The sequence below is a fragment of the Pseudomonas sp. 18173 genome, assembly GCF_050432945.1.
Lineage (GTDB): Bacteria > Pseudomonadota > Gammaproteobacteria > Pseudomonadales > Pseudomonadaceae > Aquipseudomonas.
The window spans coordinates 28,080-85,750 of record NZ_JBKFTN010000013.1 but is presented as its reverse complement, the minus strand read 5'-3'; the positions used below and the strand labels follow the sequence as shown (position 1 = coordinate 85,750).

42 protein-coding genes (1 of these 42 only partly in view) are annotated in these 57,671 nt (G+C 60.9%); 22 read left to right on the top strand and 20 right to left on the bottom strand.

What is annotated here, in order from left to right:
- The 4 genes from pabB to ACLD1X_RS16080 form a co-directional block, all read right to left on the bottom strand.
- Positions 1-77 carry the 5' end (the start) of an aminodeoxychorismate synthase component I gene (pabB, locus tag ACLD1X_RS16095; protein WP_429369255.1) on the bottom strand. 1,267 nt of this gene lie to the left of the window's left edge, so 77 of the gene's 1,344 nt are visible here — the first part of the coding sequence; its start codon is at positions 75-77; its stop codon lies off the left edge, out of view.
- Positions 78-309: 232 nt separating this feature from the next.
- Complete coding sequence (locus tag ACLD1X_RS16090; RefSeq protein WP_429369253.1) at positions 310-1,296, bottom strand: alpha-L-glutamate ligase-like protein; 987 nt, start codon at positions 1,294-1,296, stop codon at positions 310-312.
- Positions 1,296-2,831, bottom strand: coding sequence for an inactive transglutaminase family protein (locus ACLD1X_RS16085; protein ID WP_429369251.1), 1,536 nt, complete (start codon positions 2,829-2,831; stop codon positions 1,296-1,298). The genes ACLD1X_RS16090 and ACLD1X_RS16085 overlap by 1 nt, the downstream gene beginning before the upstream one ends.
- 5 nt (positions 2,832-2,836) lie before the next feature.
- The gene (locus ACLD1X_RS16080) at positions 2,837-3,373 is read right to left on the bottom strand and encodes an ATP-dependent zinc protease family protein (protein WP_413422009.1); all 537 of its coding nucleotides are present in this window, start codon (positions 3,371-3,373) and stop codon (positions 2,837-2,839) included.
- A 297-nt stretch (positions 3,374-3,670) separates the two neighbouring features.
- On the opposite strand from ACLD1X_RS16080, the gene ACLD1X_RS16075 reads away from it, so the two are divergent.
- The 5 genes from ACLD1X_RS16075 to prpF all read left to right on the top strand — a co-directional run bounded on the left by ACLD1X_RS16075 (position 3,671) and on the right by prpF (position 10,610).
- Complete coding sequence (locus ACLD1X_RS16075) at positions 3,671-4,390, top strand: GntR family transcriptional regulator (RefSeq protein WP_008017617.1); 720 nt, start codon at positions 3,671-3,673, stop codon at positions 4,388-4,390.
- A complete protein-coding gene (prpB, locus tag ACLD1X_RS16070; protein WP_008061726.1) occupies positions 4,387-5,277 on the top strand; it encodes a methylisocitrate lyase in 891 nt (296 codons plus the stop codon). The genes ACLD1X_RS16075 and prpB overlap by 4 nt, the downstream gene beginning before the upstream one ends.
- Positions 5,278-5,438: 161 nt before the next feature.
- Entirely contained in the window at positions 5,439-6,566 is a 1,128-nt protein-coding gene (gene prpC, locus ACLD1X_RS16065; protein ID WP_429369248.1) for a bifunctional 2-methylcitrate synthase/citrate synthase, read from the top strand.
- 196 nt (positions 6,567-6,762) lie between these two features.
- Positions 6,763-9,357 (top strand): Fe/S-dependent 2-methylisocitrate dehydratase AcnD, encoded by a 2,595-nt coding sequence (acnD, locus tag ACLD1X_RS16060; protein ID WP_429369246.1) that lies wholly within the window; start codon positions 6,763-6,765, stop codon positions 9,355-9,357.
- A gap of 62 nt (positions 9,358-9,419) precedes the next feature.
- The gene (gene prpF / locus ACLD1X_RS16055; RefSeq protein WP_429369244.1) at positions 9,420-10,610 is read left to right on the top strand and encodes a 2-methylaconitate cis-trans isomerase PrpF; all 1,191 of its coding nucleotides are present in this window, start codon (positions 9,420-9,422) and stop codon (positions 10,608-10,610) included.
- Between the two features lie 63 nt (positions 10,611-10,673).
- On the opposite strand, the gene ppsR is transcribed toward prpF, so the two are convergent.
- The gene (gene ppsR / locus ACLD1X_RS16050) at positions 10,674-11,492 is read right to left on the bottom strand and encodes a posphoenolpyruvate synthetase regulatory kinase/phosphorylase PpsR (protein WP_160387416.1); all 819 of its coding nucleotides are present in this window, start codon (positions 11,490-11,492) and stop codon (positions 10,674-10,676) included.
- Positions 11,493-11,666: 174 nt separating this feature from the next.
- Between ppsR and ppsA the strand changes: the two genes are divergently transcribed.
- The 8 genes from ppsA to ACLD1X_RS16010 all read left to right on the top strand — a co-directional run bounded on the left by ppsA (position 11,667) and on the right by ACLD1X_RS16010 (position 19,855).
- A complete protein-coding gene (gene ppsA / locus ACLD1X_RS16045; protein ID WP_008017605.1) occupies positions 11,667-14,042 on the top strand; it encodes a phosphoenolpyruvate synthase in 2,376 nt (791 codons plus the stop codon).
- A gap of 198 nt (positions 14,043-14,240) precedes the next feature.
- Positions 14,241-15,230 carry an alpha/beta fold hydrolase gene (locus ACLD1X_RS16040; protein WP_429369241.1) on the top strand — a complete coding sequence of 330 codons (990 nt, stop codon included), beginning with the start codon at positions 14,241-14,243 and terminating at the stop codon, positions 15,228-15,230.
- 140 nt (positions 15,231-15,370) lie between these two features.
- Positions 15,371-15,859 (top strand): ribonuclease E activity regulator RraA, encoded by a 489-nt coding sequence (gene rraA / locus ACLD1X_RS16035; protein WP_429369431.1) that lies wholly within the window; start codon positions 15,371-15,373, stop codon positions 15,857-15,859.
- Between the two features lie 27 nt (positions 15,860-15,886).
- Complete coding sequence (locus ACLD1X_RS16030; RefSeq protein WP_429369239.1) at positions 15,887-16,882, top strand: zinc transporter ZntB; 996 nt, start codon at positions 15,887-15,889, stop codon at positions 16,880-16,882.
- A gap of 62 nt (positions 16,883-16,944) precedes the next feature.
- Positions 16,945-17,193, top strand: a complete 249-nt coding sequence (locus ACLD1X_RS16025; RefSeq protein ID WP_008048593.1) for a hypothetical protein — start codon at positions 16,945-16,947, stop codon at positions 17,191-17,193.
- Positions 17,194-17,195: 2 nt separating this feature from the next.
- Positions 17,196-18,020 carry a mechanosensitive ion channel family protein gene (locus ACLD1X_RS16020; RefSeq protein ID WP_429369237.1) on the top strand — a complete coding sequence of 275 codons (825 nt, stop codon included), beginning with the start codon at positions 17,196-17,198 and terminating at the stop codon, positions 18,018-18,020.
- 90 nt (positions 18,021-18,110) lie between these two features.
- Complete coding sequence (gene sigX / locus ACLD1X_RS16015) at positions 18,111-18,701, top strand: RNA polymerase sigma factor SigX (RefSeq protein ID WP_429369235.1); 591 nt, start codon at positions 18,111-18,113, stop codon at positions 18,699-18,701.
- A 107-nt stretch (positions 18,702-18,808) separates the two neighbouring features.
- Positions 18,809-19,855 carry an OmpA family protein gene (locus ACLD1X_RS16010; RefSeq protein WP_429369233.1) on the top strand — a complete coding sequence of 349 codons (1,047 nt, stop codon included), beginning with the start codon at positions 18,809-18,811 and terminating at the stop codon, positions 19,853-19,855.
- A 76-nt stretch (positions 19,856-19,931) separates the two neighbouring features.
- On the opposite strand, the gene cobA is transcribed toward ACLD1X_RS16010, so the two are convergent.
- The 8 genes from cobA to ACLD1X_RS15970 form a co-directional block, all read right to left on the bottom strand.
- Complete coding sequence (gene cobA, locus ACLD1X_RS16005) at positions 19,932-20,711, bottom strand: uroporphyrinogen-III C-methyltransferase (protein WP_429369231.1); 780 nt, start codon at positions 20,709-20,711, stop codon at positions 19,932-19,934.
- 10 nt (positions 20,712-20,721) lie between these two features.
- Positions 20,722-23,439, bottom strand: a complete 2,718-nt coding sequence (locus ACLD1X_RS16000) for a molybdopterin-dependent oxidoreductase (protein ID WP_429369229.1) — start codon at positions 23,437-23,439, stop codon at positions 20,722-20,724.
- Positions 23,439-23,756, bottom strand: coding sequence for a nitrite reductase small subunit NirD (gene nirD / locus ACLD1X_RS15995; RefSeq protein ID WP_429369227.1), 318 nt, complete (start codon positions 23,754-23,756; stop codon positions 23,439-23,441). The genes ACLD1X_RS16000 and nirD overlap by 1 nt, the downstream gene beginning before the upstream one ends.
- A complete protein-coding gene (gene nirB / locus ACLD1X_RS15990; RefSeq protein WP_429369225.1) occupies positions 23,753-26,206 on the bottom strand; it encodes a nitrite reductase large subunit NirB in 2,454 nt (817 codons plus the stop codon). The genes nirD and nirB overlap by 4 nt, the downstream gene beginning before the upstream one ends.
- Before the next feature lie 290 nt (positions 26,207-26,496).
- Positions 26,497-28,164: a protein kinase domain-containing protein gene (locus ACLD1X_RS15985; RefSeq protein WP_429369223.1), complete on the bottom strand. Its 1,668-nt coding sequence runs from the start codon at positions 28,162-28,164 to the stop codon at positions 26,497-26,499.
- A 7-nt stretch (positions 28,165-28,171) separates the two neighbouring features.
- On the bottom strand, positions 28,172-29,383 hold the full coding sequence (locus ACLD1X_RS15980) for a nitrate/nitrite transporter (protein ID WP_104449766.1): 1,212 nt from the start codon (positions 29,381-29,383) through the stop codon (positions 28,172-28,174).
- A gap of 337 nt (positions 29,384-29,720) precedes the next feature.
- The gene (locus tag ACLD1X_RS15975) at positions 29,721-30,296 is read right to left on the bottom strand and encodes an ANTAR domain-containing response regulator (RefSeq protein WP_429369221.1); all 576 of its coding nucleotides are present in this window, start codon (positions 30,294-30,296) and stop codon (positions 29,721-29,723) included.
- 15 nt (positions 30,297-30,311) lie between these two features.
- Positions 30,312-31,523 (bottom strand): CmpA/NrtA family ABC transporter substrate-binding protein, encoded by a 1,212-nt coding sequence (locus ACLD1X_RS15970; protein ID WP_429369219.1) that lies wholly within the window; start codon positions 31,521-31,523, stop codon positions 30,312-30,314.
- Between the two features lie 228 nt (positions 31,524-31,751).
- Here ACLD1X_RS15970 and ACLD1X_RS15965 point away from each other — a divergent pair, with 228 nt between their 5' ends.
- Positions 31,752-32,771, top strand: coding sequence for a quinone-dependent dihydroorotate dehydrogenase (locus ACLD1X_RS15965; protein WP_429369217.1), 1,020 nt, complete (start codon positions 31,752-31,754; stop codon positions 32,769-32,771).
- A 240-nt stretch (positions 32,772-33,011) separates the two neighbouring features.
- Here the strand turns inward: ACLD1X_RS15965 and rmf are convergent, their stop codons facing one another.
- Positions 33,012-33,227 carry a ribosome modulation factor gene (gene rmf, locus ACLD1X_RS15960; protein ID WP_003223300.1) on the bottom strand — a complete coding sequence of 72 codons (216 nt, stop codon included), beginning with the start codon at positions 33,225-33,227 and terminating at the stop codon, positions 33,012-33,014.
- Between the two features lie 530 nt (positions 33,228-33,757).
- Here rmf and rlmKL point away from each other — a divergent pair.
- Positions 33,758-36,028: a bifunctional 23S rRNA (guanine(2069)-N(7))-methyltransferase RlmK/23S rRNA (guanine(2445)-N(2))-methyltransferase RlmL gene (rlmKL, locus tag ACLD1X_RS15955; RefSeq protein WP_429369214.1), complete on the top strand. Its 2,271-nt coding sequence runs from the start codon at positions 33,758-33,760 to the stop codon at positions 36,026-36,028.
- Between the two features lie 187 nt (positions 36,029-36,215).
- Entirely contained in the window at positions 36,216-38,615 is a 2,400-nt protein-coding gene (locus ACLD1X_RS15950) for a sensor domain-containing diguanylate cyclase (protein WP_429369212.1), read from the top strand.
- A 135-nt stretch (positions 38,616-38,750) separates the two neighbouring features.
- Here ACLD1X_RS15950 and dacB read toward each other — a convergent pair whose 3' ends face one another.
- Positions 38,751-40,211 (bottom strand): D-alanyl-D-alanine carboxypeptidase/D-alanyl-D-alanine endopeptidase, encoded by a 1,461-nt coding sequence (gene dacB, locus ACLD1X_RS15945; RefSeq protein WP_429369210.1) that lies wholly within the window; start codon positions 40,209-40,211, stop codon positions 38,751-38,753.
- A 234-nt stretch (positions 40,212-40,445) separates the two neighbouring features.
- On the opposite strand from dacB, the gene ACLD1X_RS15940 reads away from it, so the two are divergent.
- Complete coding sequence (locus tag ACLD1X_RS15940) at positions 40,446-40,790, top strand: YggL family protein (RefSeq protein ID WP_007971486.1); 345 nt, start codon at positions 40,446-40,448, stop codon at positions 40,788-40,790.
- Between the two features lie 113 nt (positions 40,791-40,903).
- Here ACLD1X_RS15940 and ACLD1X_RS15935 read toward each other — a convergent pair whose 3' ends face one another.
- Positions 40,904-42,118, bottom strand: coding sequence for a benzoate/H(+) symporter BenE family transporter (locus ACLD1X_RS15935; protein ID WP_429369208.1), 1,215 nt, complete (start codon positions 42,116-42,118; stop codon positions 40,904-40,906).
- A gap of 343 nt (positions 42,119-42,461) precedes the next feature.
- Here ACLD1X_RS15935 and ACLD1X_RS15930 point away from each other — a divergent pair, with 343 nt between their 5' ends.
- A complete protein-coding gene (locus ACLD1X_RS15930; RefSeq protein WP_007971481.1) occupies positions 42,462-43,226 on the top strand; it encodes a GntR family transcriptional regulator in 765 nt (254 codons plus the stop codon).
- A 181-nt stretch (positions 43,227-43,407) separates the two neighbouring features.
- Here the strand turns inward: ACLD1X_RS15930 and guaD are convergent, their stop codons facing one another.
- From guaD to xdhA, 4 genes are all read right to left on the bottom strand, one after another.
- The gene (guaD, locus tag ACLD1X_RS15925) at positions 43,408-44,712 is read right to left on the bottom strand and encodes a guanine deaminase (protein WP_429369205.1); all 1,305 of its coding nucleotides are present in this window, start codon (positions 44,710-44,712) and stop codon (positions 43,408-43,410) included.
- Between the two features lie 8 nt (positions 44,713-44,720).
- A complete protein-coding gene (xdhC, locus tag ACLD1X_RS15920; protein ID WP_085716804.1) occupies positions 44,721-45,563 on the bottom strand; it encodes a xanthine dehydrogenase accessory protein XdhC in 843 nt (280 codons plus the stop codon).
- Between the two features lie 116 nt (positions 45,564-45,679).
- Positions 45,680-48,079, bottom strand: coding sequence for a xanthine dehydrogenase molybdopterin binding subunit (xdhB, locus tag ACLD1X_RS15915; RefSeq protein WP_429369203.1), 2,400 nt, complete (start codon positions 48,077-48,079; stop codon positions 45,680-45,682).
- Positions 48,072-49,526 (bottom strand): xanthine dehydrogenase small subunit, encoded by a 1,455-nt coding sequence (gene xdhA / locus ACLD1X_RS15910; protein WP_429369201.1) that lies wholly within the window; start codon positions 49,524-49,526, stop codon positions 48,072-48,074. Before xdhA ends, xdhB begins: the two co-directional genes overlap by 8 nt.
- A gap of 276 nt (positions 49,527-49,802) precedes the next feature.
- On the opposite strand from xdhA, the gene ACLD1X_RS15905 reads away from it, so the two are divergent.
- From ACLD1X_RS15905 to ligA, 4 genes are all read left to right on the top strand, one after another.
- Positions 49,803-50,462, top strand: coding sequence for a GntR family transcriptional regulator (locus tag ACLD1X_RS15905; protein ID WP_429369199.1), 660 nt, complete (start codon positions 49,803-49,805; stop codon positions 50,460-50,462).
- Positions 50,463-50,464: 2 nt separating this feature from the next.
- On the top strand, positions 50,465-53,953 hold the full coding sequence (smc, locus tag ACLD1X_RS15900) for a chromosome segregation protein SMC (protein ID WP_429369197.1): 3,489 nt from the start codon (positions 50,465-50,467) through the stop codon (positions 53,951-53,953).
- A 258-nt stretch (positions 53,954-54,211) separates the two neighbouring features.
- Positions 54,212-55,066: a cell division protein ZipA gene (zipA, locus tag ACLD1X_RS15895; RefSeq protein WP_429369195.1), complete on the top strand. Its 855-nt coding sequence runs from the start codon at positions 54,212-54,214 to the stop codon at positions 55,064-55,066.
- A 91-nt stretch (positions 55,067-55,157) separates the two neighbouring features.
- Complete coding sequence (ligA, locus tag ACLD1X_RS15890) at positions 55,158-57,515, top strand: NAD-dependent DNA ligase LigA (RefSeq protein WP_429369193.1); 2,358 nt, start codon at positions 55,158-55,160, stop codon at positions 57,513-57,515.
- Positions 57,516-57,671: the final 156 nt, after the last annotated feature.

Here is a 57,671-nt window from a genome sequence, read left to right as displayed (position 1 = left end):
GGCGCATGGCGAATCGCCGCGAAGTATTGGGCGGGGTTGGCGCGATAGGGTAGCGGGTGTACGGAACAGGTCGGCATGGGCGGGGGAGATCAGCCATCGAGGCGGGGTGGCGATTGTAGTCCCCTCGGAGAATTGCTCCTAGAGGGGATTGGATACTGTAGGAGCGAGCTTGCTCCGGGCGGCGTTCCGACGATGGTCGTCAACGATGACGTGGGCTGTCTGAATCCCCGCGTTGTCCTGGCGTTTTTCGCGAGCAAGCTCGCTCCTACAAGAGATGGGCGTCAGTTCATCGCGAGCAGGAGATGGGCCTCAGCCCACGACCGCAGGAATATGCCCGAACATCTCCTGCACGAACGCCACGCGCTCTGCGACCGTTTCGGTCACGCCACGAGCCTTCAGGTCTTCCAGTCGTGCTTCCACCGCATGAGTGCGCGATGTCAGCCCACAGTCATTGGCAATCTGGATATTCAGCCCCGGCCGGGCGTTGAGCTCCAGAATCAGCGGGCCTTTTTCCTGGTCCAGGACCATGTCGACACCGATGTAGCCCAGGCCGCACAACTCATAACAGCCCGCGGCGAGCTTCATGAAACCGTCCCAGTAGGGCAGTTGCACGCCATCCACGGCATTGGTGGTGTCCGGGTGTTTGTTGATGATGTTGTTCAGCCAGGTGCCGCGCAGGGTCAGGCCGGTGGCCAGGTCTACACCAACGCCGATGGCGCCCTGGTGCAGGTTGGCCTTGCCGTTGGACTGACGCGTCGGCAGACGCAGCATGGCCATCACCGGGTAGCCCAGCAAAACGATGATGCGGATGTCCGGCACGCCTTCGTAGCTGATGCTCTTGAAGATCTGGTCCGGAATCACGCGGTATTCGATCAGCGCCCGGTCACGGTGACCGCCCAGGGAGTACAGGCCGGTGAGGATGCTGGAAATCTGGTGCTCGATTTCTTCATGGCTGATGATCCGCCCGGACACCGTGCGATAGCGCCCTTCAAAGCGGTCGGCGATGACCAGGATGCCATCGCCGCCTGCGCCCTGGGCCGGTTTGATCACGAAATCACTGCGCCCGCCGATGATCTCTTCGAGATTGTCGATTTCCTTCTCGGTGGAAATCACCCCGTAGAGTTCCGGCACATGAATGCCGGCGGCGATGGCGCGCTCCTTGGTGATGATCTTGTCATCGACGATCGGGTACAGGCTGCGCTTGTTGTACTTGAGCACGTAGTCGGCGTTGCGCCGATTGATCCCCATGATGCCCCGGGCTTCCAGGGCCTTCCAGGTCTTCCAGAAGCCGAACATCAGGCGTCAGCCTTCTTCAGGAAAGCCTTGAAACGCACCAGCTCGGTCAGGCGATAGCCGCGATAACGGCCCATGGCCAGCATGAAGCCCACCAGGATCAGCAGGATCGCCGGGAAGGTGAACACGAAGTACACCAGTTCCGGCACGGTCATGATCAGGTGTGCCAGGGACGCGGCAAACAGTGTGCCGATGGCCACTTTCATGGCATGGCCGCCGCCACGTTCTTCCCAGGTGATCGACAGGCGTTCGATGGTCATGGTCAGGATCACCATCGGGAACAATGCCACCGACAAGCCGCGCTCCAGGCCGAGTTTATGGCTGAACAGGCTGATCGCCGCAATCAACACCACCACGAACGTCAGCACCACCGACAGCCTCGGCAGCATTTGCAGCTTCAGGTGTTCGAGATAGGAGCGTAGCGACAGGCCCAGCGCCGTGATGATGGTAAACAGCATGATACCGAAGCCGAGCTGGGTTTCGCGGAAGGCCAGGGCGATCAGCACTGGGGTGAAGGTGCCCAGGGTCTGGATGCCGACCAGGTTGCGCAGGATCAGGATCACCAGCACGCCGATCGGGATCATGACCATGATCATGAACGTCTGCTGGGTTTGCAGCGGCAGGCCGTACAACGAGTACTCGAGGAAGTTGGCGTCGGTGTTTTCGTCGGTCAGCTTGGCCAGGCGAATGGCGTTCATTTCGCTGTTGTTCAGGCTGAAGGTCACGTTGGCTTTCTTGCCGCCGTCGACGGTGATCAGGTTTTCGTCGCCGGTCCACCACAGCAGGCGGTCGCTCGGCAGCCCCTGTTCGCCGGTTTCCGGGTTGAAGTACAGCCAGTCGGTACCGTTGAAGCTGCGCAGCCACAGTTCCGGCAGTTGCGGCTGGTCGGCCACCAGGCGGATGGTGTGGACCTTCTCGACCGGCACATGGGCGATGGACAGCAGCAACTCGACGATTTTCGCCTTGTGCGCCGTGGATGGATCACCGGCCAGCAACAGTTTGACGTTGTCGTCGTTGAGGTTGTTGACCCGCTTGATGGCTTCGCCGACGAAGGTCTCGACGTCGGCCGAGTGCTGGCGAATCGGTGCGAGCAGGGCTTCGGCGGCGATTTTTTCCGGGCCTTCGATGGTCATGCTGTCGCGGAAGGTCGGGCCTTTGATCTTGGCTTTCTCACCGGAATAACGCTTGGTCAGCACCAGGCGGTAATACAGCGTCTGGTTGCCTTTGGCCCGGCGTGCCGACCACGTGACCTTGCGATTGCCGTCGACGCGGTTCACGGCCACGCCATAGTTATTGGAGATGAAGCTCTCGTTGAGGCTGACGAAGTCGCGGCTCAGCGGTGGCACGAACATCTGGATCTTGACCGGGTCCTTGGCACTGGCGACGAACTCGACCTTGGCGTCGATGTTCCACAAGTCGTCGGTGGCGTCTTCGGTTACCGGAATGCCCAGCACGAAAATCTGGTAGGCCGTAACTGAAATGCCCAGCACCACCAGGATGGCGATCAGCAGTTTCAGATGAAGGGTAAGAGAGCGCATTTGAATTACTCGGCGGTATAAGCGTCGGTGGTGCAGGCGGGTTTGCCGGCAGCATATTTAAGGCTGGGGTCAACCAGTGCATCGAAGCGCTTGAGCGCTTCGGAGCCAATCAGTAGCGGGTATTGGAAGGCACTGCGGTCGGTCAGGTTCACTTCGATGCTGCGCAGGGCCGAGCCCATGCAGATATCCAGTTCGATCACCGGACGGGCGGTGTACTTCTTGCCTTCCTCCGGGTCGTAGTCACCGGCCCGGCGCTTGATCTTGCTGACACGGGCCAGCGGGCGCTCGATCGGGTGCGAATGGGCGGCGTCGATGGCCAGGTAAAAGCGCACCCACGACTCGCCGTTGCGTTTGAAACGCTTGATATCCCGTGCACTCAGGGACGCGGTTTTCGCCCCGGTGTCGAGTTTGGCCGCCACTTCCAGATCAATGCCATTGAGCGATGCGTACTCGTTGAGGCCATACACGGTCTTTTCCCCAGCCATTGCGTAGCCGGGCAGGCAAAGTAAATAAAGGAAGGCAGGGAAGGGCTTGAGTCTCATAAATCCTGGTGCGCAGCGGTCCGACTTGATTCAAGGCCCTGGCATCGCTGCGCAAGCTCCCTCGTATGCCTATCAGGTTTTTATGACAGGCAGTGCAGATGTGACAAACAAATGCGGGCGGCATTCTAGCACGGTGGTTTGCTGGCGCCAGCGCTGGCGGGTGGCTATAAACGGTAAGGTTGCTTCGTTATGGTGCAACCGGTTATCAGAAGATTGTCGACAATATCTATTTATCCTTTGACTGCGCCGCCTGTATTCGTTAGTTTTTGCGGCATTGGCTCACAAGGTGTCGACAATATGCTGGATCAACTCGATCCCCCGGTTTTAGCGCAAGACGATACGGAGACCCTGTCCGAGAACGTCTTCCGTCGCATTCAGGCGGCTATCGTCAAAGGCGAGATCGCGCCGGGCAGCAAAATCTCCGAACCGGAGCTGGCGCGCACCTACGGCATCAGCCGTGGCCCGTTGCGCGAGGCCATCCACCGTCTGGAGGGCCAGCGCCTGCTGGTTCGCGTACCGCATGTCGGCGCGCGGGTGGTGTCGCTCAATCACGCCGAGCTGCTTGAGCTTTACGAAATCCGTGAATCCCTGGAAGGCATGGCTTGTCGCCTGGCCGCCGAGCGCATGAGCGTCGAGGAAATCGACGAATTGCGTCGGGTCCTGGAAACCCACGAGCGCGATGAAGCGTTTCAGGCAGGCAGGGGCTACTACCAGCAGGAAGGCGATTTCGACTTCCATTACCGAATCATCCAGGGCAGCGGCAACCGCACGCTGACCCAAATGCTCTGCGGCGAGCTCTATCAACTGGTGCGCATGTACCGCATCCAGTTTTCCACCACGCCCAATCGTCCGCACCAGGCGTTCGCCGAGCACCACCGTATTCTCGATGCCATCGCCGACCGTGACGGTGAACTGGCCGAGTTGTTGATGCGCCGTCACATCGGCGCCTCCAAACGCAATATCGCCCGTCACTACCAGGACGGCGTTAACCCGACAGCCAAACGAGGTGAGTCATGAGTTTGAACAAGAGCACACCAGGCCAGCGTTTCCGCGATGCGGTCGCCAGTGAACATCCACTGCAAGTGGTCGGCGCGATCAACGCCAACCATGCACTGCTGGCCAAGCGCGCCGGTTTCAAGGCGATCTACCTGTCGGGTGGCGGGGTGGCTGCCGGCTCCCTCGGCGTGCCTGACCTGGGCATCACCGGCCTGGATGACGTGCTGACCGACGTGCGCCGTATCACCGATGTGTGCGACCTGCCATTGCTGGTGGACGTGGACACCGGTTTCGGTTCCTCGGCGTTCAACGTCGCTCGCACCGTCAAGTCGATGATCAAGTTCGGCGCCGCGGCGATTCACATCGAAGACCAGGTCGGCGCCAAGCGCTGCGGTCACCGCCCTAATAAAGAAATCGTGACCCAGCAGGAAATGGTCGACCGCATCAAGGCGGCCGTCGATGCGCGTACCGATGACAGCTTCGTGATCATGGCCCGTACCGATGCCCTGGCGGTGGAAGGCCTGGAGTCTGCCCTGGATCGTGCTGCCGCGTGCATCGAAGCCGGCGCCGACATGGTGTTCCCGGAAGCCATCACTGAACTGGAAATGTACAAGCTGTTCGCCAGCCGTGTGAAAGCGCCGATCCTGGCCAACATCACCGAGTTCGGCGCGACGCCGCTGTACACCACCGAGCAACTGGCCGCTGCCGATGTATCGCTGGTGCTGTACCCGCTGTCGGCGTTCCGCGCCATGAACAAGGCTGCCGAAAACGTCTACACCGCGATCCGTCGCGATGGCACGCAACAGAACGTCATCGACACCATGCAGACGCGCATGGAGCTTTACGATCGCATCGACTACCACACCTTCGAGCAGAAGCTCGATGCGTTGTTTGCCGCGAAGAAATAAAGAACACCGTGTACCTGTAGGAGCGAGCTTGCTCGCGATGGTGGGCCATACACCGCGGGGTATCAGTTTTCCCGCGTCATCATTGACGTCCATCGCGAGCGAGCTCGCTCCTACAGATGAAAGATTGGTTTCCCTAAAAAATTCAAGAATTGGAGACAGCAATGGCCGAAGCAAAAGTACTCAGTGGCGCCGGGCTCCGTGGCCAGGTAGCCGGGCAAACCGCACTGTCCACCGTGGGCCAGTCGGGTGCCGGTCTGACATATCGTGGTTACGACGTTCGTGAACTGGCGGCTGACGCGCAGTTCGAAGAAGTGGCCTACCTGCTGCTGTACGGCGAACTGCCGAGCAAAGCGCAACTGAGCGCCTACATCACCAAGCTGAGCAAGCTGCGTGACCTGCCGCAAGCGCTGAAAGAAGTGCTGGAACGCATCCCCGCCGACGCCCACCCGATGGACGTGATGCGCACTGGCTGCTCGTTTCTGGGCAACCTGGAACCCGAGGCGAATTTCTCCGAGCAGCATGACAAGACCGACCGTCTGCTGGCCGCCTTCCCTGCGATCATGACCTACTGGTATCGCTTCAGCCACGAAGGCAAGCGCATCGACTGCGTGAGCGACGAGCCGTCCATCGGCGGCCACTTCCTGCACCTGCTGCACGGCAAGAAACCGAGCGAGCTGCACGTCAAGGTGATGAACGTTTCGCTGATCCTCTACGCGGAGCACGAGTTCAACGCGTCGACCTTCACCGCACGTGTTTGCGCATCGACCCTGTCCGACCTGTTTTCGTGCATCACCGCGGCCATCGGCTCGCTGCGCGGCCCGCTGCACGGCGGTGCCAACGAAGCGGCGATGGAAATGATCGAGCGTTTCTCGTCGCCGGAAGACGCGATCAAGGGCACCCTCGGCATGCTGGAGCGCAAGGACAAGATCATGGGCTTCGGCCACGCGATCTATAAGGACAACGATCCGCGCAACGAGGTGATCAAGGGCTGGTCGAAGAAGCTCGCTGACGAAGTGGGTGACACGGTGTTGTTCCCGGTGTCCGAAGCCATCGACAAGACCATGTGGGAGCAGAAGAAGCTGTTCCCGAACGCCGACTTCTACCATGCCTCGGCGTACCACTTCATGGGCATCCCGACCAAGTTGTTCACACCGATTTTCGTCTGCTCGCGCCTGACCGGCTGGGCCGCCCACGTGTACGAACAACGTGCCAACAACCGCATCATCCGTCCAAGCGCCGAGTACACCGGCGTTGAACAGCGCAAGTTCGTACCAATCGAACAACGCTGAATGGTGGAGGTCGGCGCCGGGATCTGAAATCAACGCAGATCCCTGTAGGAGCGAGCTTGCTCGCGATGGAATGTCATTCACATTGGTGTCGACTGATACACCATCGCGAGCAAGCTCGCTCCTACAGTGGAATGCATTGGCTTCGAAACCGGTGCCAGGCCCCGCCTTTTGTAACTACCGTGACCGAGTCCTGACGATGAACACACAATTCCGTAAATCACTGCCCGGCAGCCACCTGGATTACTTCGATGTCCGCGCCGCGGTCGAGGCGATCCAGCCTGGTGCCTATGACACCCTGCCGTACACCTCCCGTGTGCTGGCGGAAAACCTTGTGCGTCGCTGCGACCCGGCCACGCTCACCGAATCCCTGAAGCAATTCATCGAGCGCAAGCGCGACCTCGATTTCCCGTGGTTCCCGGCCCGCGTGGTCTGCCACGACATTCTCGGCCAGACCGCGCTGGTCGACCTCGCCGGCCTGCGTGACGCCATCGCCCTGCAAGGCGGTGACCCTGCGCAAGTCAACCCGGTGGTGCCGACACAGTTGATCGTCGACCACTCCCTGGCCGTCGAGCGCGGTGGCTTCGATCCGCAGGCGTTCGAGAAGAACCGCGCCATCGAAGACCGTCGCAACGAAGACCGTTTCCACTTCATCAACTGGACCAAGAAGGCGTTCAAGAACGTCGACGTGATCCCGCCGGGCAACGGCATCATGCACCAGATCAACCTGGAGAAAATGTCTCCGGTGATCCAGGTGCGTGACGGCGTGGCCTTCCCCGACACTTGCGTCGGCACCGACAGCCACACCCCGCACGTCGATGCGCTGGGCGTGATCGCCATCGGTGTCGGTGGCCTCGAAGCCGAGAGCGTGATGCTTGGCCGCGCCTCCTGGATGCGTCTGCCGGAAAGCGTTGGCGTCGAACTGACCGGCAAGCTGCAACCGGGCATCACCGCCACCGACATGGTGCTGGCGCTGACCGAGTTCCTGCGCAAGCAGAAAGTCGTCGGTGCCTGGCTGGAGTTCTTCGGCGAAGGCGCCTCCGCGCTGACCCTTGGCGACCGCGCAACCATTTCCAACATGGCCCCGGAATACGGCGCCACCGCGGCGATGTTCTACATCGACCAGCAGACCATCGATTACCTCAAGCTCACCGGCCGTGAAGACGAGCAGGTGCAGTTGGTCGAGAACTACGCCAAACAGACCGGTTTGTGGGCTGACAGCCTCAAGGGCGCGCAATACGAGCGCGGCCTGACGTTCGACCTGTCCTCGGTGGTGCGCAACATGGCCGGCCCGAGCAACCCGCACGCCCGTGTGGCGGTTTCGGATCTGGCGGCCAAAGGCATCTCCGGCAAGTGGGAAGACGTACCGGGTCAAATGCCGGACGGCGCGGTGATCATCGCCGCTATCACCAGTTGCACCAACACCAGCAACCCGCGCAACGTGATCGCTGCCGGCCTGCTGGCGCGCAATGCCAACAAGCTCGGCCTGACCCGCAAGCCATGGGTCAAGTCGTCCCTGGCGCCGGGCTCGAAAACCGTGGCGCTGTACCTCGATGAAGCCGGCCTGACCGATGAGCTGGAACAGCTCGGTTTCGGCGTCGTGGCTTTCGCCTGCACCACCTGCAACGGCATGTCCGGCGCACTGGACCCGGTGATCCAGCAAGAGATCATCGACCGCGATTTGTATGCGACTGCCGTGCTCTCGGGCAACCGCAACTTCGACGGCCGGATTCACCCGTACGCCAAGCAAGCGTTCCTCGCCTCGCCGCCATTGGTGGTCGCGTATGCCATTGCCGGCACCATCCGTTTCGACATCGAGAAGGATGTACTGGGCGTGGTCGACGGCAAGGAAATCCGTCTGAAAGACATCTGGCCGAGCGACGAGGAAATCGACGCAGTCGTGAAAGCCTCGGTCAAACCCGAGCAGTTCCGCCAGGTGTACATCCCGATGTTCGCCATCCACGAAGACACCGGCCCGAAAGTCGCGCCGTTGTACGAGTGGCGTGAGATGAGCACCTACATCCGCCGTCCGCCGTACTGGGAAGGCGCACTGGCCGGCGCGCGTCCGCTCAAGGGCATGCGCCCGCTGGCGGTGCTGCCGGACAACATCACCACCGATCACCTGTCGCCGTCCAACGCCATCATGCTCGACAGCGCCGCCGGCGAATACCTGGCGAAAATGGGCCTGCCGGAAGAGGACTTCAACTCTTACGCGACTCACCGTGGCGACCACCTGACCGCGCAGCGCGCGACCTTTGCCAACCCGAAACTGTTCAATGAAATGGTTCAGGAAAACGGCAAGGTCAAACAGGGTTCGCTGGCCCGCGTCGAGCCGGAAGGCAAAGTGATGCGCATGTGGGAAGCCATCGAAACCTACATGGATCGCAAGCAGCCGCTGATCATCATCGCCGGCGCCGACTACGGCCAGGGTTCGTCTCGTGACTGGGCCGCCAAGGGCGTACGCCTGGCGGGTGTGGAAGCGATTGCCGCCGAAGGCTTCGAGCGCATTCATCGCACCAACCTGGTGGGCATGGGCGTGTTGCCGCTGGAATTCAAGCCAGGCACCAACCGCCACACCCTGGCCATCGACGGCAGCGAAACCTACGACGTGATCGGCGACCGCACCCCGCGTGCCGAGCTGACACTGGTGATCCATCGCAAGAACGGCGAGCGCGTCGATGTGCCGGTGACCTGCCGCCTCGACACCGCTGAAGAAGTGTCGATCTACGAGGCCGGCGGCGTGTTGCAACGCTTCGCCCAGGACTTCCTCGAAGAATCGGCGGCTGCCGTTTAATACAGGCTGTACCGACACGGGACCTTGGGTCCCGTGTCTCATTTCAAGGAGTAACGAGCACCATGGCTCATGCACCGCAAATCAAGATTCCTGCTACCTACATGCGTGGCGGTACCAGCAAAGGCGTGTTTTTCAGCCTCAAGGATTTGCCTGAATCGGCGCAGGTTCCTGGCCCGGCCCGCGATGCCTTGCTGTTGCGCGTGATCGGCAGCCCCGATCCGTACGACAAGCAAATCGACGGCATGGGTGGCGCGACCTCCAGCACCAGCAAGACCGTGATCCTGTCGAAAAGCACCAAGGCCGATCACGATGTCGATTACCTGTTCGGTCAGGTGTCGATCGACAAGCCGTTCGTGGACTGGAGCGGCAACTGCGGCAACCTGTCGGCGGCGGTCGGTTCGTTCGCCGTCAGCAATGGCCTGGTGGACGCCAGCCGCATCCCGCACAACGGCGTAGCGGTGGTTCGCGTGTGGCAGGCCAACATCGGCAAGACCATCATCGCCCATGTGCCGATCACCAACGGTGAAGTGCAGGAAACCGGCGACTTCGAGCTCGACGGCGTGACCTTCCCGGCGGCCGAAGTACAGATCGAGTTCCTCGATCCGGCGGCGGAAGAAGAGGGTGGCGGCGGTTCGATGTTCCCTACCGGCAACCTTGTGGACGACCTGGAAGTACCCGGTGTCGGCACCTTCAAGGCGACCATGATCAACGCCGGGATCCCGACAATTTTTATCAATGCCGAAGACATCGGCTACAAGGGCACCGAGTTGCAGGGCGCGATCAACGGCGACCCGAAAGCCTTGCAGATGTTCGAGACCATCCGCGCTTACGGCGCATTGCGCATGGGCCTGATTTCGAATGTCGACGAAGCGGCCAAGCGCCAACACACCCCGAAAGTGGCCTTCGTGGCCAAGCCGGCGGACTACGTATCGTCCAGCGGCAAGGCGATTGCCGCAGGGGATGTCGACCTGCTGGTGCGTGCACTGTCCATGGGCAAGTTGCACCACGCGATGATGGGGACGGCGGCAGTGGCGATCGGTACGGCCGCGGCGATTTCCGGCACGTTGGTGAACCTCGCTGCGGGCGGTGTCGAACGCAATGCTGTGCGCTTCGGTCACCCGTCCGGCACCTTGCGCGTCGGCGCCGAGGCCAGTCAGGTCAACGGCGAATGGACCGTGAAAAAGGCGATCATGAGCCGCAGTGCGCGGGTGTTGATGGAAGGCTTTGTGCGGGTGCCGGGGGATTCTTTCTAAGGTCTCCCAAAACCCTGTGGGAGCGGGCCGGCTCGCGAAGAGGCCCGCTCAAACGCCGGAGAGCTACTTGAACCGCCGCTCCACACCTTTCTCCACGAGAATCTTCGCGGAAATCTCTTCCACGGAAAAATGCGTGGAGTTGATGTTCGGGATGTTTTCTCGGCGGAACAGGTTCTCGACCTCGCGCACCTCGAACTCGCACTGGGCGTAGCTCGAATAGCGACTGTTGGGTTTGCGTTCGTTGCGAATCGCCGTGAGGCGGTCCGGGTCGATGGTCAAGCCGAACAGCTTGTGCTGGTGGGCACGCAGGGCGCTTGGTAATTGCAAGCGCTCCATGTCGTCTTCGGTCAGCGGGTAGTTGGCCGCGCGGATGCCAAATTGCATCGCCATGTACAGGCACGTCGGCGTCTTACCACATCGCGACACGCCCACTAGTATCAGGTCGGCCTTGTCGTAATAGTGCGTGCGGGCGCCGTCGTCGTTGTCGAGGGCGAAGTTAACGGCCTCGATGCGCTCCATGTAGTTGGTGTTGGCGCCGATGGAGTGGGATTTGCCCACGGTGTAGGAAGAATGCTCGGTCAGTTCCTGTTCAAGCGGCGCCAGGAAAGTCGAGAAGATGTCGATCATGAAACCATTCGAGGTTGCGAGAATCTCACGAATGTCCTGATTGACGATGGTGTCGAAGATGATCGGACGAAAACCGTCGATTTCGGCGGCTTTGTTGATTTGTTGTACCATGGCCCGCGCTTTGTCCACGTTGTCGATGTACGGCCGCGTGACTTTGCTGAAGGTAATGTTTTCGAACTGCGCCAAAAGGCTTTGACCCAGGGTTTCGGCGGTAATGCCGGTACCATCGGAGATAAAGAAAGCAGATCGTTTCATTTGCACCTTGGGCCTTAAGCTAGTGACGAATCTTGGATATGATAGGCGCGATTTGCCGGCCGCCAATGGCCCGCATTCTCACTTATTTTCCAGGTCCAGGCCATACAGCCGGCAAACGCTCCCCCGAGCAGCCGGTGTCTGAGCTTTTCCAACACAGTTAGTGGAGAGATCACCTTGGTAGAGTACGTAGTTTCCCTCGATAAGCTCGGCAAACACGATGTTGAGCATGTGGGGGGCAAGAACGCATCCCTGGGCGAGATGATCAGCAACCTTGCAGGTGCCGGTGTATCGGTGCCCGGTGGCTTCGCCACGACCGCTCAGGCTTATCGTGATTTCCTGGAACTGAGCGGCTTGAATCAGCAGATTCACGATGCCCTCGATGCCCTGGACGTCGACGACGTGAATGCCCTGGCCAAGACCGGTGCCCAGATCCGTCAATGGATCATGGAAGCCGAGTTCCCAGAAAAACTGAATACCGAAATCCGCACCGCGTTCGCCGCGCTGTCCGCCGGCAACCCCGACGTGGCCGTGGCCGTGCGTTCTTCCGCTACCGCCGAAGACCTGCCGGACGCCTCCTTCGCCGGTCAGCAGGAAACCTTCCTGAACATCCGTGGTGTCGAAAACGTCATTCGCGCAGCCAAGGAAGTGTTCGCCTCCCTTTTCAACGATCGCGCGATTTCCTATCGCGTGCACCAGGGCTTCGACCACAAGTTGGTAGCCCTGTCGGCCGGCGTACAGCGCATGGTCCGTTCCGAAACCGGCACTGCCGGCGTGATGTTCACCCTCGATACCGAATCGGGTTTCCGTGACGTGGTGTTCATCACCGGCGCCTACGGCCTGGGTGAAACCGTCGTGCAAGGTGCGGTGAACCCGGATGAATTCTATGTCCACAAAGGCACGCTGGCCGCCGGTCGCCCGGCGATCCTGCGCCGCAACCTGGGCAGCAAGGCCATCAAGATGATCTACGGCGACGAGGCCAAGGCCGGTCGTTCGGTCAAGACCGTCGACGTGGACAAGGCCGAGCGCGCACGTTTCTGCCTGACCGACGCCGAAGTCAGCGAGCTGGCCAAGCAGGCGATGATCATCGAGAAGCACTACCAGTGCCCGATGGACATCGAGTGGGCCAAGGACGGTGACGACGGCAAGCTGTACATCGTGCAGGCCCGTCCGGAAACCGTGAAGAGCCGCACCCAGGCCAACGTCATGGAACGTTACCTGTTGAAAGAAACCGGCACCGTGCTGGTGGAAGGTCGCGCCATCGGCCAGCGCATCGGCGCCGGCAAGGTGCGCATCATCAAGGACGTGTCCGAGATGGACAAGGTCCAGCCAGGCGACGTACTGGTGTCCGACATGACCGACCCGGACTGGGAACCGGTCATGAAGCGCGCCAGCGCCATCGTCACCAACCGTGGCGGCCGTACCTGCCACGCGGCGATTATCGCCCGTGAGCTGGGTATCCCGGCGGTAGTGGGTTGCGGCAACGCCACCCAGCTGTTGAAAGACGGCCAGGGCGTGACCGTTTCCTGCGCTGAAGGCGATACCGGTTTCATCTTCGAAGGCGAACTGGGCTTCGACATCAAGAAGAACTCCGTTGACGCCATGCCTGAGCTGCCGTTCAAGATCATGATGAACGTCGGTAACCCGGACCGCGCCTTCGACTTCGCGCAGCTGCCGAACGCCGGTGTCGGCCTGGCTCGCCTGGAGTTCATCATCAACCGCATGATCGGCGTGCACCCCAAGGCACTGCTGAACTACGACGGCCTGCCGCTGGACATCAAGGAAAGCGTCGACAAGCGCATTGCCGGCTACAACGATCCGGTGGGCTTCTACGTCGAGAAACTGGTCGAAGGCATCAGCACCCTGGCGGCTGCGTTCTGGCCGAAGAAAGTCATCGTGCGCCTGTCGGACTTCAAGTCCAACGAATACGCCAACCTGATCGGCGGCAAGCTGTACGAGCCGGAAGAAGAGAACCCGATGCTGGGCTTCCGCGGTGCATCGCGCTACATCAGCGAATCGTTCCGCGACTGCTTCGAGCTCGAATGCCGCGCTCTGAAACGCGTGCGTAACGAGATGGGCCTGACCAACGTCGAAATCATGGTGCCGTTCGTCCGTACCCTGGGTGAAGCGAGCCAGGTGGTCGATCTGCTGGCGGAAAACGGCCTGGCCCGTGGCCAGAACGGTCTGCGCGTGATCATGATGTGCGAACTGCCGTCCAACGCCATCCTGGCGGAAGAATTCCTCGAATTCTTCGACGGTTTCTCCATCGGCTCCAACGACCTGACCCAGCTGACCCTGGGCCTGGATCGTGACTCCGGCATCATCGCCCACCTGTTCGACGAGCGTAACCCGGCGGTCAAGAAGCTGCTGGCCAATGCCATTGCCGCGTGCAACAAGGCCGGCAAATACATCGGCATCTGCGGTCAGGGCCCTTCGGACCACCCGGACCTGGCCAAGTGGCTGATGGAGCAGGGCATTGAAAGCGTGTCGTTGAACCCGGACTCCGTACTGGAAACCTGGTTCTTCCTGGCGGAAGGTCAAGCTTCGGCCTGATCCGGTGTAAACGGGCCGCTCTCTCTCTGTAGGAGCGAGCTCGCTCGCGAAGAACCTCAGGACACCGCGTTTATCCAGGATAAACGCGTTATCGTTGACGTCCATCGCGAGCAAGCTCGCTCCTACAGGGAGCGGTCTTTTTGAGATTCAAGTAGGGCGGGCTCCTGTAGGATGCCGCCCTTTTTTGTGCAAGAGATTATGCAAAGCAGCAGCAACCTATTTCCTGTCGCCCTGATCAGCGCCGAGCGGCGCGGTGATCTGAGCGAAGATGTGTATCGTTTGAAACCCGGCAACAGCCCCGACTTCACCGTCGAACTGGCTGTGACGCGTCTCGGCATGGCCGATGAGCCGTCTTCCCGCGGCGTGCCGGTGATCCTGCTGCACGGCAGCTTCTCCAATCGCCGGTTCTGGTTTTCTCCCAAGGGCCTGGGGTTGGGGGCTTATCTGGCCCGATTGGGGTTCGATGTCTGGATTGCGGAGATGCGCGGCCACGGCCTGTCCCAGCGCAACCACGACTACCGCAAGAACCGTGTCGCCGACTACGCTCGCTATGACCTGCCGGCCATTGGCGCGTTCGTGCGCGAACAGAGCGGGCAGGTGCCGCACTGGATCGGTCACTCGCTGGGCGGTATTACCCTGGCTGCGGCGCTGGGCGGTGAGTACATCGGTGAGCCGGTCGTAGCCTCGGCGGCGTTTTTTGGCGCCCAGGTCAGTCGTACCTACTGGCCATTGAAGATTCCGCCGGTGGAGTGGGGCGGTCGCTTCATTCTCAAGCGTTTTGCCCAGTTGTCCGGCTCAAGGCTCAAGCGCGGTCCGGAGGACGAGCCCATCGGCCTGGCCCTGGAAAGCATGCGTTGGTATGGCCTGTTCGGGCGCTTCGGCGATGCCGATAAAAACTGGTGGGACGGTCTGGCCGAGGTCAAGTTGCCGGTGCTTGCCGTGTCTGCTGCCGGTGATCATCAGGATCCCGCGTGGGCTTGCCGCAAACTGTTCGAGCAGTTCGGTTCCGAACACAAGCAATTTATCAATCTGGGTCGCGACCAGGGTTTCGCCGATAATTTCGGTCATGTTGAAATGCTTGTCAGCAAGCCTGCCCAGGCCGAAGTCTGGCCTTTGGTGACCCGCTGGCTGCTGGACCAGCGGACTCCGTTGTTGGGAGAGCAAGGGGATTTGGCAGCGGTGGTTTGAGCCAGATGCTCTAACAAGGGCATTTCGCTCTGGTCGGCTTGCGGCTAAGATATGACGCATTGAGCTGTTCTGGTCACTTTCCGTGACTGAGTCATCACTGATGTTCGTGCTGTCTTCCTCTTTACAGGAGTTTCTCGATGATCCATTACCTCACGCCTGACCTGTGCGATGCCTATCCGGAACTGGTGCAGGTGCTGGAACCGATGTTCAGCAATTTCGGCGGCCGTGATTCCTTCGGTGGCGAAATCGTGACCATCAAGTGTTTCGAAGACAACTCGCTGGTCAAGGAGCAGGTCGAGCTCAAGGGCAATGGCAAGGTCCTGGTGGTCGATGGCGGGGGCTCCCTGCGCCGCGCGCTGCTGGGTGACATGCTCGCCGAGAAAGCAGCCGGCAATGGCTGGGAAGGCCTGGTGATCTACGGTTGCATCCGTGACGTCGACGTCATCGCGCAAACCGACCTGGGGGTCCAGGCACTGGCCAGCCACCCGATGAAAACCGACAAGCGCGGTATCGGTGACCTCAACGTTGCCGTGACCTTCGCTGGCGTGACCTTCCATCCGGGCCATTACATCTATGCGGACAACAACGGCGTGATCATCTCGCCCAGCCCGCTGAAAATGCCTGAATAAAAGCGGCTGCAGACCAGAGGAGTGCGGATGTTCGAGGAAGAAAACGCGCAATGGGGGCTGGTGCATGCCCTGGTGCTGGACGGTAAAGGCGGCGCGCGTTCGATTGCCCGGACTGAACTTGACGACTTGCAGCTGCAGGCTCATGAAAGCCTGTGGCTGCACTGGGATCGCAGTCATCCGCAAACCCGGACCTGGTTACGCAAATCCAGTGGTCTGAGCGAATTCAGCTGTGACCTGTTGCTTGAAGAAAACACTCGTCCGCGACTTTTACAGCTTTCCGACAGCGAACTCCTGCTATTTTTGCGCGGGGTCAATCTGAACCCCGGTGCCGAGCCGGAAGACATGGTCTCGGTGCGGATCTTCGGCTCCGCCCAGCGGGTCATTTCCCTGCGGTTGCGTCCGTTGCGCGCCACTGAAGAACTGCTGGTGCAACTGGCCGACGGCAAAGGCCCGAAAACAGCCTCCGAACTCATCCTGTACATGGCGCAGTACCTCACCAACAAGGTGCAGGACCTGGTCAGCGACCTCTCGGAAGTGGTGGATGAGGAAGAAGAAAAGCTGGATGCCGACGAACGGTATGCGCCAGAGCACGGCGCGATATTGCAGATTCGCCGCAGGGCCGCCGCGTTGAAGCGTTTTCTCGCTCCGCAGCGGGATATTTTCGGGCAGTTGACGCGGATCAAGTTGCCCTGGTTCGTCGAGGACGATGGTGATTACTGGAACGAATTGAACAACAGCCTGACCCGCTACCTCGAGGAGCTGGAATTGACCCGGGAGCGGGTGGGGCTGGTGCTGGAGGCGGAAGATCGCCGGTTGAGCGTGCGCATGAATCGCACGATGTATCGCTTTGGCGTGATCACCGGGATCTTTTTGCCGATGAGTTTTCTGACCGGGCTTTTGGGGATCAACGTCGGTGGCATTCCATTCTCTGCAAGCCCCTATGGCTTTCTGATCGCCTGCCTGATGATGGTTTCGGTGGCGCTGGGGCAGTGGTGGTTGTTCCGACGTTTGCGCTGGGTCTGAGGGCAATCATGTGACCCGACCAGAACTCATCGCGTCTTCCACAGACATCACGAGAGGTGCTTATGCACGATCCGTTTGAACAGTCTTTGCGCGACATGCTCAACGCCTCACCGTCCACCCGGGACGACGATGCGTGCCTTGGGCGTGTACTGAAAACCGCCAACCGCCAGGTCGGCGCCGGTGATCTGTTCAGCCTGCTGGGGCGCTGGTTGCCCGCACTGATGATCGCCCTGAACAACGGATCGGCCCATGTCGCGCCAGTGTCCCGTCTTCGTAAACCTGCTGCCCGCACTGCTGATAAGGCTGATTGAATATGGAACTTGATCTCTGGACCCAGAGCCTCGTCACTGCAATGACTGCGTTGTGGACAAAAGTTGCGAACTTCATTCCGAACCTGTTCGGCGCACTGGTTGTGCTGCTGTTGGGTTTTGTCGTGGCCAAGCTGCTGGACACCCTGCTGTCCAAATTGCTCGCCAAATTGGGCCTTGACCGCTTGATGGGCGGCACCGGCCTGACCAAATTGCTGTCCCGCGCCGGATTGCAGGTTCCCATTTCGACCCTGATCGGCAAGATCGTCTATTGGTTCGTCCTGCTTATTTTTCTGGTTTCTGCCGCAGAATCTCTTGGACTTGAACGGGTTTCAGCTACGCTGGATATGCTTGCGTTGTATTTGCCGAAGGTTTTCGGTGCGGCGCTGGTATTGCTGGTAGGGGTTTTGCTGGCGCAACTGGCCAATGGGCTGGTGCGTGGAGCGGCAGAAGGCGTGGGCCTGGACTATGCTGCAGGGCTTGGGCGTATTGCCCAGGGCCTGGTGATCATCATCAGTATTTCGGTTGCGATCAGCCAGCTGGAGGTCAAGACCGACCTGCTGAACCATGTGATCGTGATTGTGTTGATAACCGTTGGTCTGGCGGTAGCGCTGGCCATGGGGTTGGGAAGCCGGGATATTGCCGGCCAGATTCTTGCGGGAATCTACGTGCGTGAGCTGTACCAGGTTGGGCAACAAGTGCGTGTTGGTGAGGTCGAAGGCCAGATCGAAGAGATCGGCACGGTTAAAACCACATTGCTGACCGATGAGGGTGAGCTAGTCTCTCTTTCCAATCGGATCCTCCTTGAGCAGCATGTGAGTAGCCGCTAACCCGGCAAACCCTGCTAATGTATGCCGCCGCAAAATGCCCGCTGATGCTGGCTGCGGCGGACATTGACCTGACTGTCGGCCCGACTTGTTTTGAATAAAGCCCAATCGTTATCCATGCGCTACGACCCCCGCGAGCTCTCTGATGAGGAGTTGGTCGCGCGCTCGCATACCGAGCTGTTTCACGTAACGCGCGCCTATGAAGAACTGATGCGGCGTTACCAGCGAACATTATTTAACGTGTGTGCACGATATCTCGGGAACGATCGCGATGCAGACGATGTCTGTCAGGAGGTCATGTTGAAGGTGCTGTATGGCCTGAAGAACTTCGAAGGTAAATCGAAGTTCAAGACATGGCTTTATAGCATCACGTACAACGAGTGCATCACGCAGTATCGGAAGGAACGGCGAAAGCGTCGCTTGATGGACGCATTGAGTCTTGACCCCCTCGAGGAAGCGTCCGAAGAAAAGGCGCCGAAACCTGAGGAAAAGGGTGGACTTGATCGCTGGTTGGTGTATGTGAACCCGATTGACCGCGAAATTCTGGTGCTACGTTTTGTCGCAGAGCTGGAGTTTCAGGAGATCGCAGACATCATGCATATGGGTTTGAGTGCAACAAAAATGCGGTACAAACGCGCTCTAGATAAATTGCGTGAGAAATTTGCAGGCGTTGCTGAAACTTAGTTCAGCGCAAATATCTCTTACGTGTAGGCAAGTTCTGTTAGACTTGCCGCCGAGTTGTCCCCCGGTTTGCGGGACTGCTTCACAATCACCAGATGGGGATTTAACGGATGAAACTGAAAAACACCTTGGGCTTGGCCATTGGTACTCTTATTGCCGCTACTTCGTTCGGCGCACTGGCACAAGGCCAAGGCGCAGTTGAAGGCGAGCTCAACTACGGGAAGAAGTACAACGACAGCGTTAACAACGTTGAAGACGGCTACACTCCTGGCGCCTCCATCGGTTACTTCTTGACCGACGACGTATCGTTGAACTTGACCTACAACAATGACGACCACACCCGTTCGAACAACGGTACTGGCCATCAGAAAATCGAAGGCGACCAGTTCGGTCTGAACGCTCAGTACCACTTCAACAACGCTGGCGACGCTCTGCGTCCTTACGTTCAAGGTGGTGTCAAGCACGGCAGCATGACCAACGTAGCCGCTGACGGCCACACCGGTCGTGACCAGTCGACTTTCCTGACTGCTGGCGCTGGTCTGAAGTACTACTTCCTCGAAAACGTCTACGCTCGTGCTGGCGTAGAAGCTGACTACAAGCTGGACAACGGCCGTTGGGACTACATCCCGTCCGTAGGTCTGGGTGTTAACTTCGGTGGCGGCAACAAGCCTGCTGCTGCTCCGGTTCCAGCACCAGAAGTCTGCTCCGACAGCGACAACGACGGCGTTTGCGACAACGTTGACAAGTGCCCAGACACCCCAGCCAACGTAACTGTTGACGCTGACGGCTGCCCAGCTGTTGCTGAAGTCGTTCGTGTTGAGCTGGACGTGAAGTTCGACTTCGACAAGGCGGCAGTCAAGCCAAACAGCTACGGCGACATCAAGAACCTGGCTGACTTCATGAAGCAGTACCCATCGACCACCACTACTGTTGAAGGTCACACCGACAACGTCGGTCCTGACGCTTACAACCAGAAACTGTCCGAGCGTCGTGCAAACGCCGTTAAACAAGTTCTGACCAACCAGTACGGTGTTGAGTCGTCCCGCGTTCAGTCCGTTGGCTACGGCGAATCCCGCCCAGTTGCTGACAACAAAACTGAAGCTGGTCGCGCTGTTAACCGTCGCGTAGAAGCGCAGGTTGAAGCTCAAGCTAAGTAATTAGCTCGCAGCTCTGAGAAAAGCCCGGCTCTGGCCGGGCTTTTCTTTGCCTGCGATTTGGTGAAGAGGGGGGGCGTCAGGCGCGTTGAAGTCCAACATTCGTATCGACGAATAGAGTCTCTTCGCGAGCAGGCTCGCTCCCACAGGAGGGGATGGCTGCGACTGCGCCAATCACCAGGATTGCCGGGCTTTTCAACTCGAAGGCACAGGCATCTTCCTCCATTGCCTTCAGGCTGCTTCGACATTCCCGTTGATGTGGCAACGATGCATTTTCAATCATTGCCACAGGCGTATCTGCCGGCATTGCCCCCGCCAACAGTTGCTCACGGATTTCGCTGAGCTTCGCCACTCCCATGTAAATCACCAGTGTCGTGCCACCTTGGGCCAGCGCTTGCCAGTTCAGGCTGCTGTCATCTTGAGTGTGGGCGGTCACCAGCGTCACCCCGCGTGCCACGCCACGCAAGGTCAATGGAATATCGCATTGCGTCGCGCCTGCCAGCCCGGCAGTGATGCCGTTGACCATTTCGGTCTCGATGCCACGTTCGCGTAACCACTGCGCTTCTTCACCGCCACGCCCGAAGATGCACGGGTCGCCGCCCTTGAGCCTCACCACGCATTTTCCCTGACGGGCATAACGCAACATCAGGCGATGGATAAAGGCTTGCGGTGTTGAACGACAACCACCGCGCTTGCCCACCGGAATAATCCGTGCAGCGGGGCAATGCTCCAGCACTGCGTCGTTGACCAGATCGTCGATCAGCACCACGTCCGCTTCCCTCAACGCCCGAACAGCCTTGAGGGTCAGCAGCTCAGGATCGCCGGGACCTGCACCCACCAGCCAGACTTTTGCGCTCATAGTGTTTTCCTCACGAGATGGCGGCTTGCGGCTGCGCTTCGGCGGCCAGCAAACGCTTGATTTCCGGGACGCAGGAGCCGCATTGCGTGCCGCACCCCAATTCCTGTTTCAAACCCTGCAAATCGAGGCCACGGCGGATGCCGGCGCAGACCTCGTTCTGACTGACGTTTTTACAATTGCACAAGGTTTTGTTGCCGATCGCTTCGGCGTCGATCTGGCCCGGTGGTGCACTCAGTGGCGCCAGCAGCCAGCGCCGTAGCTGTTCATCGGCGCGACCTTCGAGCCAGAGGTTTTGCAGCCAGTGCCGGGCGAGGGTTTCACCCGCCAGGCGGATCGCGGTGATCCGGCCGTTCTCGATTCGCACGCGTTTACCGATGGAGCGTCGCGGATCGTCGTAGGCCAGGACCGGTCCATCGTTTAGTCCCAGGCATTGATCGATTTCGCGCAGCCATTGTGCATCTGGCGCCGTGGCGCTGGCAGCGCGAATCAGCAGCGCAGGGCGCTCACGACCGGTGAGGCTGAGGCTGACGTAGGAAAACGCCTCGCAGAGAGGGCGTAGAGTCTCAAAGTGTTGTTGGACATCGCCCTCTATCAGCGCGAAAAGGTGCCAAGGCAATTGCACCGGTTCCAGGCGCACGCCGCTGTGTTTGAGCTCCGGTTGTTTCGACAACGGGTCGAAAGCAGGCAGGGTGAGGCTGTTTACACCCCCCTTGAGAAAGCGGTCACCAAAATGCATCGGCAGGAAGGCCTGGCCCGGACGCACGCTGTCGTCACTGGCGACCGGTAGGATCACCGCACCACGGCGGCTTTTCAGGCTGATCAAATCGCCCGTTTGCAGGCGATGCCGGCGCAGCTCATCCGGGTGCAGGCTCAACACGGCTTCACTGACATGGCCGAACAACTGCGCGGCGGTGCCGGTGCGGCTCATGCCGTGCCATTGATCGCGCAGGCGGCCGGTGATCAAGGTCAGCGGGAAGCGTGCATCGCGTTGTTCTTTGGCCGCGCGATAGGGATCGGCCACGAACTGCGCGCGTCCATTGGCTGTGGCAAATACCCCGTCGACATACAGTCGTGCCGTGCCCTGGGCGGCACCCGAAGGGAAGGGCCACTGCTGCGGGCCGAGACGATCGATCAGCGCATGGCTGATTCCGGACAGGTCCAGATCGCGATCGCGAGTCAGTTGTTTGTATTCATCGAAGACTTGCGCGGGGTTATCAAACGCAAACAGGCTGGTTTGACCAGGACGCAGGTATTTTTCCAGGCGCTGTGCGAAATCCACGGTGATCGCCCAGTCCGGCCGCGCCTCACCCGGTGCGGTGATGGCCTGACGTACGTGGGAAATGCGCCGTTCGGAGTTGGTTACGCAGCCTTCCTTTTCCCCCCAACTGGCGGCGGGCAGCAGAAGGTCGGCAAATCTCGCGGTTTCAGTGGTGCCAAAGGCTTCCTGCAACACCACGAACGGGCAGGCTTGCAAGGCGGCGCGCACGGCCGTCTGGTCTGGCATGGATTGCGCGGGGTTGGTGCAGGCGATCCACAAGGCCTTGATCTTGCCGCTGCGCACTTGCTCGAGCAGCTCGATCGCGGTAAGCCCGGGGTTTTCCGGCAGTTGCTCGACGCCCCAGTAGGACGCCACTTGCGCACGGTGCTGTGCATTGGCGGCGTCACGGTGGCCAGGCAGCAGGTTGGACAAACTGCCGGTTTCCCGCCCACCCATGGCATTTGGCTGACCGGTTAAGGAGAAAGGTCCGGCGCCGGGACGACCGATCTGCCCGGTGGCCAGGTGCAGATTGATCAGTGCACTGTTTTTCGCGCTGCCGGCGGTGGACTGATTAAGGCCCATGCACCACAGCGACAGAAAGCTGGGCGATGTGCCGATCCATTCGGCGCATTGCTGCAATTGCTCGACGCTGATTCCGCAGAGCTGCGAAACCATTTGTGGCGTGTAGTCACGCACCAAGCTTTTCAGCTCGGCCAGACCCTCGGTGTGGTCCCTGATGAAGTCGCGATCAATCCAGTCTTCCCACAACAGCAGATGCAAAATCCCATGGAACAGGGCGACATCGGTGCCGGGCAAGATCGCCAGGTGCAGGTCAGCCAGATCGCAGGTATCTGTACGACGTGGGTCAATGACGATGACTTTCATCTGCGGTCGGCGGGATTTGGCTTCTTCCAGCCGACGAAACAGCACCGGATGGGCGTAGGCCATATTGCTGCCGACGATCATCACGCAATCGCTCAACTCCAGGTCTTCGTAGCTGCAGGGTGGCGCGTCGGCCCCCAGGCTGCGCTTGTAGCCGACCACCGCCGAGGACATGCACAGCCGCGAATTGCTGTCGATGTTGTTGGTACCCACCAGGGCACGCGCCAGCTTGTTGAAGGCGTAGTAGTCCTCGGTCAACAGTTGCCCGGAAATGTAGAACGCCACACTGTCCGGGCCATGCTCGGTTATGGTCGCGGCAAAAGCGCTGGCGGCGTGATCGAGGGCGGTATCCCAGTCGGTGCGGTGGCGGGCCAGGCCTTTGCCCAGGCGCAGTTCGGGATACAGCGCCCGCGCCGTCACGTCGCCGGTCAGGTGCAGCGTCGAGCCCTTGCTGCACAGTTTGCCGAAATTGGCCGGGTGTGCCGGATCGCCGCTGACGCCGAGGATGCGCTCGCCGTCGTGCTCGATCAGCACCCCGCAGCCGACCCCGCAGTAACAGCAGGTGGACGCGGTGATCTGGCGGTCCATCAGCCTGCATCCCGCAGGGCCAGCAGGACACGGCCATTTTCCACCCGGGTGAGGTGGTGATGGGCACAGCCGATGTCCGGAGCCTGGGCTTCACCGCTTTGCAGGTCGATTTGCCAGTTGTGCAGCGGGCAGGCCACCCGCTTGCCGTAGATCAGTCCTTGGGACAGCGGGCCGCCCTTGTGCGGGCAGCGGTCGTCGAGGGCGAACACTTCATCGTCGCTGGTACGAAAAATCGCGATGTCTCCCTTTGGGCCGGCGATGATCCGCGAGCCCAGGGCATTGATTTCATCCAGTGCGCAGATATCCAGCCAGTTCATGCCAGCACCTCCAGGTTTTTCACGGGGATGACGTCGAATTCTTTTTTCAGCTGTGGTTGTGCCAGGCGTTCCTTCCACGGGTCCTGTTCAAACGACAGCGAGAATTGCAGGCGATCGTTGAGTGCCTTGCGACGTTCCGGGTCTTCAAGCACGGCTTTCTTGATATGGTCCATGCCGACCCGCTGCAGGTAGTGCACGGTGCGCTCGAGGTAAAAGGCTTCTTCGCGATAGAGCTGCAGGAATGCGCCGTTGTACTCGCGGACTTCCTCGGCGGTTTTCAGTTTGACGAAGAACTCCGCGACTTCGGTCTTGATCCCGCCGTTGCCACCGATGTACATCTCCCAGCCAGAGTCCACGCCGATGATGCCTACATCCTTGATGCCGGCTTCCGAGCAGTTGCGCGGGCAACCGGAGACAGCCAGTTTCACCTTGTGCGGTGACCACATGTTGAACAGGTCATGTTCCAGCTCGATGCCCAACTGTGTGGAGTTCTGTGTGCCAAAGCGGCAGAACTCACTGCCAACGCAGGTTTTCACCGTGCGGATGGATTTGCCGTAGGCGTGACCGGACGGCATGTCCAGGTCTTTCCAGACCCCAGGCAGGTCTTGCTTGCGTATACCCAGCAAGTCGATGCGCTGGCCACCGGTGACCTTAACCATCGGTACGTTGTATTTGTCGGCAACGTCGGCAATGCGCCGCAGTTCCGAAGGATTGGTCACACCGCCCCACATCCGCGGGACGACCGAGTAAGTGCCGTCTTTCTGAATGTTGGCGTGAGCCCTTTCGTTGATCAGGCGCGATTGCGGGTCATCCTTGGCTTCCCCCGGCCAGGTGGAAATCAGGTAGTAATTGAGTGCCGGCCGGCAGGTCGCGCAACCATTGGGTGTACGCCAGTTCAGGTAGCTCATGGTGCCGGCGATGGTCAGCAGGTGCTGTTCGCGGATGGCTTGGCGGATCTGTCCGTGGTTGAGGTCGCTGCAGCCGCAGATGGCCTTTTCGCTTTTCGGCTTGACGTCGGCGGCGCCGCCCACGGTGTTGATCAGGATCTGCTCCACCAAACCCGCGCACGAACCGCAGGAGCTGGCGGCCTTGGTGTGTTTCTTGACGTCGTCGACGCTGAACAGTCCGTGTTCCTGGATCGCCTTGACGATGGTGCCTTTGCATACGCCGTTGCAGCCGCAGACTTCGGCGCTGTCGGCCATGCTCATGGCTTTGTCCTGGCCTTGGTGTCCTACGTCGCCGAGTGCATTTTCACCGAACATCAAGTGATCGCGGATCTCACTGATGGCGTGGTTTTCACGGATCTGCCGGAAATACCAGCCGCCATCTGCCGTATCGCCGTACAGACAGGCGCCGACCAGCACGTCATCCTTGATCACCAGTTTTTTGTAGACCCCGCCAATCGGGTCCGAGAGGGTAATGGTCTCGGTGCCTTCGCCACCCATGAAGTCGCCGGCGGAAAACAGGTCGATGCCGGTGACCTTCAGTTTGGTCGAGGTCACCGACCCCTTGTAGGTGGCAAAACCGAGCTGCGCGAGGTGGTTGGCGCAGACTTTGGCCTGTTCGAACAGCGGCGCCACCAAACCATAGGCGATGCCGCGGTGGCTGGCGCACTCACCGATGGCATAGATCCTGGGGTCATACGTTTGCAGGGTGTCGTTGACCAGAATCCCGCGGTTGCACGGAATGCCGGATTTCTCCGCCAGCTCGGTATTGGGGCGAATGCCGGCGGCCATCACCACCAGGTCCGCGGGGATGATGTCGCCGCTCTTGAATTGCACCGAGCCGACCCGGCCGTTGCCCGCGTCGTGCAAGGCCTGGGTCTGCTCGCTCAGGCGAAAGTGCAGGCCGCGAGACTCCAGGGCGGTTTGCAGTAATTGGCCGCTGGTCTTGTCCAGTTGCCGCTCCATCAACCACTCGCCGATGTGCACCACGGTGACGTGCATGCCCCGCAGCATCAGGCCGTTGGCAGCCTCCAGGCCGAGCAGGCCGCCACCGATCACCACAGCGTGCCGGTGGGTTTTCGCGGTGTCGATCATGGCCTGGGTGTCGGCGATGTCGCGGTAGCCGATCACACCCTCAAGGGTGTTGCCGGGAATGGGCAGGATGAAAGGCGTCGATCCGGTGGCGATCAGCAGGCGATCGTATTCGGCCTCGCTGCCGTCTTCGGCGATGACCCGGCGCTTGACCCGGTCGATCTCCACCACTTTGCGGTTGAGCAGCAGTTTGACGTTGTTGTCCAGGTACCAGCTCAGGTCGTTGAGCACGATCTCTTCGAAGGTCTGTTCGCCCGCCAGCACCGGCGACAACAGGATGCGGTTGTAGTTGGTGTGCGGTTCGGCGCCGAAGACCGTGATGTCGTACAGCTCCGTGCTCAGTTTGAGCAGTTCTTCCAGGGTCCGCACCCCGGCCATGCCGTTGCCGATCATCACCAGTTTTAGTTTTTTCATCAGGTTCTCCGGGGGGCTCAGGCCTGCCTCATCAGGGTTCAGGCCATGCTCGACAAATTTTGCGCAAACAAAAAAAGGCGTCCCGCTAGTTGCCTAGCGAGGACGCCTTTGTCCTGGTCCCGTTCTCTCGGGAAGTGCAGCCTTCGTCGTTGAAGCCTGCGCTTTATGTCTGTTGAAAGAGGTAATGCAGCGGTTGTGCCAAGTCGCTCAGATCCCGTGTTTATTGGTATTCTTCCCGTTTTCAGGGACAGAACCGCGAGGGAATGCACCGATTCAAAGCGCGTTGCCCGCTAATGGAGCGCAATCACCAGCAGCGCCAGGTTGAGCAACAGCGATACCAGCGCCAGTGTCCGCCAGACCTTCAGCGGCTCGCGTTCCAGCAACGGTTTGGGGCGCACATTCAAACTGCGGCGTTCGCCCTGCTCGAGCAGCAGCAGCCATTCTTCCGCCGTTTCGAAGCGTTGATCGGGGACCGCCGCCACGGCACGCTCCAGATTGTGGGCGATCCAGTCCGGCAGGTCGGGCCGGTAGCGGCTGGCGTTGACCGGGAGGCCAAACCTGGGGCGCTGGAACGCTTCGATTTCGCCATAGGGGTAGTGCCCGGTGAGCAGGAAATACAAGGTCACGCCGACGGCGTACAAGTCCTGCTGTGGCGTCGGCACTTCGCCGCGAAAAGCTTCCGGTGCGATGTAGCTGGGTGTACCCGGCAGGGCCCAGGGCAGGTCTTGCGAGAGGCCGGGGCAATAGGCAAGGCCGAAATCCAGCAGGCGCAACTCACCGTCGTGCCCCAGCAGCAGGTTTTCCGGTTTGATATCGCGATGCAGAATCTGCCGTCGATGCAACAGGCCGACCGCTCGCAGCAAGCGTTCGGCGATGTCTTGCCACTGGGGCAGCGGTAGCGGTCCGCTTTGCTCATGTCGTTGCGCCAGGGTAGTGCCCGAATATTCACGCATCACGTAGTACAAATGCTGACGCTGACTGGCGGCATGGACTTCAGGAAAATGCCGACCTGCCACGCGTTTGAGAAACCACTCTTCCGACAGCAGTGCCTGCCCGGCCTGGTGATCGTCGTGCAGGCGCCCCGGCAGCGTTTTCAGCAGCCAGGGTTGTTGCTGATGGTCGCGAACGCGATAAAGCAACGATTGCTGGCTCTGGGCGACGATCCCCTCGACCTGCCAGCCCTCGAACGCCTGACCCGGTTTCAAGGCTGGCGGCAGTGGCCATTGCTGCAAGTGAATCAGCGCATCGCCAATACTCGCTTCACCGAGGGCATCGACCCGCACCAGCAAGGCGCTGGCATTGTCCTGACTGCCCGCCAGGTGTGCAGCATTGACCAGGGTTTGCGCAGCACTTTGCAAGTCCGGTTGATCACGCAGGATCGCCGCAATGGCGGTATCGCCCAGGACAGCCCAGATGCCGTCGCTGAGCAGGACAAAGCTTTCGTCGGGGCGCAACTCACCGTCGAGAAAGTCCAGCACCAGATGTTGATCGAGGCCCAGCGCCCGTTTCAGCACGTGCTGCATGCCCGGCTGGTCCCAGACGTGATCCTCGCTGATGCGCTGCAATCGATCGGCGTGCCAGCGATACACCCGACAGTCGCCGACATGGGCCAGGGTAAAGCGCCGGCCACGCAGGACCAGCGCACTGAGGGTGGTCAGCAGCGGTTGTCCGCCGCCGTTGGCCTGCAACCAGCGGTTTTGCGCCAACAGCAGACGATCGAGTGCCTGTGCGACGCTCCAGGTTTCCGGCGTGGCGTAGTAATCCAGCGCCAGGGCCTGCAACGTCGAACGGGCTGCCAGGCCGCCATCGGCGCACTGGCTGACACCGTCGGCGATGGCGAACAGGTAACCTTTGCTCGCCGCCAGCGCCGGAGCTGGCGTGACCAGGCGCAGGGCATCCTGGTTTTCCTCGCGAGGACCGGTGGCGCTGGCTTCGGCGAAACTCAGTTGCAGGCTCATCGAGACCTCAGACCCGCGCAGCCGTCACGGCGGCCGAACCCCAGGTGGTTCTCCAGCGGCGTTTCACGCCGTGCAGGCCGAACCACGCCAATACGCCGAGACTGGCGAACAACCACAGCGCCAGTTGATAGCTGCCGGTGCTCTGTTTGATCGCGCCCATGCCGGCCGCGAGGGCAAAACCACCGATGCCGCCGGCCATGCCGATCAGGCCGGTCATCACGCCGATTTCCCGACGAAACCGCTGCGGCACCAGCTGGAATACCGCGCCATTGCCGGCCCCCAAACCAAGCATGGTGCAGACGAAAAGTGCCAGTGCGGCGTAGGAATTCGGCAGGTTGAAACCGACTGCGGTAATGCAGATCGCCGCGACGGTGTACATCGCCAGCAAGGTCCGGATACCGCCAAATCGGTCAGCCAGCGCGCCGCCCAAGGGGCGCATCAGGCTGCCGCCGAACACGCAGGCAGCAGTGTAGTAGCCGGCAGTGACCGGGCTCAGGCCGTACTGGTCGTTGAAATAGCCGGGCAGGGCGCTGGCCAGGCCGATGAAGCCGCCGAACGTCACGCTGTAGAAAAACATGAACCACCAACTGTCACGATCGCCCAAGGCCTTGAAGTAGTCGGCCATGGATTTGGCTTTTGGGCGCTCGGGGGCGTTTTTGGCCAGCCAGGCGAAAACGATCAGGGTCAGGATCAGCGGAATCAGGGCGAAGCCGAACACGTTGCTCCAGCCAAACGCCGCCGCCAGCACCGGGGCGATCAATGCGGCGAACACCGTGCCCGAGTTCCCCGCGCCGGCGATACCCATGGCCTTGCCTTGATGCTGCGGCGGATACCACTGCGATGCCAAGGGCAGGGCGACGGCGAAAGACGCGCCGGCCATGCCCAGGAACAGCCCCAGCAGCAAGGCTTGCTCGTAGCTGTGGATGCCGAGTTTCCAGGCGCCGAACAGAGCGCAGATGACGATGACCTGACCGATCAGGCCGGCAGTCTTGGGCGACAGGCGATCAGCCAGCATTCCCATGATAAAACGCAAGACCGCCCCGGCCAGAATGGGCGTGGCCACCACCAGCCCGCGTTGCTGCGTTGTCAGGTGCAGGTCGGCGGCGATCTGTACCGCCAGAGGTCCGAGCAGATACCAGACCATGAAACTCAGGTCGAAATAGAGGAAGGCTGCGAACAATGTCGGTGTATGGCCGGATTTCCAGAAGCTTGAATTCATCGCGCACCTCAGCTGTGAAGAGTCTCGGAAGGAGTCATGAGCTTGCAGGTGGGGCGCCGTTACGGCCGCACCACCGGCCCCGTGCTGTGGGGCCAAAACGAAAAAACGCCGCGACCCGATTCGCCAGGGGCAAATGAGGTGCGCGACGTCTTTGTCGTAGGTGGGGCAACCGCCGTTGGTTACCTGTGGTGATTGCTTAGCGAGATTTGTGCCAACAGTTAGAGACCGAGTCGCCGCCATTCGCGAGCAAGCCCGCTCCCACATGGATAGTGGGTGTCCACAAAATCTGTGGGAGCGGGCTTGCTCGCGAAGGCGATAGAACATTCACCACAGAACTTCAGCCAAGCAACTCACTCATGGCAATGATCTGCTCCGCCACCTGGATCAGCTTCTGCTGTCGGCTCATCGCCTGGCGGCGCATCAGGGTGTAGGCCTCTTCCTCGTTGCAGTTCTTCATTTTCATCAGCAGCCCTTTGGCCAGTTCGATGCGCTTGCGCTCGGCCAATTGCTGGTCGCGGGCATGCAGCTGGGCACGCAGGGCCTGGTCGCTTTCGAAGCGCGCCATGGCTACATCGAGAATCGGCTGCAGGCGTTGTGCGTGAATGCCTTCGACGATGTAGGCACTGACCCCGGACTTGATCGCCTGTCGCATCACCCCGGGGTCGTGCTCGTCGGTGAACATCACAATCGGTCGGGGCTGGTCGCGAGTCACCAGCACCACTTGTTCCATGACATCACGCCCCGGTGACTCGGTATCGATCAGGATCACGTCCGGACGCACCGTTTCGACGCGTTCGGGCAAGTCGATGGTCAGGCCGGATTCATCGATCACTTCGAAACCGGCCTCGGTCAGGGCGGCCTTCAGGCGTCCGACCTTTTTGGCCGTGTCGTTGATCAGCAGGATACGCAGCATGTTCGTGGTCTCCTGTCAGCGGCTGGCGGATCGGTGCGAGCTGTCGCTCATGGCGTGCAATGTGAAACTGCGGGCATAACCGGCCGGGTCCGAGCCGTCCCAGATCTTGCCGTCGATCAACTGGCTGCTGCGCATCGCCCCGGCGGGCGAAGCGACGCCGACGGCACTGGCGGCCTGACGGTAGAGGTCCAGTTGCTGGACCTGCCGGGCCACCGCGAGATAGTCCGGGTCATCGCGCAGCAAACCCCAGCGGCGAAACTGGGTCATGAACCACATGCCGTCGGACAGGTACGGCAGGTTGACCTCGCCATTCCCGTGCAAGCGCAGCGCGTGGGGGTCTTGCCAGCGATGGCCAAGACCGTCGGCGTAATCGCCCAGCAGGCGCGGTTCGATGCTGTCCAGTGGCGCATCAAGGTACTGTGCGGCACTGAGCAATTGTGCGGTACTGCGGCGATTCTCGGTGCTTGCTTCGATGAAGCGGCTGGCTTCCAGGACCGCCATCACCAAAGCCCGCGCGGTATTGGGGTATTGCTCGACGAATGCGCGGGTGCAGCCGAGGACTTTTTCCGGATGATCGGGCCAGAGCGCCTGGGTCGTGGCCAGGGTGAAGCCGAGGTCCTGTTGCACGGCGCTGGCCGACCAAGGCTCGCCGACGCAGAACCCGTCGATACGCCCGGCGCGCAGGTGCGCGACCATTTGCGGTGGCGGCACTACCACGCTGTCGACATCCAGCAGTGGGTGAATGCCCTGGCTGGCGAGCCAGTAATACAGCCACATGGCATGGGTGCCGGTTGGAAAAGTCTGGGCGAAGGTGAGTTTTGAGCGAGTTTGGTGCACGTGCCGATCCAGTGCTTCAGGAGTGGTCACTCCCAGCGCCTGCAAGCCGCGGGACAGATTGATGCTCTGGCCGTTCTGATTCAGGCCCATCAACACCGCCATGTCGGTCGCGGCCACGCCACCGATGCCCAGGTGAACGGCGTAGACCAGACCGTAGAGGCTGTGGGCCGCATCGAGTTCGCCGCTGACCAGTTTGTCCCGCAGGTTGGCCCAGGACGACTGGCGCTTGAGGTTCAGGGTCAAGCCGTGGGGTTGGGCGAAGCCCTGGGTGGCGGCGACTACCACCGAGGCACAGTCGCTCAGGGCCATGAAGCCGAGATTGATTTCGGTCTTTTCCGGGGCATCGCTGCCATTGACCCAGGCCAGGGGGCCGGCTGACGGTTCGTTCATCGCGCGTTCACCTTGCAAAAAAAACGTCGTCACAGGGCCCTGCATGGACAGGCCGGTGACGACGCCATTGTCTTTGCACGCATTCCATCATTGGTATGGGTGCTGGTGCCTAAAGTGGTGCAAGGCATATGCCATTAACCGTTGATTTGCTCGCGCGCCTCGCTTGCCGCCCCGTTGCCCGGCTATAATCGCCGCCTCAATTCGCCGCCAATCGAGTCAAATCCGCCCATGTACACCCTGGCCCGTCAGCTGTTGTTCAAACTCTCCCCGGAAACCTCCCACGATCTGTCCCTGGACCTGATCGGCGCGGGCGGGCGTCTTGGGCTCAACGGCTTGCTGTGCAAGGCCCCGGCGAAGGTGCCGGTGAATGTCATGGGCCTGGACTTCCCGAATCCGGTCGGGCTGGCCGCCGGCCTGGACAAGAACGGCGCCGCCATCGATGGTTTCGCCCAGCTGGGTTTCGGTTTTGTCGAAATCGGCACCATCACGCCGCGTCCGCAACCGGGCAACCCGAAACCGCGCCTGTTCCGCCTGCCGGAAGCCGAGGCGATCATCAATCGCATGGGCTTCAACAACCTCGGCGTCGACCACCTGCTGGCCCGCGTGGCGGCGGCCAAGTACAAGGGCGTGCTGGGCATCAACATCGGCAAGAACTTCGATACGCCGGTCGAGCGTGCCGTGGACGACTACCTGATCTGCCTGGACAAGGTTTACGCCCACGCCAGCTATGTGACGGTCAACGTCAGCTCGCCGAACACGCCGGGCCTGCGCAGCCTGCAATTCGGTGACTCGCTCAAGCAGTTGCTGGCCGATCTGGCCGAGCGTCGTGCGGAACTGGCCTTGCGTCATGGCAAGCATGTACCGCTGGCGATCAAGATCGCGCCGGACATGAGCGACGAAGAAACCGCACAGGTTGCGCAAGCGCTGATCGAAACCGGAATGGATGCCGTCATCGCCACCAACACCACCCTGAGCCGCGTAGGCGTCGAAGGCATGGAGCATGGCGACGAGGCCGGTGGCCTGTCTGGCGCGCCGGTTCGCGACAAGAGCACCCACACCGTGAAAGTGCTGGCCTCGGAGCTGGGTGGTCGCCTGCCGATCATTGCTGCCGGTGGCATTACCGAAGGCAAGCACGCGGCAGAGAAAATCGCCGCTGGCGCGAGCCTGGTGCAAATCTATTCGGGTTTCATCTACAAAGGCCCGGCGCTGATTCGTGAATCCGTAGACGCCATCGCCGCCCAGTTGTAGGAGCGAGCTCGCTCGCGATGGACTCGAGAACACCGCGTGTTTCCAGAAAGCACGCGTTATCGTTATCGACCATCGCGAGCGAGCTCGCTCCTACAGGGAGATTGTTCTGGGTCAACGAGCAGGCATAAAAAAGGGCTCCTCAAAAGGAGCCCCTGGGCCGGAGCCCGCCGTCCGGATGGGACGTGCGTGGTTAATTCAGTACAAAGTCAGATTGTCGTGTCGGAGTGTTGTGCCCTGTAATTAGCCGACGGCGTGAAGTTCGTTGAGTCTGTGGATTCCCGCAGTGCCGGTCATACCGTCCCAGTTGTCGCCGCGTCCTTCTCGCCAGCCGTTGATCCAGGCTTGACGTACCGACGGTAGAGTAAATGGGCAAAGCTCACGGGATTTACCACCAACGCCATATTGATATCCGCGCAAAAATGCTCTTTCCAACGGATCACGCTTAAGTCTTCTCATAGGGTGTTGCCCTCACTTGTTGACTGTATTTATCGCGTTGACCTCAATCGAGGTCTGGCAGAAATGTCTGCCGTTGGGGGCTCGCTGCCGGCGTGGCGAGCCAAGGTGTTGACGTCCGTTGTGGCGCCAACCTGTATTGAGTTCTAACCAAAGCGTCACATCGAGGGAATGATCGTTTTGTCATAAGGACGTAACTATTAATGTGCTAAGGCCATAAGTAACAGCGTGTATTTAGCGTATTTATTGGCCAAACCCCGGTATGATCGGCCCTGCGCTGGATGATGGGCTTAATCCTTTAGTGAGAATGGCTCCCGTTGCCGGGAAGCACTATTCGACGAAGGGTCGACTTATGACATTTTGTTGCATCAACTTTTTTATCTGTCCTTGCATCTAAGCTCATTTAACCCGGGCAGCAAGGGTGGAACGGCACACCTTCGTGCCACGCGGGCGTTCTTCGAGAAAAGCGCCTGATTGAAAACCGGACCGGCAATGCGTTGCCCGGTCACTCAGCTAAAGGTTCTGGAATTCCCATGTCCGATCGTTTCGAACTCTTCCTCACTTGCCCAAAAGGCCTTGAAGGCCTGCTCATCGAGGAAGCCGTCGGGCTTGGCCTTGAGGAAGCGCGGGAGCACACCTCTGCCGTGCGTGGCATGGCCACCATGGAAACCGCTTATCGCCTGTGCCTGTGGTCGCGCCTGGCCAACCGCGTGCTGCTGGTGCTCAAGCGCTTCCAGATGAAGGACGCCGAAGACCTGTACCACGGCGTGCTGGACATCGAGTGGGAAGACCACATGCTCAATGACGGCACCCTGGCCGTCGAATTCAGCGGCCATGGCTCGGGTATCGACAACACCCACTTCGGCGCGCTGAAGGTCAAGGACGCCATCGTCGACAAGCTGCGCACTCCGCAAGGCGACCGTCCGTCCATCGACAAGCTCAACCCGGACCTGCGCATTCACCTGCGCCTGGACCGCGGCGAAGCCATCCTGTCCCTCGACCTGTCCGGTCACAGCCTGCACCAGCGCGGTTATCGCCTGCAGCAAGGTGCGGCGCCGCTGAAGGAAAACCTCGCGGCTGCCATCCTGATCCGTTCCGGCTGGCCGCGTATCGCAGCCGAAGGCGGCGCCCTGGCCGACCCGATGTGCGGTGTCGGTACCTTCCTGGTGGAAGCGGCGATGATCGCTGCCGACATCGCGCCGAACCTGCGTCGCGAGCAGTGGGGCTTCACTGCCTGGCTCGGTCATGTTCCGGCGCTGTGGAAAAAACTCCACGAGGAAGCGTCCGAACGCGCAGCGGCCGGGCTGGCCAAGCCACCACTGTGGATTCGCGGCTACGAAGCCGATCCGCGGCTGATTCAACCGGGCCGTAACAACGTCGAACGGGCCGGCCTGAGCGAGTGGATCAAGATCTATCAGGGTGAAGTCGCGACTTTCGAGCCGCGCCCGGACCAGAACCAGAAAGGCCTGGTGATCTGCAACCCTCCATACGGCGAGCGTCTGGGTGACGAGGCGAGCCTGCTCTATCTCTACCAGAACCTCGGCGAGCGCCTGCGTCAGGCCTGCCTGAACTGGGAAGCGGCGGTATTCACCGGCGCGCCGGACCTGGGCAAGCGCATGGGCATCCGCAGCCACAAGCAGTATTCGTTCTGGAACGGCGCCTTGCCGTGCAAGCTGTTGCTGATCAAAGTGCTGCCGGACCAGTTCGTCACTGGCGAGCGTCGCACCCCGGAGCAGCGCCAGGTCGAGCGTGAACAAGCCGCCTATGACCAAACGCCAAACGAGCCGCAGGAACGCAAGTTCAACAAGAACGGCAACCCGATCAAGCCGACGCCGGCACCGGCTCCGGTGGTCGAGCAGCCGCGCCTGAGCGAAGGCGGGCAGATGTTCGCCAACCGCCTGCAAAAGAACCTCAAGGCCATGGGCAAGTGGGTCAAGCGTGAAGGCATCGACTGCTACCGCGTCTACGATGCCGACATGCCGGAATACTCCATGGCCATCGACCTGTATCACGATTGGGTCCATGTGCAGGAGTACGCCGCGCCGAAATCCATCGACCCGGAAAAGGCCTCGGGCCGCATGTTCGATGCCCTGGCAGCCATCCCGCAGGCGTTGAACATCGACAAGAGCCGCGTGGTGGTCAAGCGCCGCGAGCGTCAGAGCGGCACCAAGCAATACGAACGCCAGGCGGCGCAGGGCAAGTTTGTCGAGGTCAATGAAGGCGGCGTGAAGCTGCTGGTGAACCTCACCGACTACCTCGACACCGGTCTGTTCCTCGACCATCGGCCGATGCGCATGCGCATCCAGAAAGAGGCGGCCGGCAAACGCTTCCTCAATCTGTTCTGCTACACCGCAACGGCCAGTGTGCATGCGGCCAAGGGCGGCGCGCGCAGTACCACCAGTGTCGACCTGTCGAAAACCTATCTGGACTGGGCGCGTCGCAACCTGTCGCTGAACGGTTTTTCCGACAAGAACCGCCTGGAGCAGGGCGATGTGATGGCGTGGCTCGAAGCCAGTCGTGACGAGTACGACCTGATCTTCATCGACCCGCCGACGTTCTCCAACTCCAAGCGCATGGAAGGCGTGTTCGACGTGCAGCGCGACCAGGTGCAACTGATCGACCTGGCCATGGCGCGCCTGGCACCCGGTGGTGTGTTGTACTTCTCCAACAACTTCCGCAAGTTCGAGCTGGAGGCCAATCTCGGCGAGCGCTACGCGGTCGAGGAAATCACCGCCCAGACCATCGATACGGATTTTGCCCGCAACGCCAAGATCCACCGCGCCTGGAAAATCACCGCCCGTTGACGGTTGAACCCACCTGTAGGAGCGAGCTCTGCTCGCGATGGACTCAAGAACACCGCGTGCATTCAGAATGCACGCGTTATCGTTATCGACCATCGCGAGCAAGGCTGGTCAAATTAGTGGCTAATAGCTATAACTCAACTCATGGCCAAAGGGCTATCCCGCACCTGGCGTTTTGAGTTTGCGTTTTATGTCGTTGCACGCCGTGCGCCCCAAGATCCTGGGTTTTCTCAGCGAAGATGTCTCGGCCTGGCTGGTCGCGCTGCTGGTGTTAATTGTCGGCGGGGTGCTCACGGGGTTGCTGGCGTGGTCGACGCTGAATCTGTTTCACCATCAATTGCGGCAACGCTTTCAACTGCTGGCCAGTGAGCGTTACAGCCGTATCGAAGAGCGTTTCGAAGATCAGGAGCAGCGCCTCGATGGCCTGCGCCGGTTTTTCGCCAATTCCGATTCGGTTTCCCGAGCGGAATTCGACGGTTATACCCAGCCTTTGCTGCTGCGAACCCAAGCCTATTCCTACGCGGAACGGGTCACGGGCGAGCAGCGGGCGGCGTTCGAGCGCCGTGTGCGTGACGAAGGGTTGAGTAACTTCACCCTGCGCGAACTCGACGCCGACGGTCAGTTGAAACTGGCGGGCGAGCGCGACGAGTACGTGGCGGTGCTCTATAGCCAGACCCAAAGCAAACTCGGTTCTCCCCTCGGTTACGACTTGCTGGCCCAGCCGCTGCGGCGTGCCACGCTCGATCGGGCCGATCAGCGTGGCGCGATGGCGGTGTCGCAACCGATGCATCTGGTGAGCATCGAGCCGGCTTATGCACGAGGTGTGCTGCTGGTCGCGCCGGTCACGCAGCGCAACAGTCAGGACCACAAGGCCACAAAGCCCTACGGTTATGTCATGGCCGTGATCAGCATGCGCCAGTTGCTGGCGGACGGACTGCCGGAAGCGAGCCATGACTTTCTCTCGGTGCGCATCCTCGATTTGTCGACCGACGACCAGCATGAAGTGCTGTTCGAGTCGCCCAACCCGCCGGCCGTCAGCGAGTTGTCCACCACGCGCCTGTTGCGCTTGGCCGATCATGACTATCAGGTGGACATCCAGCCCAGCGAAGCCTTCATCCAGGCCAATCACTCATCGGTGACCAGTGTGGTAGTGCTGGGTGGCTTGCTCAGCGTGCTGCTCAGTGCCTTGCTGTATGTGCTGGTCAGCCAGCGGCAGCGGGCGTTGAGGCTGGTCGAGCAACGCACCCAGGAACTGCGCGATCGAGAAAAGGAGCTGCGCGGCACCCACGGTCAGTTGCGAGGCGTGCTGAATGCCGCCACCCAGGTGGCGATCATTGCCACCGACCTGCGCGGGGTCATCAGCACTTTCAACGCGGGTGCCGAGCAGATGCTTGGCTACACCAGTGCCGAAGTGGTCGGCCATATGACCCTGGAGAACCTGCACCTGCCCCGGGAGCTGGCCGCTCGCTCGGCAGAGTTGAGCGCACGTTATGGCAAACCGGTTCCAACCTGCCAGGCGATGCTGGTCGAAGGCGACATGGAGGGCAGCCACGAGGCGCGGGAGTGGACGCTGGTGCGCGGCGATGGCAGCCATTTGATGGTCAACATGCTGGCGACACCGGTACTCGACGAGCAAGGCCTGTGGGTCGGGCACCTGGCGGTGTGCATCGATATCACCGAACGCAAACGGGTCCATGAAGCGCTTGCGGCGCGGGACCTGCTGTTGAAGAAACTCAGCGCCCACGTGCCCGGTGGCATCTACCAGTTCAAGATGGAGTTCGACGGGCGCTTCAGCGTGATCTACGCCAGCGACGGCATTCGCGAGATCTACGAGCTGGAACCCGATGTGCTGCTGCTCAATGCCGAGTCGATCTTCACCCGGATTCACCCGCAGGACACCACCCGTGTCCGCGCCTCGATCCGCGCCTCGGCCGAGACCCTCAGCCCCTGGCGCGAAGAGTACCGCGTGCAACTGCCGCAACGCGGTTTGCGTTGGGTTCGCGGCGAAGCCACTCCGGAGGAGCTGCCCGGTGGCGGTGTGCTGTGGCACGGCTACATCTCGGACATTTCCGATATGAAGCGGGTGGAAGAAGAGTTGCGCGCGTTGTCGGTCACCGATTCGCTGACCGGTATCCACAACCGGCGTTATTTCCAGGAGCGCCTGACCACCGAAATGGCCAGGGTGGAGCGCGGTGGCGGGGATTTGTCGGTGATCATGCTCGATATCGACCATTTCAAGCGCATCAATGACCTGCATGGCCATGCCACCGGTGACCGGGTGTTGCAGGCCGTGTGCGAACGGATCGGCCACCGGCTGCGTCGCACCGATGTGTTCTGCCGTTTGGGCGGTGAAGAGTTCATGGTGCTGTGCCCGGATATCAGCGGCGAACACGCCTATGTGTTGGCCCAGCAATTGTGGCAAGGCTTGCGCAGTTCACCCATAGAAGAAGTCGGTACCGTTACCGCCAGTTTCGGGATTGCCAGTTGGCGGGCCGGGGAGGGCGCCGATGCCTTGCTGTTACGCGCGGATTCGGGGGTCTATGCGGCGAAGCAGGCAGGAAGGGATCGGGTAGAAGAGGAAATGAACTAGGGTTGCATGCAATCCCTGTGGGAGCGGCGGTGCGGCGATCCGACTTGCTCGCGAAGGCGGTTTGCCAGTCACATCGATGTTGGATGTGCCGCCGTCTTCGCGAGCAAGCCCGCTCCCACAGGGTTATATGGTGCTTTACAGAACCGAAGCCGTCTGCGGCACCTTCGGTTGGCGGTACAGGTCGAGCAGCACCTGATCGAGCACCGAAGAGGCGCCAAACGGGGCCTTGTCGTTGAGGATCGCTACCACCGCCCAGGTGTTGCCGTTGACGTCGCGACTGAAACCGGCAATCGCCCGCACGGTGTTCAGGGTGCCGGTCTTGACGTGGGCTTCACCGCGCATCGCAGTGGTCTTGAGGCGCTTGCGCATGGTGCCGTCGGTGCCGGCAATCGGCATCGAACTGATGTACTCGGCGGCATACGGGCTGTGCCACGCCGCTTCGAGCATCGAGGCCATTTCCCGGGCGCTGACGCGCTCGGCACGGGACAGGCCGGAGCCGTTCTCCATCACCAGGTGCGGCGCGGTGATGCCCTTTTTCGCCAGCCACTGACGCACCACACGCTGGGCGGCCTTGGCGTCGTCACCATCGGCATCGGTGCGGAAGCGTTGGCCAAGGCTCAGGAACAACTGCTGGGCCATGGTGTTGTTGCTGTATTTGTTGATGTCGCGGATGACTTCCGCCAGGTCCGGCGAGAACGCCCGGGCCAGCACCTTGGCGTCCTTCGGTGTTGGCGCCAGCACATCCTTGCCCTGGATGCTGCCACCCAGTTCCTTCCAGATCGCCCGGACGGCGCCGGCGGTGTAGGTCGCGTGGTCGAGCAACGACAGGTAGGTCTGCGAGCTGCAGCCTTCACCCAACTGACCGCCGACGGTCACTGTCACGCTGCCATCGGCCTGTGCCACCGGGTTGTAGCGCACGCCACCGGTGCATTGCTTGGAATTGAGGGCCTTGACCTGGTTGTCGATGCGGATGCTCGCAATCGGCGGCTCCACCGAGACCAGTACCTTGCCGGAGTCATTGCGTGCGACGAAGCGCAGCGCCTTGAGGTTGACCAGCAGCGAGTCGGGCTTGACCAGGAACGGCTTGTTCTCGTCGTTGCCATCGTCATTGAACTCCGGCAGTTGCGGTTGCACGAAGAAGGTTTTATCCAGCACCAGGTCGCCAGTGACCTGGGTGACACCGTTGGCACGCAGGTCACGCATCAGCAGCCAGAGTTTTTCCATGTTCAGCTTCGGATCGCCGCCACCCTTGAGGTAGAGGTTGCCGTTGAGGATGCCGCCACTGAGAGTACCGTCGGTGTAGAACTCGGTTTTCCACTGGTGGTTCGGGCCGAGCATTTCCAGGGCCGCGTAGGTGGTGACCAGTTTCATGGTCGACGCCGGGTTGACCGAGACGTCTGCGTTGAACACCGTCGGGGTGCCGGGACCGGTGAGCGGGATCATCACCAGCGACAGGGCGTTGTCCTGCAACTTGCTGGCCTTCAGGGCTTTTTCAACGTTGGGCGACAACGCAGTGTTGATCGGAGCTGCGGAAACGGAGAGGGCCAGGGGGAGAAGAAAACCGGCCAGCAGCAATGGACGCAAAGATTTGATCATCTGAAATAAAACCCTACAGTCGAGGGGAAATAAGGCGAGGGCATGAAGATAAATTCCCTCAATGGTCATGAAAGTGTCGGCATTATGCCCCAAGGTGTCCCGACTTGTGCCGTGCACGGGCGGTCTGACAGGCTATTTTTTTACCGACGGTAGGCATAGTGGCCCAGAGAGTCAGGCAATCGGCGGCTTAAACTGCTAAAGTGCCGCCCGTTATTACTTAAGAGGATTGTTCCAATGGCGACTAACCGTTCCCAGCGTCTGCGCAAAAAACTGTGCGTCGATGAATTTCAAGAGCTGGGTTTCGAACTGAACCTGGATTTCAAAGAAGATTTGGCTGATGAAGCCATTGATGCTTTCCTCGATGCGTTCCTCAAAGAAGCCATGGAAGCCAACGGCCTGGGCTATGTCGGCGGCGACGACTACGGTCTGGTTTGCCTGCAGAAGCGTGGCTCGGTCAGCGCTGAACAACGCGCTGCCGTTGAAGCCTGGCTCAAAGGCCGCACCGAGCTGACCAGCGTTGAAGTCAGCCCGCTGCTGGACGTCTGGTACCCGGAAAAGCCGATCAATCCGGTAGCTTGATGTTCTGAAAAAACGGCGACCCGAGGGTCGCCGTTTTTTTATGCCTGCTATTTGTAGGAGCGAGCTTGCTCGCGATGAACCTGAGAGCGCTGCGGGGTCTCAGGTTTCCAGCGTTATCGTTGAAGACCATCGCGAGCAGGCTCGCTCCCACAGTTCAGGATTACCAGCGTCACCACCCCCGCGACAATCCCCCAGAACGCCGAGCCGATGGAAAACAGAGTCAATCCCGATGCTGTGACCATGAAGGTGATCAGCGCCGCTTCACGCTCCTTCACTTCGCTCATGGCAATGCTCAAACCGTTGATGATCGAGCCAAACAGCGCCAGTGCGGCAATCGACAGCACCAGTTCCTTGGGCAGCGCGGCAAACAATGCGGCGAGTGTCGCCCCGAACACGCCGGCGATCCCGTAGAAAATCCCGCACCAGACGGCGGCGGTGTAGCGCTTGTTGCGATCCTCGTGGGCGTGCGGTCCGGTGCAGATCGCTGCGCTGATCGCCGCCAGGTTGATCCCGTGGGAGCCGAATGGTGCCAACAGCAAGCTGGCGATGCCGGTGGTGGTGATCAGCGGCGAGGCTGGCACCGTGTACCCGTCGGCGCGCAATACGGCGATACCGGGCATGTTCTGTGACGTCATGGCCACGACAAACAGCGGGATGCCGATGCTGATCGTTGCTGCCAGGGAGAAGTGCGGCGTGGTCCACACCGGCGTCGCCACCTCCAGGTGAAAACCGCCAAAGTCCAGCAGCCCCATGAAGCCTGACAAGGCCGTGCCGATCAGCAATGCCGCCAGCACCGCATAGCGCGGCGACAGGCGCTTGACCAGCAGGTAAGTGACAAACATCCCCAATACCAGGCCGGTGCGGTGTTGCGCGGCGACGAAAATCTCGCTGCCGATCTTGAACAGGATCCCTGCCAGCAGGGCGGCGGCCAGGGATGCCGGGATTTTTTTCACCAGCCGTTCGAAGCTGCCGGTCAGCCCGCAAATCGTCACCAGCACCGCGCAGGTAATATAGGCACCAATGGCCTCACCGTAGCTCACGCCGCCCAGGCTGGTGATCAGCAGCGCGGCACCGGGGGTCGACCAGGCAATGGTGACCGGCGTGCGATAGCGCAGGGACAGGCCAATGGAGCACACCGCCATGCCGATGGATATCGCCCAGATCCACGAAGAAATCTGCCCGCTGCTCAGGCCCGCTGCTTGCCCGGCCTGAAACATCAGCACCAGGGAGCTGGTGTAGCCGGTCATCATGGCGATGAACCCGGCGACGATGGCCGAGGCCGAGGTATCGGCCAGTGGGCGCAATTGCGTGTGAGTGGCGTCGTTCATGACGGTGGTGTTCCTTTTACAGATGACAATGTCCGCAGCGATGCAGAGCCTTGTGGGAGCGGGCTTGCTCGCGAAGAGGGAGTGTCAGTCGACATTGATGTTGCTGACAGACTGCATTCGCGAGCAAGCCCGCTCCCACAGGAGGGCGGATTCTGCGAACAAGCCTAAACTCAAAAGTAACCAGGCGTTGCGATACAGCCGAGGCAACATTCAGCCGTACAGTCGTGTTGCCACCATCCATTGTGTACAATCGCAGTGTTTTTTACGCGATACTTGCCAGCGACCCACTGTGCCGTATTACAGTCACCGTCAATTCGCCGCAGTTCTTCCGACTCGAGTGCCCATGAACGAACAGTTGCAACCCCTAAAGAAACAACCGCGAGCAGGCAAAGCCGGCCGCAGCGGTACCCAGGACGATATTGTCTACGCGCATATCTTCGAGGCCATCCTCGAGCAGCGTCTGGCGCCCGGCACCAAGTTGAGCGAAGAAGCGCTGGGGGAAATTTTCGGGGTCAGCCGCACCATCATTCGCCGCGCCTTGTCGCGCCTGGCCCATGAAGGTGTGGTGCTGCTGCGTCCGAATCGCGGCGCCGTCGTCGCCAGCCCGAGTGTCGAAGAGGCGCGCCAGGTGTTCATGGCCCGGCGTCTGGTCGAGCGCGCGATCACTGAATTGGCGGTGCAGCACGCCACCGCCGAGCAGATCGCCGAATTGCGCCAGATGGTCAACGACGAGCGCGACAGCTTCTCCCGTGGCGACCGTGGTGCCGGCATCCGCCTGTCGGGCGAATTCCACCTGAAACTGGCCGAAGCGGCGAAAAACGCCCCGCTGATCAGCTTCCAGCGCAGCCTGGTGTCCCAGACTTCGCTGATCATCGCCCAGTACGAAAGCGGCAACCGTTCCCACTGCTCCTACGACGAGCACACCCAGTTGATCGACGCCATCGAGAAACGCGACGCAGAGCTGGCGGTCAACCTGATGATGCATCACATGGATCACATCGACAGCAAGCTCAACCTCGACGAGGAAAGTGCTTCTGATGACCTGCATGCAGTGTTCTCGCATTTGTTGCAGACCAAGAAGCCAGGGCGTTCGCCAGCGAAAATCTGATAAACCGCAGCGCCTGCTTCGCGAGCAAGCCCGCTCCCACATTGAATCTGTGCCATACACAAATATTGTGCCCACAGAAGATCCAATGTGGGAGCGGGCTTGCTCGCGAAGGCGGCCGGCCAGGCACAAAAAATCCCCCGGGGCTGAACACCACCGGGGGATTTTTTATGCCTGGCAAATCTTACCGCTGATGCACCAGATTCCCCGCCGCATAAGTCTGCAGCACCGTCCGGTCATCCCCCAGCGTCATCAACACGAACAACGTCTCGGCGATGTTGTTGGCCTGTTTCAGGCGGTAGCCCAGCAGCGGCGTGGCGTTGTAGTCCAGTACCAGGAAGTCGGCGTCGGTGCCCGGTTGCAGGTTGCCGATCCTGTCTTCCAGGCGCAGCGCACGGGCGCCACCGAGGGTTGCCAGGTACAGCGACTTGAACGGGCTCAGGCGGGCGCCTTGCAGTTGCATGACCTTGTAGGCTTCGTTGAGGGTTTGCAGCAGCGAGAAACTGGTACCGCCGCCCACATCGGTGCCGATGCCGACGTTGAGCTTGTGCTTTTCGGCCATCGGCAGGTTGAACAGGCCGCTACCGAGGAAGAAGTTCGAGGTCGGGCAGAACGAAATGGCCGAGCCGGTTTCCGCCAGTCGTGCGCACTCGTCATCGCACAGGTGCACGCCGTGGGCGAACACCGAGCGCTCGCCGAGCAACTGGTAGTGATCGTAGACGTCCAGGTAGCCTTTGCGCTCCGGGAACAGTTCCTTGACCCACTCGATTTCCTTGAGGTTTTCGCTGATGTGGGTCTGCATGTACAGATCCGGGTATTCGGTCAGCAACTGGCCGGCCAGGGTGAGCTGCTCCGGGGTGCTGGTCGGTGCGAAACGCGGGGTGACGGCGTAGTGCAGGCGACCCTTGCCGTGCCAGCGCTCGATCAGCGCCTTGCTTTCCACGTAGCTGGATTCGGCGGTGTCGGTCAGGTAGTCGGGCGCGTTGCGGTCCATCATCACCTTGCCGGCGATCATGCGCAGGTCCAGCTGTTGGGCGGCTTCGAAGAACGAATTCACCGATTGCGGGTGCACGCTGCCGAACACCAGCGCGGTGGTGGTGCCGTTGCGCAGCAGTTCCTTGATGAAAATGTCCGCGACTTCGTCGGCATGGGCCTTGTCGGCGAACTGGCTTTCGCACGGGAAGGTGTAGGTGTTGAGCCAGTCCAGCAATTGCTCGCCGTAGGCGCCAACCATGCCGGTTTGCGGCAAATGGATGTGGGTGTCGATGAAGCCGGGAGTGATCAGCGCGTCCTGGTAGTGGGTGATTTCGACGTCAGCGGCCAGGGTTGGCAGCAGTTCGCTGGCGTGGCCGAGGGCGCTGATCTGGCCGTTGTCCACAACCAGCAAGCCGTCTTCGAAGTACTCGTAGGAGGCTTCGATGCCGACTACGGCAGGGTCGGTGATGCTGTGCAGGATGGCGGCGCGGTAGGCTTTGCGAGTCAGAGGCATGAGAATTCTCAGTTGGAGGCTTGGCTGCGGCGTGACGCAGGCAGCAATTTGGCAATCGATCCGGTGCTGGCGGTGTGCTGACCGAAATTCGCGTTATAGGTGGCGATGATTTCGCCGGCGATGGAGATGGCGATTTCCACAGGCAACTTGCCTTTGACTTCGCCGATACCCATCGGGCAGCGCATGCGTTGCACGACGCTGGTGTCGAAGCCGCGGTCGCGCAGGCGATGTTCGAACTTCACGCGCTTGGTCTTCGAGCCGATCAGGCCGAAGTAGGCGAAGTCGTTGCGCTTGAGGATGGCGGCGGTGAGTTCGAGGTCGAGTTGATGGTTGTGGGTCATCACGATGCAATAGCTCCCGGCAGGGAGATCATCGACTTCATCCACCGGTTCTTCGCTGACGATCTTGCGCACGCCATGGGGGATCTGCTCGGGAAACTCCGCATCCCGCGAGTCGATCCAGCGCACCCGGCAAGGCAGGCTGGCCAACAGTGGCACCAGCGCCCGACCCACGTGGCCGGCACCGAATACGGCGATCTGCGCCTGTACCTGGCCCATCGGTTCGAACAGCAATACCGTGGCACCACCGCAGCATTGGCCGAGGCTGGCGCCGAGGCTGAAACGCTCCAGATGGGTGTCCTGCTTGCCGCTGGCCAGCATCTCGCGGGCAATCTGCATGGCCTTGTATTCCAGGTGTCCGCCACCGATGGTGTCGAAGGCCTGGTTCGCGCTGATGACCATCTTCGAGCCGGCATTGCGCGGCGTCGACCCGAGCTCTTCGATGATGGTTATCAGCACGCAGGGCTCACCCCGGTTTTGCAGGTCGGCGAGGGCGTCGATCCAGTTGTACATGTTCACCTCGACATTGTTGTTGTCTGTTCGGGCCTCTTCGCGAGCAAGCCCGCTCCCACATTTGGAATGCATTCCCCTGTGGGAGCGGGCTTGCTCGCGAAGGCGGCGCCTCGGTCCTAGAGCGAAGCCAGCTCGGTCTCAGCCTCGACAGCCTTCGCCGCCTTCAACTGGCGCATCTGCTCACAGCCCCACAACACCCGCTCCGGGGTCGCCGGTGCATCGATTTTCGGTTGATGTTTGTAATCGCCCAGGCTCGCCACGGCGTCCTTGATTGCACACCACGAGGCGATGCCAAGCATGAACGGCGGCTCGCCCACGGCCTTGGAGTGGAACACCGTGTCCTCGGGGTTCTTGCGGTTTTCCACCAGCTTCACCCGCAGGTCCAGCGGCATGTCTGCCACGGCCGGGATCTTGTAGCTGGCCGGGCCGTTGGTCATCAGCTTGCCCTTGTTGTTCCACACCAGCTCTTCCATGGTCAGCCAACCCATGCCCTGGATGAAACCGCCCTCGACCTGACCGATGTCGATGGCCGGGTTCAGCGAGGCGCCGACGTCGTGGAGGATGTCGGTGCGCAGCATCTTGTATTCGCCGGTCAGGGTGTCGACCAGCACTTCGCAGCACGCCGCACCAAAGGCGAAGTAGTAGAACGGCCGGCCACGGGCCTGGCTGCGGTCGTAGTAGATTTTCGGGGTCTTGTAGAACCCGGTGCTCGACAGCGACACCTGGGCGAAATACGCCTGCTGGATCAGCGCTTCGAAGGTCAGGATATGGTCGCGAACCCGCACGTGACCGTTGTGGAATTCCACGTCCTCTTCGCTGACCTTGTATTGGCGGGCAGCGAATTCCACCAGGCGTTGCTTGATGGTTTCCGCGGCGTTCTGCGCGGCCTTGCCGTTCAGGTCGGCGCCACTGGAGGCGGCGGTGGGCGAGGTGTTCGGCACCTTGTCGGTGTTGGTCGCGGTGATCTGCACGCGGTCCATCTCCACCTGGAACACTTCAGCCACGACCTGCGCGACCTTGGTGTTCAGGCCCTGGCCCATTTCGGTGCCGCCGTGGTTGAGGTGGATGCTGCCGTCGGTGTAGACGTGCACCAGGGCGCCTGCCTGGTTGAGGAAGCTGGCGGTGAAGGAAATGCCGAATTTCACCGGGGTCAGCGCCAGGCCTTTTTTCAGGATCGGGCTGTTGGCGTTGTATCGACGGATGGCTTCGCGACGCTCGGCGTACTGGCTGCTTTCTTCCAGTTCGGCGGTCATCTCTTCGAGCATGTTGTGCTCGACCGTCTGGTAGTAATGGGTGACGTTGCGCTCGGTCTTGCCGTAGTAGTTGGCCTTGCGCACTGCCAGTGGGTCGAGGTTCAGATGCCGGGCAATCGCGTCCATCACTTCTTCGATGGCGACCATGCCTTGCGGGCCGCCGAAACCACGGTAGGCGGTGTTCGACGCAGTGTTCGTCTTGCAGCGATAACCGTTGATGGTCGCGTCGCCCAGGTAGTACGAGTTGTCGGAGTGGAACATGGCACGGTCAACAATCGAGTTCGACAGGTCCGGCGAGCAGCCGCAGTTACCCGCCAGTTCCAGCTGGATGCCATGCAGGCGTCCGCTGTCGTCGAAGCCCACGTCGTATTCGACATAGAACGGATGGCGCTTGCCGGTCATCAGCATGTCTTCGACCCGTGGCAGGCGCATCTTGGTCGGTTGGCCGGTCAGGTGCGCGATCACCGCGCACAGGCAGGCCGGGCTCGCGGCCTGGGTTTCCTTGCCGCCGAAACCGCCGCCCATGCGGCGCATGTCGACGACGATCTTGTTCATCGACACGTCCAGCACTTCAGCCACCAGTTTTTGCACTTCGGTGGGGTTCTGCGTGGAGCAGTAGACGATCATGCCGCCGTCTTCGGTGGGCATTACCGAAGAGATCTGGGTTTCGAGGTAGAAGTGCTCCTGGCCGCCGATGTGCAGCGTGCCCTGGATACGGTTTTTCGCGGTCGCCAATGCCCCTGTCGAATCACCGCGTTGATGGGTGTGGGTGTCCAGCACGAAATGCTTTTTGCGATAGGCCTCGACCACGTCCAGCACTGGTTCCAGGTCTTCGTATTCGATCACGGCGGCCATGGCGGCCTTGCGTGCGGTCTCCAGGTCGCGGGCGGCCACGGCCACCACTACCTGACCGACGAACTGCACCGTGTCGATGGCCAGCAACGGGTCGCCGGGCATCAATGGGCCGATGTCTTTCAGGCCCGGTACGTCTTCGTGGGTAATGGCGATGCGCACGCCTTCGAAGGCGTAGCAGGGCGCGGTGTCGATGCTGATGATGCGGGCATGGGCGCGGTCCGACATGCGTGCATAGACGTGCAACTGGTTCGGAAACTCCAGGCGATCGTCGATGTACTGGGCTTCACCGGCGACATGCTTGGCGGCGCTGTCGTGCTTGACGCTGCGGCCGACACCGGTGGTCAGGTCCTTGGCGAACAGTTCAGCCAGTTCGGCTTGGGTCTTCTCTACGGCGTGATGATTAGACATAAGCGGTCACCCGAGTCTCGATGTGCGGTGTTTGCAGTTCGATGAAGTATTTGCGCAGCAGGTTTTGCGCGCTGAGCAGGCGATATTCCTTGCTGGCGCGGAAGTCCGAGAGCGGCGTGAAATCTTCGCCCAAGGCAGCGCAGGCGCGTTCAACAGTCGCGTTGTTGAACGGCGAACCGAGCAATGCGGCTTCGCAGGCTGCGGCACGTTTCGGAATGGCGGCCATGCCGCCGAAGGCAACGCGGGCCTCGGCCACCACGCCGTTTTCCAGGCGGATGTTGAAGGCGGCGCACACGGCGGAAATGTCGTCGTCCAGGCGCTTGGAAACCTTATAGGCGCGGAACAGTTTTTCGACGCTGGCGCCCGGCACGATGATCTTCTCGATGAACTCGCTTTCCTGGCGCGCGGTGACGCGGTAATCGATGAAGTAATCTTCCAGCGCCAGGGTGCGGCGGGTTTCGCCTTTGCACAGCACGATTTGCGCGCCGAGGGCGATCAGCAGGGGTGGCGAGTCACCAATCGGCGAGGCGTTGCCGATGTTGCCGCCGAGGGTGCCCTGGTTGCGGATCTGCAGGGAGGCGAAGCGGTGCAGCAATTCACCGAAGTCCGGGTACTCGGCGTTCAAGGCCTCGTAGCAATCGGAAAGGGCCGTGGCGGCGCCGATTTCCAGGCGATCGTCAAAACGTTCGATGCGTTTCATCTCGGCGACGTTGCCGACGTAGATCATCACCGGCAGGGTGCGGTGGAACTGCGTGACTTCCAGCGCCAGGTCGGTACCGCCGGCCAGCAGGCGGGCCTGTGGATAAGCGTCGTAGAGGTCGGCCAGGTCGGCCACGGTCAGCGGCACCAGGCAGCGTTTGTCGCCGCTGTTGAGCTCGCCGATATCGGTAGGGGCAATGGCTTTCAGGCGCGCGATGGTGTCGGCCTCGCGGGCGTCGAACTGGTCCGGTTGCTTGCCGCAGCAGGACTGCTCGGCGGCTTCCAGGATCGGGCGGTAGCCGGTGCAGCGGCAGAGGTTGCCGGCCAGTGCCTCGTGGGCCTTGGCATGATCCGGTGCATCGCTGTTCTTTTGCAGGGCAAACAGCGACATCACGAAACCCGGGGTACAGAAGCCGCATTGCGAGCCATGGCACTCGACCATGGCCTTCTGCACGCTGTGCAGTTGACCCTTGTGCTTGAGGTCTTCAACGCTGATCAGTTGTTTGCCGTGCAGGGACGAGACGAAGGTCAGGCACGAGTTGAGGCTGCGATAGCGAATGTGTTCGCGGCCGTCATCATCCGTCTGCAATTCGCCGACCACCACGGTGCAGGCACCGCAGTCACCGCTGGCGCAGCCTTCTTTGGTGCCGGGCTTGCCCACATGGTCGCGCAGATAATTGAGCACGGTCAGGTTCGGGTCCAGGGCGTGCTCGCTACGGAGTTCCTGGTTTAGTAAAAACTGGATCACGGAAGGCCTCGCAGACTCATTATTGTTGTTAACCGATAGGACCGAATTTAGCAGGTCTGACTTTTCGGTCAATGATTTTCTGACTTAAAGGTCAGGAAAATGCATTTTGTCGATCAACCACCTGTTCCTTAATTATTGTCGTAGGTTCGATAGCCTGCCTTTTTGCTTGAATTAGCTTGAATCGTGCCAAAAACCTCCGGGCGGGCACTCCGCCCTGAGCCAGCAATTGCGCTACACTGCGCCGCTCGTACAGATCGAAGAGTTTGAAGGACAACCATGACGTTCAAGGCGCCGGACAGCCTCGCCGAGCAAATCGCTCACCACCTCGCCGAACGCATCATTCGCGGTGAAATGAAGCCCGGGGAGCGCATCCAGGAACAGAAGGTCACGCTGGCCCTCAATGTCAGCCGTGGTTCGGTCCGCGAGGCCTTGCTGATCCTCGAGCGTCGGCACCTGATCGCGATCCTGCCGCGACGTGGCGCCCATGTCACCGAGCTCACGCCACACAAGGTGCAGAGCCTGTGCACGCTGATGAGCGAGATGTACATCCTGCTGGCCAACTCCGTGGCCAGCGGCTGGAAAGTCCAGGCTGACCTGGCGCCGTTCGTGCAGATCCAGCAGCGCCTGACCGCCAGCTACGAGCGCCAGGACATCCACACCTTCGTCGACGACAGTTTCAGCGTGATGCGTGCCACCTACGGGTTTGCCAACAACCCGTACCTGCAGGAAACCGTCGAGAACCTGCAGCCGGCCATGAGTCGCGCCTATTTCCTTGCCCTGGACCAGCGCAAGGCGTCGATGAGCGAGTTCCTGGAACTGTTCGAACGCTTGCTCGCGGCCGTGATTGCCCGTGACTTTGCGCAGATTCGCGTGGTGCTGACGGCTTACGCCCAGCGCAGTTGCGATCTGGTGATCTCCGCTCTGACGGACGCCTGAGCGTGCGCTTAAAGTGCATCAAGCTGGCGGGGTTCAAGTCCTTCGTCGACCCGACCACGGTGAACTTCCCCAGTAACATGGCGGCAGTGGTCGGGCCCAATGGCTGCGGCAAGTCGAACATCATCGACGCCGTGCGCTGGGTGATGGGCGAAAGTTCGGCGAAAAACCTGCGCGGCGAGTCGATGACCGACGTCATCTTCAACGGCTCCACCAGCCGCAAGCCGGTGAGCCAGGCCAGCATCGAACTGGTGTTCGATAATTCCGACGGGACACTGCTCGGCGAGTACGCTGCCTACGCGGAAATTTCCATTCGCCGCAAGGTGACCCGCGACAGCCAGACTACGTATTACCTCAACGGCACCAAATGCCGGCGCCGCGACATCACTGACATCTTCCTCGGCACCGGCCTTGGTCCGCGCAGCTACTCGATCATCGAGCAGGGGATGATCTCCAAGCTGATCGAGTCCAAGCCCGAGGATTTGCGCAACTTCATCGAAGAGGCCGCGGGCATCTCCAAGTACAAGGAGCGCCGGCGCGAGACGGAAAACCGTATCCGCCGCACCCACGAAAACCTTGAGCGCCTCACCGACCTGCGTGAAGAGCTTGAGCGTCAGCTCGAACGCCTGCACCGCCAGGCCGAGGCCGCCAAGAAGTATCAGGAATTCAAGGGCGAGGAGCGCCAGCTCAAGGCCCAGCTGTCGGCCCTGCGCTGGCAGGCGCTGAACGATCAGGTCGGCCAGCGTGAAGCGATCATCGGTAACCAGGAAGTTTCCTTCGAAGCCCTGGTGGCCGAACAGCGCAATGCCGACGCGAGCATCGAGCGCCTGCGTGACGGGCATCACGACCTGTCGGAACGCTTCAATCTGGTGCAAGGGCGCTTCTACTCGGTCGGCGGCGACATTGCCCGGGTCGAGCAGAGCATCCAGCATGGCCAGCAGCGTCTGCGGCAATTGCAGGACGACCTGAAAGAGGCCGAGCGCGCGCGCCTGGAAACCGAATCTCACCTCGGCCACGACCGCACGCTGCTGCTGACCCTAGGTGAAGAGCTGGACATGCTCACCCCGGAACAGGAAGTCACCAGCGCCGCTGCCGAAGAGGCCGCCGCCGCGCTGGAAGAATCCGAAACCACCATGCATGGCTGGCAGGAGCAGTGGGATACGTTCAACCTCACCGCCGCCGAGCCGCGCCGTCAGGCCGAAGTGCAGCAATCGCGGATCCAGCAGCTGGAAACCAGCCTTGAGCGCCTGGCCGATCGGCAGAAGCGTCTTGGCGAAGAGCGCGCCTTGCTCTCGGCGGACCCGGAAGACGCGGCGATCATGGAACTCAGCGAGCAGCTCGCTGAATCCGAAGCGACCCTCGAGGATTTGCAGACCAGCGAAGAAGCGCAGGTCGAAAAACTTGAGCAATTGCGTCAGGAGCTGCAGCAGGCTCTGTCGGCGCAACAGCAGGCCCAGGGTGATTTGCAGCGGCTCAACGGTCGGCTGGCTTCGCTCGAAGCCTTGCAGCAAGCCGCGCTCGACCCGGGCACCGGCACCGCCGAGTGGCTGCGCGAACAGCACCTGGCGGATCGTCCACGCCTGGCCGAAGGCCTCAAGGTTGAAGCCGGTTGGGAACTGGCGGTGGAAACCGTGCTTGGTGCCGACCTGCAAGCGGTGCTGGTGGACGATTTCAACCATTTCGATCTGTCGGGCTTTGCCCAGGGCGATCTGCGTTTGCTCAGCCCGGCCAGCGATGGCGTACGAGTGCCGGGCAGCTTGCTGGACAAGGTCGAGGCGCAGATCGACCTGTCGCCATGGCTGGGGCAGGTCAAACCGGTCGACAGCCTGGAACAGGCCTTGGCCTTGCGCGGGCAACTGGCTGCCGGGCAGAGCCTGATCAGCCGTGACGGTTACTGGGTCGGTCGGCATTTTCTGCGTGTGCGCCGGGCCAGTGAAGCGGAAAGCGGCGTGCTCGCCCGAGGTCAGGAAATCCAGCAACTGGGCCTTGAGCGCGAAACGCTTGAAGCCGCTGTCGAAACCCTCGAAACCCAGCTGCAGAATCTCAGGGCGCAGCAGCGTCAGCAAGAAAACGGTCGCGAACATTTGCGCCGCTTGCTGCAGGACGAAGCGCGTCAGCAAGGTGAATTGAAGGCTCAGTTGTCGGCCGGTAAAGCCAAGGCCGAACAGTTGACCCTGCGCCGTACCCGCCTCGACGAAGAGCTCAGCGAGCTGGACGAGCAGCGCGCCCTGGAGCACGAAAACATCGGTGAAGCGCGCCTGCAATTGCAGGAAGCCCTCGACAGCATGGCGCTGGACACCGAGCAGCGCGAGCTGCTGTTGGCGCAGCGCGACAGCTTGCGTGAGCGCCTGGACCGGGTACGTCAGGAGGCGCGGCAACACAAGGATCATGCGCACCAGTTGGCGGTGCGTTTGGGCTCGCTCAAGGCACAGCATGATTCGACGCGCCAGGCGCTGGAGCGGCTGGAGATGCAGTCCGAGCGGCTGACCGAAAAGCGCGAACAACTGAGCCTCAATCTGGAGGAGGGCGAAGCGCCACTGGAAGAACTGCGTTTGAAGCTCGAGGAGTTGCTCGACAAACGCATGACCGTCGACGAGGAACTCAAGACCGCACAGATCGCCCTCGAAGACGCCGACCGCGAGTTGCGCGACGCCGAGAAGCGCCGCAGCCAGGCCGAACAACAATCCCAGTTGATTCGCGGTCAGCTCGAAACCCAGCGTATGGAATGGCAAGCCCTGACCGTGCGCCGCAAGACCTTGCAGGACCAGTTGCTGGAAGACGGCTACGATCTCCACGGCGTGCTCGCGACCTTGACTGCCGAGGCCAGCGAGAAAGACGCCGAGGAAGAACTCGAGCGCATCGCCGCGAGGATTCAGCGCCTGGGCGCGATCAACCTCGCGGCCATCGATGAGTACCAGCAGCAATCGGAGCGCAAGCGTTATCTGGATGCCCAGAACGACGATCTGGTGGAAGCCCTTGAAACCCTTGAGAACGTGATTCGCAAGATCGACAAGGAAACCCGCAACCGTTTCAAGGATACCTTTGATCAGATCAATGGCGGTTTACAGGCGCTTTTCCCAAAAGTTTTCGGTGGAGGCCGCGCGTATTTGGAACTGACGGGCGAAGATCTACTCGATACAGGGGTAACAATCATGGCGCAGCCGCCCGGGAAGAAGAACAGCACCATCCATTTGCTCTCCGGCGGCGAAAAAGCCCTGACCGCATTGGCCCTGGTTTTTGCGATCTTCAAGTTGAACCCGGCGCCGTTCTGCATGCTCGATGAGGTTGACGCGCCACTGGATGACGCTAACGTTGGACGCTACGCGCGATTGGTAAAAGAGATGTCACAGACAGTGCAGTTCATCTATATCACCCACAACAAGATCGCCATGGAAATGGCCGAGCAACTGATGGGTGTGACGATGCACGAACCCGGTTGTTCGCGTCTGGTGGCCGTGGATGTCGAGGAGGCGATGGCGATGGTGGACGCCTGAGTCGTGGCAGCAGGAAGGGGTGTTTATGGCTTGTAGGACTCTTTTCCACGCTTCGACTTGCTGGCCAATCGACATATTCGCGCTAGCCAACGTGGTAGACGGTGTAAAGTTGCCTTTGGTCGTGCTAGTTTAATGTCAATTTTTCGTATACGTGGGCAAAACGCCTGTCAGAACATAGAGTTGGCGCCACGTTTTAAAGCGGTTTACAGGTTGTAAACCCCTTATTTTTCAGCATTTTTTATAGAGGCACGGGATTACATGGAAATCGGTCTGCGCGAGTGGCTGATCGTCATCGGCATAATTGTCATTGCCGGTATTCTTTTCGATGGCTGGCGCCGTATGCGCGGCGGCAAGGGAAAACTGAAGTTCCGTCTTGATCGAAATCTGTCCAACTTGCCGGACGAGGACAGCAGCGCCGAGCTGCTGGGCCCGCCACGAGTGCTGGACACCCATAAAGAGCCGCAACTGGACGAGCAGGACCTGCCGTCGGTGAGCATGCCGGCCCGGGAGCCTCGCGAGTCGGGTTCCAAGCGCGGCAAGCGTAGCCACAGCGAGCCTTCCCAGGGCGACATGAACCTCAGCCTGGATCTGGATGGTGGCCCGAGCTTCAGTAGCCGCGACGACGATTTCCCGGCCGAAGCCAAATCCTCGCCATCGGTCGCCGACAAGGATCAGCCGCAAGCCGAAGAAGTGTTGGTGATCAGCGTGATCTGCCGCGACCCTGCCGGCTTCAAGGGCCCGGCACTGTTGCAGAACATCCTGGAAAGCGGCCTGCGTTTCGGCGAGATGGATATTTTCCACCGTCACGAAAGCATGGCGGGCAACGGCGAAGTCCTGTTCTCGATGGCCAACGCCGTCAAGCCGGGCATATTCGACCTGGACGACATCGACCATTTCAGCACTCCGGCGGTGAGCTTCTTCCTCGGTCTGCCAGGCCCTCGCCATCCGAAGCAAGCCTTCGACGTGATGGTGGCCGCGGCGCGTAAACTGTCCCAGGAGCTCAACGGCGAACTGAAGGACGACCAGCGCAGCGTACTGACCGCCCAGACGATCGAGCACTACCGTCAGCGCATCGTGGAATTCGAACGCCGCGCATTGACCCAGAAACGTTGATTGAAATGGTTACTCCCGCGCGGCGCGCGGGATAATCGGCAAAACAGATTGAGCAGCCTCGGCTGCTCTTTTGCTTTATGAGAGAACACCCATGACCGCCGCCAAGAACCGCATTTTAGAGCTGCGCGCTGAGTTGGATCAGCACAACTATCGCTACCACGTGCTCGACGAGCCGAGCATTCCGGACGCCGAATACGACCGCTTGTTCAGCGAGCTCAAGGCGCTGGAAGCGGCCAATCCCGAACTGATCACCAGCGACTCGCCCACCCAGCGAGTGGGCAGCGCGGCGCTGTCGGCGTTTACCCAGGTGCGTCACGAAGTGCCGATGCTCAGCCTTGGCAACGCCTTCGAGGAAACCGACATGCGCGAGTTCGACCGCAGGGTGAGCGAAGGCCTGGATTTGCCGGCGGGCGACCTGTTCGGTGGTGGTGCCACCGTTGAATACAGCTGTGAGCCCAAGCTCGATGGCCTGGCCGTCAGCCTGCTGTATCAGGATGGCGTTCTGGTGCGCGGCGCGACTCGCGGCGATGGAACGACTGGCGAAGACATCAGCGTCAACGTGCGCACGGTACGCAACATTCCGCTCAAGCTGCACGGTACCGGCTGGCCGGCGACCCTGGAAGTGCGCGGCGAAGTGTTCATGTCCAAGGCCGGTTTCGAGCGGCTCAATGCCACGCAGCTGGAAGTCGGCGGCAAGACCTTCGCCAACCCGCGCAACGCGGCGGCAGGCAGTTTGCGCCAGCTGGATTCGAAGATCACCGCCAATCGTCCGCTGGAGTTCTGTTGCTACGGTATCGGCCAGGTGTCGGCGGACATTGCCGACACGCACATCGGCAATCTGCAGCAACTCAAGGCCTGGGGCATGCCGATCAGCCACGAGCTGAAACTGGCGCAGGGTATCGCCGAGTGCCTGGATTACTACCGCGACATCGGTGAGCGGCGCAACGCGCTGCCCTATGAAATCGACGGCGTGGTGTTCAAGGTCAACAGCATCGCCTCCCAGCGCGAACTGGGTTTTCGCGCCCGTGAGCCGCGTTGGGCCATCGCCCACAAATTCCCGGCGATGGAAGAGCTCACCGAACTGCTCGATGTGGAATTCCAGGTTGGCCGTACCGGTGCAGTGACGCCGGTGGCGCGTCTGAAACCGGTCAAGGTCGCCGGTGTCACGGTGGCCAACGCCACGCTGCACAACATGGATGAAGTGGCGCGCCTGGGCCTGATGATCGGTGACACGGTGATCATCCGTCGTGCGGGCGACGTGATTCCGCAAGTGGTACAGGTGGTCATCGAGCGCCGTCCGGAAAACGCCCGGCCGGTGCAGATTCCCGAGCAGTGCCCGGTGTGCGGCTCCCATGTCGAGCGCACGCAACTGATCAAGCGCAGCAAGGGCCGCGAGACGGTCAGCGAAGGCGCGGTGTACCGCTGCGTCGGCCGCCTGGCCTGTGGCGCGCAACTCAAGCAGGCAATCATTCACTTCGTGTCCCGGCGCGCCATGGACATCGAAGGCCTGGGCGAGAAGAGCGTCGAGCAGTTGGTGGACGAAGGCCTGGTGAGTTCGCCGGCCGACCTGTATGCCCTGACGTTCGAGCAGATCGTCGATCTGGAAGGCTTTGCCGAGCTGTCGAGCAAGAACCTGCTCAGCGCCATCGAAGACAGCAAGAAGCCGGGTCTGGCGCGGTTCATCTATGCGCTCGGCATACCCGATGTCGGCGAGGAGACCGCCAAGGTCCTGGCCCGCTCCCTGGGTTCGCTGGAGCGAGTGCAGCAGGCCTTGCCACAAGTGCTGACGTACTTGCCGGATGTTGGCCTGGAAGTCGCGTACGAAATCCACAGCTTCTTCGAGGACGCGCATAACCAGCAGGTGATCGCCGACTTGCTCAAGCATGGTTTGCAGATTCAGGATCAGGGCGAGCTTGGCGCCGAGTTTGCTGCCAGTACGACATTGGGTGGTTTCCTCGACAAACTGCACATTCCGTCGGTAGGGCCGGGCGGGGCGCAGAAGCTGGCGGACAAGTTCGGCACGCTGCAGGCGGTGATCGGTGCTGACTGGCTCGACATGCGCCAGGCGCTGCCGGAGAAACAAGCCAACTCCGTACGTGAGTTCTTTGCGCTCGAAGAAAATCGCCAATTGGCCGAAGCGGCCGAGAAGCAATTGCTTGATTTCGGCATGCACTGGCAGAGCGAGAAAAAGGTCGTCGAAGGCCTGCCACTGGCCGGGCAGACCTGGGTGCTGACCGGCTCCCTGGAGCTGATGAGCCGCGATGTGGCCAAGGACAAGCTCGAAAGCCTGGGGGCCAAGGTCGCCGGCTCGGTGTCGGCCAAGACCCATTGCGTGGTGGCCGGGCCGGGCGCGGGCTCCAAGTTGACCAAGGCCAATGAGCTGGGGTTGAAGGTGCTGGATGAGGAGGCGTTTGTCGGTTTCCTGAAGGATCACGGCATTTCGATCTGACACCATTCGCAAGCCCGCTCCCCCGGCCGATCTCGGTCAGATACAGCTGCCGGGAACGCCCAGTTCCATTGTGGGAGCGAGCCTGCTCGCGAAGAGGTCCGCACAGCCAACATCGACATCGCCAGGCACTCCGCCTTCGCGAGCAGGCTCGCTCCC

What these genes read in the sequence shown, in the direction of transcription:
- ACLD1X_RS16090 (WP_429369253.1), bottom strand. Translation starts at nt 1,296, where the DNA reads ATGTTCGGCTTCTGGAAGACCTGGAAGGCCCTGGAAGCCCGGGGCATC.
- ACLD1X_RS16085 (WP_429369251.1), bottom strand. Translation starts at nt 2,831, where the DNA reads ATGCGCTCTCTTACCCTTCATCTGAAACTGCTGATCGCCATCCTGGTG.
- ACLD1X_RS16080 (WP_413422009.1), bottom strand. Translation starts at nt 3,373, where the DNA reads ATGAGACTCAAGCCCTTCCCTGCCTTCCTTTATTTACTTTGCCTGCCC.
- ACLD1X_RS16075 (WP_008017617.1), top strand. Translation starts at nt 3,671, where the DNA reads ATGCTGGATCAACTCGATCCCCCGGTTTTAGCGCAAGACGATACGGAG.
- prpB (WP_008061726.1), top strand. Translation starts at nt 4,387, where the DNA reads ATGAGTTTGAACAAGAGCACACCAGGCCAGCGTTTCCGCGATGCGGTC.
- prpC (WP_429369248.1), top strand. Translation starts at nt 5,439, where the DNA reads ATGGCCGAAGCAAAAGTACTCAGTGGCGCCGGGCTCCGTGGCCAGGTA.
- acnD (WP_429369246.1), top strand. Translation starts at nt 6,763, where the DNA reads ATGAACACACAATTCCGTAAATCACTGCCCGGCAGCCACCTGGATTAC.
- prpF (WP_429369244.1), top strand. Translation starts at nt 9,420, where the DNA reads ATGGCTCATGCACCGCAAATCAAGATTCCTGCTACCTACATGCGTGGC.
- ppsR (WP_160387416.1), bottom strand. Translation starts at nt 11,492, where the DNA reads ATGAAACGATCTGCTTTCTTTATCTCCGATGGTACCGGCATTACCGCC.
- ACLD1X_RS16040 (WP_429369241.1), top strand. Translation starts at nt 14,241, where the DNA reads ATGCAAAGCAGCAGCAACCTATTTCCTGTCGCCCTGATCAGCGCCGAG.
- ACLD1X_RS16030 (WP_429369239.1), top strand. Translation starts at nt 15,887, where the DNA reads ATGTTCGAGGAAGAAAACGCGCAATGGGGGCTGGTGCATGCCCTGGTG.
- ACLD1X_RS16025 (WP_008048593.1), top strand. Translation starts at nt 16,945, where the DNA reads ATGCACGATCCGTTTGAACAGTCTTTGCGCGACATGCTCAACGCCTCA.
- ACLD1X_RS16020 (WP_429369237.1), top strand. Translation starts at nt 17,196, where the DNA reads ATGGAACTTGATCTCTGGACCCAGAGCCTCGTCACTGCAATGACTGCG.
- ACLD1X_RS16010 (WP_429369233.1), top strand. Translation starts at nt 18,809, where the DNA reads ATGAAACTGAAAAACACCTTGGGCTTGGCCATTGGTACTCTTATTGCC.
- cobA (WP_429369231.1), bottom strand. Translation starts at nt 20,711, where the DNA reads ATGAGCGCAAAAGTCTGGCTGGTGGGTGCAGGTCCCGGCGATCCTGAG.
- ACLD1X_RS16000 (WP_429369229.1), bottom strand. Translation starts at nt 23,439, where the DNA reads ATGGACCGCCAGATCACCGCGTCCACCTGCTGTTACTGCGGGGTCGGC.
- nirD (WP_429369227.1), bottom strand. Translation starts at nt 23,756, where the DNA reads ATGAACTGGCTGGATATCTGCGCACTGGATGAAATCAATGCCCTGGGC.
- nirB (WP_429369225.1), bottom strand. Translation starts at nt 26,206, where the DNA reads ATGAAAAAACTAAAACTGGTGATGATCGGCAACGGCATGGCCGGGGTG.
- ACLD1X_RS15985 (WP_429369223.1), bottom strand. Translation starts at nt 28,164, where the DNA reads ATGAGCCTGCAACTGAGTTTCGCCGAAGCCAGCGCCACCGGTCCTCGC.
- ACLD1X_RS15980 (WP_104449766.1), bottom strand. Translation starts at nt 29,383, where the DNA reads ATGAATTCAAGCTTCTGGAAATCCGGCCATACACCGACATTGTTCGCA.
- ACLD1X_RS15975 (WP_429369221.1), bottom strand. Translation starts at nt 30,296, where the DNA reads ATGCTGCGTATCCTGCTGATCAACGACACGGCCAAAAAGGTCGGACGC.
- ACLD1X_RS15970 (WP_429369219.1), bottom strand. Translation starts at nt 31,523, where the DNA reads ATGAACGAACCGTCAGCCGGCCCCCTGGCCTGGGTCAATGGCAGCGAT.
- ACLD1X_RS15965 (WP_429369217.1), top strand. Translation starts at nt 31,752, where the DNA reads ATGTACACCCTGGCCCGTCAGCTGTTGTTCAAACTCTCCCCGGAAACC.
- rmf (WP_003223300.1), bottom strand. Translation starts at nt 33,227, where the DNA reads ATGAGAAGACTTAAGCGTGATCCGTTGGAAAGAGCATTTTTGCGCGGA.
- rlmKL (WP_429369214.1), top strand. Translation starts at nt 33,758, where the DNA reads ATGTCCGATCGTTTCGAACTCTTCCTCACTTGCCCAAAAGGCCTTGAA.
- ACLD1X_RS15950 (WP_429369212.1), top strand. Translation starts at nt 36,216, where the DNA reads ATGTCGTTGCACGCCGTGCGCCCCAAGATCCTGGGTTTTCTCAGCGAA.
- dacB (WP_429369210.1), bottom strand. Translation starts at nt 40,211, where the DNA reads ATGATCAAATCTTTGCGTCCATTGCTGCTGGCCGGTTTTCTTCTCCCC.
- ACLD1X_RS15940 (WP_007971486.1), top strand. Translation starts at nt 40,446, where the DNA reads ATGGCGACTAACCGTTCCCAGCGTCTGCGCAAAAAACTGTGCGTCGAT.
- ACLD1X_RS15935 (WP_429369208.1), bottom strand. Translation starts at nt 42,118, where the DNA reads ATGAACGACGCCACTCACACGCAATTGCGCCCACTGGCCGATACCTCG.
- ACLD1X_RS15930 (WP_007971481.1), top strand. Translation starts at nt 42,462, where the DNA reads ATGAACGAACAGTTGCAACCCCTAAAGAAACAACCGCGAGCAGGCAAA.
- guaD (WP_429369205.1), bottom strand. Translation starts at nt 44,712, where the DNA reads ATGCCTCTGACTCGCAAAGCCTACCGCGCCGCCATCCTGCACAGCATC.
- xdhC (WP_085716804.1), bottom strand. Translation starts at nt 45,563, where the DNA reads ATGTACAACTGGATCGACGCCCTCGCCGACCTGCAAAACCGGGGTGAG.
- xdhB (WP_429369203.1), bottom strand. Translation starts at nt 48,079, where the DNA reads ATGTCTAATCATCACGCCGTAGAGAAGACCCAAGCCGAACTGGCTGAA.
- ACLD1X_RS15905 (WP_429369199.1), top strand. Translation starts at nt 49,803, where the DNA reads ATGACGTTCAAGGCGCCGGACAGCCTCGCCGAGCAAATCGCTCACCAC.
- zipA (WP_429369195.1), top strand. Translation starts at nt 54,212, where the DNA reads ATGGAAATCGGTCTGCGCGAGTGGCTGATCGTCATCGGCATAATTGTC.
- ligA (WP_429369193.1), top strand. Translation starts at nt 55,158, where the DNA reads ATGACCGCCGCCAAGAACCGCATTTTAGAGCTGCGCGCTGAGTTGGAT.